This is a genomic window from Streptomyces sp. NPDC041108, assembly GCF_055592645.1.
The window spans coordinates 57,180-114,850 of the sequence record NZ_JBVIYK010000004.1 but is presented as its reverse complement, the minus strand read 5'-3'; the positions used below and the strand labels follow the sequence as shown (position 1 = coordinate 114,850).

Sequence of the window (57,671 nt, the reverse complement as noted above, 5' to 3'; positions counted from 1 at the left end):
GGATGGCGCAATTCCGACGTCCTTTAAGATCCGTCCCGTGAGGCGGAGAAGGAGGTCCGTTTCATATGGACACGCAAGAAACTCCGCAAGGAGACCCGCACCAGGATGCGCAGGCGTCCGATGCCAGGCCCGTGCTCGAAGGCCCCGACATCGCGCGCGTACTGACCCGCATCGCCCACGAGATCGTCGAACGCGCCAAGGGCGCCGACGACGTGGTGCTCCTCGGCATTCCGACCCGGGGCGTCTTCCTCGCCCAGCGGCTCGCCGCCAAGCTGGAGGAGATCACCGGCCGCAAGATCCCGGTCGGTTCGCTCGACATCACCATGTACCGCGACGACCTGCGCATGCACCCGCCGCGTGCGCTGGCCCGCACCGAGATCCCCGGTGACGGCATCGACGGCCGGCTGGTCGTCCTCGTCGACGACGTGCTCTTCTCCGGCCGCACGATCCGCGCGGCACTCGACGCGCTGAACGACATCGGCCGTCCGCGCGCCGTCCAGCTCGCGGTCCTCGTCGACCGCGGCCACCGCGAACTGCCCATCCGTGCCGACTACGTCGGCAAGAACCTCCCCACGTCGCTGCGGGAGACGGTCAAGGTCCAGCTCGCCGAGGAAGACGGTCGGGACACCGTCCTGCTCGGTGCGAAGCGGACCGCCCAGCAGTAGCACGCGCGCGTGCGGCCCTGTGCCGTACGTCCATTCGTGATGCCCATGCCTGCCCGGAATCTCCCGAACCGCCTTACGGAGCCTGAAAGATGCAGCGTCATCTCATCTCGGCCGCCGACCTCACCCGCGACGACGCCGTCCTGATCCTCGACACCGCCGAGGAGATGGCCCGGGTCGCGGACCGGCCGATCAAGAAACTGCCGACCCTGCGCGGCCGCACGATCGTCAACCTCTTCTTCGAGGACTCCACCCGCACCCGGATCTCCTTCGAGGCCGCCGAGAAGCGCCTGTCCGCGGACGTCATCAACTTCACCGCCAAGGGATCGAGCGTGTCGAAGGGCGAGTCCCTCAAGGACACCGCCCAGACCCTCGAAGCCATGGGCGTCGACGCCGTCGTCATCCGGCACGGCGCCTCGGGGGCCCCGTACCGCCTGGCGACCTCCGGCTGGATCGACGCCGCCGTGATCAACGCGGGCGACGGCACCCACCAGCACCCCACCCAGGCCCTGCTGGACGCGTTCACCATGCGCCGCCGCCTCGTCGGCCGGGACGCCGGACTCGGCCAGGACCTCTCCGGCAAGCGCATCACGCTCGTCGGCGACGTCCTGCACAGCCGCGTCGCACGGTCCAACGTCGACCTGCTGCACACCCTCGGCGCCCAGGTCACCCTCGTCGCCCCGCCCACCCTGGTGCCGGTCGGTGTCCACACCTGGCCCTGCGAGGTCAGCTACGACCTGGACAGCACGCTCGCCAAGTCCGACGCGGTGATGATGCTGCGCGTGCAGCGGGAGCGGATGAACGCGGCGTTCTTCCCCACCGAGCGCGAGTACTCCCGGCGCTACGGCCTCGACGGCGACCGCATGGCGCGGATGCCCGAGCACGCCATCGTGATGCACCCCGGCCCGATGGTCCGCGGCATGGAGATCACCGCCGAGGTCGCCGACTCCGACCGCTGCACCGTCGTCGAGCAGGTCGCCAACGGCGTCTCCATCCGGATGGCCGTGCTGTACCTGCTCCTCGGCGGCAACGAGCCCGCCGTCACCCACACCCGCACCACCGAGGAGAAGTAAGACCATGAGCAAGATCCTGATCCGTGGTGCGAAGGTGCTGGGCGGCGAGCCGCAGGACGTGCTGATCGACGGCGAGACCATCGCCGAGGTGGGAGCCGGTCTGTCCGCCGAGGACGCCCAGGTCGTCGAGGCCGAGGGCAAGGTGCTCCTGCCGGGCCTGGTCGACCTGCACACCCATCTGCGCGAGCCCGGCCGTGAGGACTCCGAGACCGTGCTCACCGGCACGCGCGCGGCGGCCTCCGGCGGCTACACGGCCGTCTTCGCCATGGCCAACACCTTCCCCGTCGCCGACACCGCCGGTGTGGTCGAGCAGGTCTACCGGCTCGGCCAGGAACACGGCTACTGCGACGTCCAGCCCATCGGCGCCGTCACCGTCGGCCTGGAGGGCAGGAAGCTCGCCGAGCTGGGCGCGATGCACGAGTCGGCCGCCGGGGTCACCGTCTTCTCGGACGACGGCAAGTGCGTCGACGACGCGGTGATCATGCGCCGGGCCCTGGAGTACGTGAAGGCGTTCGGCGGGGTCGTCGCCCAGCACGCGCAGGAGCCCCGGCTGACCGAGGGCGCCCAGATGAACGAGGGCGTCGTCTCCGCCGAGCTGGGCCTCGGCGGCTGGCCCGCGGTGGCCGAAGAATCGATCATCGCCCGGGATGTCCTGCTCGCCGAGCACGTCGGCTCCCGCGTCCACATCTGCCACCTGTCGACCGCCGGGTCCGTCGAGATCGTCCGCTGGGCCAAGTCCCGCGGCATCGACGTCACCGCCGAGGTCACCCCGCACCACCTCCTCCTCACCGACGAGCTGGTGCGCTCCTACAACCCGGTCTACAAGGTCAACCCGCCGCTGCGCACCGAGCGCGACGTGCTGGCCCTGCGTGAGGCGCTCGCCGACGGCACGATCGACATCGTCGCCACCGACCACGCCCCGCACCCCCACGAGGACAAGGACTGCGAGTGGGCCGCGGCGGCCATGGGCATGGTCGGCCTGGAGACCGCGCTGTCCGTGGTCCAGGAGACGATGGTCGCCACCGGTCTGCTCGACTGGGCGGGCGTCGCGGACCGTATGTCGGTCAAGCCCGCGAAGATCGGGCAGGCCGCCGGTCACGGACGTCCCGTCTCGGCAGGTGAGCCCGCCAACCTCACGCTCGTCGACACGGCATACCGTGGGTCGGTGGATCCCGCGGGCTTCGCCTCGCGCAGCCGCAACACCCCCTACGAGGGCCGCGAGCTGCCGGGCCGTGTCACGCACACATGGCTGCGGGGCAAGGCCACGCTCGTCGACGGGAAGCTCACGTGACACCTGTAATTCTGCTGGCCGCCGAGAAGGAATCGGCTGAGGTCACCGACTGGGCCGCGCGCATCGGCTGGGTCGTCGGACTCGCCCTGTTCGTCGCGCTCGTCTACTGGCTGATGCGCGAGGGGTGGAGGTGGCGCGGCACGCTCCAGGGCGATCTGCCGGAGCTGCTCACCGCGCCGGACGAGCAGGGCGAGGCCAGACTGAGCATGAGCGGCCGGTACCACGGCTCCACCACCGCAGGGCAGTGGCTCGACCGCATCGTGGCGCACGGCCTGGGCGCCCGCAGCCGGGTCGAGCTGACGCTGACGGACGCCGGCCTGGACGTCGTACGCCCCGGAGCGAGCGACTTCTTCGTGCCGGTCGGTGCCCTGCGCGAGGCCCGGCTCGACAAGGGCATCGCCGGCAAGGTCCTCACCGAGGGCGGGCTGCTGGTGGTCACCTGGGAGCACGGCGGCAAGCTGCTCGACTCCGGGTTCCGCTCCGACCGCGCGGCCGAGCACAACGAGTGGGTCCAGGCCCTGAACCAGATGATCAACAAGACGGAAACGGAAGGCGCACGATGACGACCTCCACCCAGGGGAACGCCTCGCAGAGGAAAGGGGCGCTTCCCGCCGTACTCGTCCTGGAGGACGGCCGGATCTTCCGCGGCCGTGCCTACGGGGCCGTGGGGGTGACCTTCGGCGAGGCCGTGTTCTCCACCGGGATGACCGGCTACCAGGAGACCCTCACGGACCCGTCGTACCACCGCCAGGTCGTCGTCATGACCGCCCCGCACGTCGGCAACACCGGCGTCAACGACGAGGACCCCGAGTCGAAGAAGATCTGGGTCTCCGGCTACGTCGTCCGCGACCCCGCGCGCGTGCCCTCCAACTGGCGCTCCCGGCGCTCCCTGGACGACGAACTGCGCGCCCAGGGCGTCGTCGGCATCTCCGGCATCGACACCCGGGCCCTCACCCGCCACCTCCGTGAGCGCGGCGCCATGCGCGTCGGCATCTTCTCCGGCAACGCGCTGCCCGACGAGGGAGTCATGCTCACCGAGGTCCGTGAGGCACCCGAGATGAAGGGCGCGAACCTCTCCGCGGAGGTCGCCACCAAGGAGACGTACGTCGTCCCGGCGATCGGCACCAAGAAGTTCACCGTCGCCGCCGTCGACCTCGGCATCAAGGGCATGACCCCGCACCGCATGGCCGAGCGCGGCATCGAGGTGCACGTCCTGCCCGCCACGGCGACCGCCGAGGACGTGTACGCCGTCGATCCCGACGGCGTGTTCTTCTCCAACGGCCCCGGCGACCCGGCCACCGCCGACCACCCGGTCTCCGTCATGCGGGCGGTCCTGGAGCGCGGCACCCCGCTCTTCGGCATCTGCTTCGGCAACCAGATCCTCGGCCGCGCGCTCGGCTTCGGCACCTACAAGCTGAAGTACGGCCACCGCGGCATCAACCAGCCGGTGCAGGACCGAACGACCGGCAAGGTCGAGGTCACCGCGCACAACCACGGCTTCGCCGTCGACGCCCCGCTCGACCAGGTCTCCGAGACCCCCTTCGGCCGCGCCGAGGTATCCCACGTGTGCCTCAACGACAACGTGGTGGAGGGGCTCCAGCTCCTCGACCGCCCGGCCTTCAGCGTCCAGTACCACCCCGAAGCGGCAGCGGGCCCGCACGACGCCGCCTACCTGTTCGACCGCTTCGTATCCCTGATGGAGGGCCAGCGTGCCTAAGCGCACCGATATCCAGTCCGTCCTGGTCATCGGCTCCGGCCCGATCGTCATCGGCCAGGCCGCCGAGTTCGACTACTCCGGCACCCAGGCGTGCCGCGTGCTCAAGGCCGAGGGCCTGCGCGTCGTCCTGGTCAACTCCAACCCGGCGACGATCATGACCGACCCGGAGATCGCCGACGCCACCTACGTCGAGCCGATCACCCCGGAGTTCGTCGAGAAGATCATCGCCAAGGAGCGTCCCGACGCCCTCCTGCCCACCCTCGGCGGCCAGACGGCCCTCAACACGGCCATCTCGCTGCACGAGGCCGGGACGCTGGAGAAGTACGGCGTCGAACTGATCGGCGCCAACGTCGAGGCCATCAACAAGGGCGAGGACCGCGACCTCTTCAAGGACGTCGTCGAGGCCGTACGCGCCAAGATCGGTCACGGCGAGTCCGCCCGCTCGGTCATCTGCCACTCCATGGACGACGTGCTGGGGGGCGTCGAGACGCTCGGCGGCTACCCGGTCGTCGTCCGCCCCTCCTTCACCATGGGCGGCGCCGGATCCGGCTTCGCGCACGACGAGGAGGAGCTGCGCCGCATCGCCGGCCAGGGCCTCACCCTCTCGCCGACCACCGAGGTGCTCCTGGAGGAGTCCATCCTCGGCTGGAAGGAGTACGAGCTGGAGCTGATGCGCGACAAGAACGACAACGTCGTGGTCGTCTGCTCCATCGAGAACTTCGACCCCATGGGCGTGCACACCGGCGACTCGATCACGGTCGCGCCCGCGATGACCCTGACCGACCGCGAGTACCAGGTGTTGCGTGACGTCGGCATCGCGATCATCCGCGAGGTCGGCGTCGACACCGGCGGCTGCAACATCCAGTTCGCGGTGAACCCCGAGGACGGCCGGGTCATCGTCATCGAGATGAACCCGCGCGTGTCGCGGTCCTCGGCCCTCGCCTCCAAGGCGACCGGTTTCCCGATCGCCAAGATCGCCGCGAAGCTCGCCGTCGGGTACACGCTGGACGAGATCCCGAACGACATCACCGAGCAGACCCCGGCCTCCTTCGAGCCGACGCTCGACTACGTCGTCGTCAAGGCCCCGCGATTCGCCTTCGAGAAGTTCCCCTCCGCCGACTCCTCCCTGACCACGACCATGAAGTCGGTCGGCGAGGCCATGGCGATCGGCCGCAACTTCACCGAGGCGCTGCAGAAGGCGCTGCGGTCGCTGGAGAAGAAGGGCAGCCAGTTCACCTTCGTCGGCGAGACCGGCGACAAGGCGCTCCTCCTCGAAGAGGCCGTCCGGCCGACCGACGGCCGGATCAACACCGTCATGCAGGCCATCCGCGCGGGCGCCACGCCCGAGGAGGTCTTCGAGGCCACGAAGATCGACCCGTGGTTCGTCGACCAGCTCTTCCTGATCAAGGAGATCGCCGACGAGCTGGCCGAGGCCGACAAGCTCGACCCGGACCTTCTGGCGGAGGCCAAGCGGCACGGTTTCTCCGACCAGCAGATCGCCGAGATCCGCGGGCTGCGCGAGGACGTCGTGCGCGAGGTGCGGCACGCGCTGGGCGTGCGCCCGGTCTACAAGACGGTCGACACGTGCGCCGCCGAGTTCGCCGCCAAGACCCCGTACTTCTACTCCTCGTACGACGAGGAGACCGAGGTCGCCCCGCGCGAGAAGCCGGCCGTGATCATCCTCGGCTCGGGCCCGAACCGCATCGGCCAGGGCATCGAGTTCGACTACTCCTGCGTCCACGCCTCCTTCGCGCTGAGCGACGCGGGCTACGAGACCGTGATGGTCAACTGCAACCCGGAGACCGTCTCCACGGACTACGACACCTCCGACCGCCTGTACTTCGAGCCGCTGACGCTGGAGGACGTGCTGGAGATCGTGCACGCCGAGTCGCTGGCAGGTCCGATCGCCGGCGTCGTCGTCCAGCTGGGCGGGCAGACGCCGCTGGGTCTGGCGCAGGCGCTCAAGGACAACGGCGTACCGATCGTGGGCACCTCTCCCGAGGCCATCCACGCCGCCGAGGACCGCGGCGCCTTCGGCCAGGTGCTCGCCGAGGCCGGCCTGCCCGCGCCGAAGCACGGCACGGCCACCACCTTCACCGGCGCCAAGGCCATCGCCGACGAGATCGGCTACCCGGTCCTCGTCCGCCCGTCCTACGTGCTCGGCGGACGCGGCATGGAGATCGTGTACGACGAGGCCCGCCTGGAGGCGTACATCGCCGAGTCGACCGAGATCAGCCCCTCCCGGCCGGTCCTGGTCGACCGCTTCCTCGACGACGCGATCGAGATCGACGTCGACGCGCTGTACGACGGCCACGAGCTGTACCTCGGCGGCGTGATGGAGCACATCGAGGAGGCCGGCATCCACTCCGGCGACTCGGCGTGCGCCCTGCCCCCGATCACCCTCGGCGGCTTCGACATCAAGCGCCTGCGGGCCTCCACCGAGGCCATCGCCAAGGGCGTCGGCGTGCGCGGTCTGATCAACATCCAGTTCGCGATGGCCGGGGACATCCTCTACGTCCTCGAAGCCAACCCGCGCGCCTCCCGCACGGTCCCCTTCACCTCGAAGGCGACCGCGGTGCCGCTGGCCAAGGCGGCCGCCCGGATCTCGCTGGGCGCGACCATCGCCGAGTTGCGGGCGGAGGGACTGCTTCCGGCCAACGGCGACGGCGGCGAGCTGCCGCTCGACGCGCCGATCTCCGTCAAGGAGGCCGTCATGCCGTGGTCGCGCTTCCGTGACATCCACGGGCGCGGAGTCGACACCATCCTCGGCCCGGAGATGCGCTCCACCGGCGAGGTCATGGGCATCGACTCGGTCTTCGGCACGGCGTACGCCAAGTCGCAGGCCGGCGCGTACGGGCCGCTGCCCACCAAGGGCCGCGCGTTCATCTCGGTCGCCAACCGCGACAAGCGTTCGATGATCTTCCCGGCGCGCGAGCTGGTCGCCCACGGCTTCGAACTGCTCGCCACGTCCGGCACGGCCGAGGTGCTCAGGCGCAACGGCATCAACGCCACCGTCGTGCGCAAGCAGTCCGAGGGCACCGGCCCGAACGGCGAGAAGACGATCGTCCAGCTCATCCACGACGGCGAGGTCGACCTCATCGTCAACACCCCGTACGGCACCGGCGGCCGCCTCGACGGCTACGACATCCGTACGGCGGCCGTGGCCCGGTCCGTACCCTGCCTGACGACCGTCCAGGCGCTCGCCGCGGCCGTCCAGGGCATCGACGCGCTCAACCACGGCGACGTGGGCGTGCGCTCGCTCCAGGAACACGCCGAACACCTGATCGCGGCCCGCGACTAGCAGCCCTGAGGGGGACACCGGAAACGGTGTCCCCCTCTTCGTGAGACCTCTTCGTGAGGCGCTCCTTCGAGGACATGAACATGTACAAGCTTTTCTTCCGTCTGGTCTTCACACGGATGGACCCGGAGGCGGCCCATCACCTGGCCTTCCGCTGGATCCGTCTCGCCGTCCGCGTCCCCGTCCTGCGTACCTTCGTCGCCGCCGCGCTCGCGCCGCGCTACCGGGAACTGCGCACCGAGGCATTCGGACTGCGCATGCACGGCCCGTTCGGGCTCGCCGCCGGCTTCGACAAGAACGCCGTCGCGATCGACGGGATGTCGATGCTCGGCTTCGACCACGTCGAGATCGGCACGGTGACGGGCGAGGCGCAGTCCGGCAACCCCAAGAAGCGGCTGTTCCGCCTGGTCGCCGACCGCGCCCTGATCAACCGCATGGGCTTCAACAACGAGGGCTCGCTCGCCGTCGCCGCGCGCCTGGCCTCCCGTACGCCCGTGTTCAGGACGGTCGTGGGCGTCAACATCGGCAAGACCAAGGTCGTCCCGGAGGAGGAGGCCGCGGAGGACTACGTGAAGTCCACCGAGCGCCTCGCGCCCCACGCCGACTACCTCGTCGTCAACGTCTCCTCGCCCAACACGCCCGGCCTGCGCAACCTCCAGGCCACCGAGGCGCTGCGGCCCCTGCTCACCGCCGTGCGCGAGGCCGCCGACCGCACGGTCCGCACCCGTCGCGTCCCGCTGCTGGTGAAGATCGCGCCGGACCTCGCCGACGAGGACGTCGACGCCGTCGCCGACCTTGCCGTGGAACTCGGCCTGGACGGAATCATCGCCACGAACACCACCATCGCGCGCGAGGGCCTCGGGCTCACCTCCGAGCCCTCCCTGGTGAAGGAGGCCGGCGGTCTCTCCGGCGCGCCCGTCAAGGCCCGCTCCCTCGCGGTCCTGCGCCGCCTCTACGCGCGCGTGGGCGACCGGATCACCCTGGTGGGCGTCGGCGGCGTCGAGAACGCCGAGGACGCCTGGCAGCGCATCCTGGCGGGCGCCACGCTGGTCCAGGGCTACAGCGCCTTCGTCTACGAGGGCCCCCTCTGGGCCCGCGCCGTCCACAAGGGCCTGGCCGCCCGCCTGCGGACCAGCCCGTACGCCACTCTCGCCGACGCGGTCGGCGCCGACGTGAGGAAGACCGTATGACCGAGCCCTTCGGCGCACGGCTGCGCCGGTCCATGGACGAGCGCGGGCCGCTCTGCGTGGGCATCGACCCGCACGCCTCCCTGCTCGCCGACTGGGGCCTGAACGACGACATCGCGGGCCTGGAGCGCTTCAGCCGCACGGTCGTCGAGGCGCTGGCGGACCGGGTGGCCGTCCTCAAGCCGCAGAGCGCGTTCTTCGAACGCTTCGGGTCCCGGGGCGTCGCCGTGCTGGAGAGGTCCGTCCAGGAGGCACGGGCCGCCGGCGCGCTGGTCGTCATGGACGCCAAGCGCGGCGACATCGGCTCCACCATGGCCGCGTACGCCGAGACCTTCCTGCACAAGGACGCGCCCCTGTTCTCGGACGCGCTGACGGTCTCGCCGTACCTGGGCTACGGCTCCCTGAAACCCGCCGTGGCCCTGGCGCGCGAGAACGGGGCCGGACTGTTCGTGCTGGCGCTCACCTCGAACCCGGAGGGCGGCGAGGTCCAGCACGCGGTGCGCGGCGACGGACGGAACGTCGGCGCGACCATGCTGGCGCATCTGGCGGCCGAGAACGCGGGCGAGGCGCCGCTGGGCTCCTTCGGCGCCGTCGTCGGCGCCACGCTCGGTGACCTCTCGTCCTACGACCTGAACATCGGCGGTCCCCTCCTGGCACCCGGGATCGGGGCCCAGGGAGCCACTCCGGCCGATCTTCCGGCGGTCTTCGGGAGCGCCGTGCGTCAGGTCGTCCCGAACGTCAGCCGGGGTGTCCTTCGTCACGGTCCCGCAATCGTCGCTCTGCGTGACGCCTCGGATCGTTTCGCGGACGAGATCCGCACCGCGACGACCGCCGCCCGAGACCTCCGATGAGTGCCCGGAGGCGGTTCCCGGACGACTTGAGTCTGAATACATTCTCAAATCCGGGGCATTATGCGGCTTATATCCGACTCCATGGAGGCTGACCAGGACTTTTCCGCTGTTCTCGCTGACTCCGGCGGACTTGGCCGCTAGTCTCCGATCAGGGTCGACGGGCAAGCGTGTTGCTCGTGGCACCCCAGGTGAGGGGCGACTAGGTTCCTCACCGGTCCGTATCCGACAGTTCGACATCCGAGGTGACGTAGGCGTGGCTCTTCCGCCCCTTACCCCTGAACAGCGCGCAGCCGCGCTCGAAAAGGCCGCCGCGGCTCGCCGGGAGCGGGCCGAGGTCAAGAATCGACTCAAGCACTCCGGCGCCTCCCTGCACGAGGTCATCAAGCAGGGCCAGGAGAACGACGTCATCGGCAAGATGAAGGTCTCCGCCCTGCTCGAGTCCCTGCCGGGCGTGGGCAAGGTCCGCGCCAAGCAGATCATGGAGCGACTGGGTATCTCCGAGAGCCGTCGTGTACGCGGCCTCGGTTCCAACCAGATCGCCTCCCTGGAGCGTGAGTTCGGCAGCACCGGTTCCTGATCCCGGGCACTGACGGGCAGGGAGTCCCGGGCACTCCGGGATTGCTGGAATAATCGCTGCATGGCTGCAACATTCCGGGGGACGACCCCCGAGCCCCCGGACGTACGTCCGCGGCTGACCGTGCTCTCCGGCCCCTCCGGGGTCGGCAAGAGCACGGTCGTCGCCCATATGCGCAAGGCGCACCCCGAGGTCTGGCTCTCGGTGTCGGCGACGACCCGCAAGCCGCGCCCCGGTGAACAGAACGGAGTCCACTACTTCTTCGTCACCGACGAGGAGATGGACAAGCTGATCGCCAACGGCGAACTGCTGGAGTGGGCCGAGTTCGCCGGCAACCGCTACGGCACCCCCCGGGCCGCCGTGCTCGAACGCCTGGAGCGGGGCGAGCCCGTCCTGCTGGAGATCGACCTCCAGGGCGCGCGGCAGGTCCGCGAGACCATGCCGGACGCCCAGCTGGTGTTCCTGGCTCCCCCTTCCTGGGATGAGCTGGTGCGCCGGCTCACCGGGCGGGGCACCGAACCGCCCGAGGTGATCGAACGCCGCCTGGAGGCGGCCAAGATCGAGCTGGCGGCCGAGCCGGAGTTCGACGTCACCCTGGTCAACACCTCCGTCGAGGACGTGGCCCGCGAGCTGCTAGCCTTGATGGATGTTGTGTGATCACGGGTTCTGTCCGTTTTCTGTGATCACGACCGATCTTTTCCCATCCATCGGAAGGTAGAGCGTGTCCTCTTCCATCTCCGCGCCCGAGGGCATCATCAACCCGCCGATCGACGAGCTCCTCGAGGCAACCGACTCGAAGTACAGCCTCGTGATCTACGCGGCCAAGCGTGCTCGCCAGATCAACGCGTACTACTCGCAGCTCGGCGAGGGTCTCCTCGAGTACGTCGGTCCTCTCGTCGACACTCACGTGCACGAGAAGCCGCTCTCGATCGCCCTGCGCGAGATCAACGCGGGTCTGCTGACGTCCGAGGCCGTCGAGGGCCCCGCGTAAGTCGTATCAGCAGATCGCGGTAGGTTTTTCCACAGGCCCGGCAGTGCGACTGTCGGGCCTGTGGTGTGTCATGGAGCGCGTACACATCCGAGTGCGGGGAGGCACGGTGGGCAAGCCGAAGGTCGTTCTGGGGGTCAGCGGTGGGATCGCCGCCTACAAGGCGTGCGAGCTGCTGCGCCGGCTGACCGAGTCCGGGCATGACGTCCGGGTCGTGCCGACCGACTCCGCGCTGCACTTCGTGGGCGCCGCCACCTGGTCCGCGCTCTCCGGCAACCCGGTCTCCACCGAGGTCTGGGAGAGCGTCCACGAGGTGCCGCACGTCCGCATCGGCCAGGCCGCCGACCTGGTGGTCGTCGCCCCGGCGACCGCCGACATGCTGGCCAAGGCCGCCCACGGCCTCGCCGACGACCTCCTCACCAACACCCTGCTCACCGCCCGTTGCCCCGTCGTCTTCGCCCCCGCCATGCACACCGAGATGTGGGAACACCCGGCCACCCAGGAGAACGTGGCGACGCTGCGCCGCCGGGGCGCTCTCGTCATCGACCCCGCCGTGGGCCGGCTGACCGGCGCCGACACCGGCAAGGGCCGGCTCCCGGACCCCGGGGAGATCTTCGAGGTCTGCCGCCGGGTGCTGGCCAGGGGCGTCACCGAGCCGGACCTCGTCGGCCGGCACGTCGTCGTCACCGCGGGCGGCACCCGCGAGCCCCTCGACCCGGTCCGCTTCCTCGGCAACCGCTCCTCCGGCAAACAGGGCTACGCCCTGGCCCGTACGGCCGCCGCGCGGGGCGCCCGCGTCACCCTCATCGAGGCCAACACCGGACTGCCGGACCCCGCGGGCGTGGACGTCGTACGGATCGGCACGGCCGTCCAGCTGCGCGAGGCGGTGCTCAAGGCGGCACCGGACGCCGACGTCGTGGTGATGGCGGCGGCGGTCGCCGACTTCCGCCCCGACACCTACGCGGCCGGGAAGATCAAGAAGAAGGACGGCCAGGAGCCCGCGCCCATCGTCCTGGTGCGTAATCCGGACATCCTCGCGGAGATCTCGGCGGACCGCCCCCGCCCCGGCCAGGTGGTCGTCGGCTTCGCCGCGGAGACCGACGACGTCCTCGCCAACGGCCGCGCCAAGCTGGCACGCAAGGGGTGCGACCTGCTGGTGGTGAACGAGGTGGGGGAGCGCAAGACCTTCGGCTCCGAGGAGAACGAGGCCGTGGTGCTGGGAGCCGACGGCAGTGAGACCCCGGTGCCGTACGGCCCGAAGGAGGCCCTGGCCGAAACGGTGTGGGACCTGGTCGCGGAGCGCCTCGACTGACAGTGCCATTCGCGTCACGTCGCACTCGAACCTCGCACATTGGGGCGTGGCGACCCTGGCGGACAGCTACGGGCATTGGGCAGAATGCACGTGCCGCAGGTCACAAGGCTCCCGAGAGGCGAGACAGGTGGGCCGGTGGCCGAGCCCGACCGATAAACTGTTCTCGGACGACGCCGGGCGCAGCCCCCGAGCACGTCCGCCAATGATCAGCCAGCAGCCGCTGCAACCCCAGGGAGCGTTGTGTCCCGTCGTCTGTTCACCTCGGAGTCAGTGACCGAGGGTCACCCCGACAAGATCGCTGACCAGATCAGCGATGCCATTCTCGATGCGCTGCTGCGTGAGGACCCCACGTCCCGTGTAGCGGTGGAGACGCTCATCACGACCGGCCTGGTGCACGTGGCCGGCGAGGTCACGACCAAGGCGTACGCGCCGATCGCCCAGCTGGTGCGCGACACCATCCTGGACATCGGCTACGACTCGTCGAAGAAGGGCTTCGACGGCGCCTCCTGCGGTGTGTCGGTGTCGATCGGAGCGCAGTCCCCGGACATCGCGCAGGGTGTGGACACGGCGTACGAGTCGCGTGTCGAGGGCGATGAGGACGAGCTGGACAAGCAGGGTGCGGGCGACCAGGGCCTGATGTTCGGCTACGCGTCGGACGAGACGCCGACGCTGATGCCGCTGCCGATCTTCCTGGCGCACCGACTGTCGAAGCGCCTGTCCGACGTCCGCAAGAACGGCACGATCCCCTACCTCCGTCCCGACGGAAAGACCCAGGTCACCATCGAGTACGACGGTGACAAGGCGGTCCGCCTGGACACGGTCGTCGTCTCCTCGCAGCACGCGAGCGACATCGACCTGGAGTCGCTGCTGGCCCCCGACATCCGCGAGTTCGTGGTGGAGCCGGAGCTGAAGGCCCTGCTGGACGACGGCATCAAGCTGGAGACCGAGGGCTACCGCCTGCTGGTGAACCCGACCGGCCGCTTCGAGATCGGCGGCCCGATGGGCGACGCCGGCCTCACCGGCCGCAAGATCATCATCGACACCTACGGCGGCATGGCCCGCCACGGTGGCGGCGCCTTCTCCGGCAAGGACCCGTCCAAGGTCGACCGCTCCGCCGCGTACGCGATGCGCTGGGTCGCCAAGAACGTCGTCGCGGCGGGCCTCGCCTCCCGCTGCGAGGTCCAGGTGGCGTACGCCATCGGCAAGGCCGAGCCCGTCGGTCTCTTCGTCGAGACCTTCGGCACCGCCAAGGTCGACACCGACCGGATCGAGAAGGCCATCGACGAGGTCTTCGACCTCCGCCCGGCCGCCATCATCCGCGACCTCGACCTGCTGCGCCCGATCTACGGTCAGACCGCCGCGTACGGCCACTTCGGCCGTGAGCTGCCCGAGTTCACCTGGGAGCGCACGGACCGGGTCGAGGCGCTGCGCACGGCCGCGGGACTGTAGGTCTCACGGTTCCTCCGCATCCCGGCGAGGCCCGGTGTCCCTTCGGGGACGCCGGGCCTCGCCGTGTGCGATCGCGCTTCGACGATCGTGGGCGGCGCCGGTTGTCAGTGGCGTTTGGAAGAATGCGGATGTGAGCGGCGAGGACGGGACGAGGGGCGGCGGCGCGGCGGGGGACGCGGGGCCGGAGCAGCTCGCGCTGGTCCGGGAGGCCGTGCGCAAGGCCAAGGCGCCGCGCGCCAAGCCGCGGACCTGGCGGGGCGCGGCGCTGGCGAAGGAGCTGCCCGTCGCCCGTGTGCTGGTCGACAAGGGAGTGCTGCATCTCGACCGGTACTTCGACTACGCGGTGCCGGAGGAGCTGGACGAGGTCGCCCGGCCCGGGGTCCGGGTCCGGGTGAGGTTCGGGGCCGGGGGGCGCAATGTCCGGGAAGGGCGGCGTGAGGGCGGCTCGCTGATCGACGGGTTCCTCGTCGAGCGGGTCGCCGAGTCGGACTATCCCGGGGCCCTGGCCGCGCTCGCCCAGGTCGTCTCCCCGGAGCCGGTGCTGAGCCCGGAGCTGCTGGGGCTCGCACGGGCCGTGGCGGACCGGTACGCGGGAAGCCTCGCGGACGTGCTGCAGCTGGCCGTCCCGCCTCGGCACGCCCGGGCCGAGGCGGTGGAGTCGGGCGAACCGCCAGGGCCCCCGGCCGCGCCCGAACCCGGGACGTGGGCGCGGTACGAGCGAGGCGCGGAGTTTCTCCGGTCCCTGGCGGGCGGGGGCGCGCCCCGGGCGGTGTGGACCGCGCTGCCGGGGCCGGAGTGGGCCGAGGAGATCGCCCGGGCCGTGCAGGCGACGCTGGCCTCCGGGCGGGGGGCGCTCGTCGTCGTACCGGCGGGGCGGCCCGCGGCTCGGGTGGACGAGGCGCTCGGGGCGCTGCTGGGGGAGGGGCGGCACGCGCTGCTGACGGCCGAGGCCGGGCAGGAGCGGCGGTACCGGGAGTGGCTGGCCGTGCGGCGGGGGGCCGTGCGGGCGGTGGTCGGGACCCGGGCGGCCATGTTCGCGCCGGTGCGCGATCTGGGGCTGGTCGTGGTCTGGGACGACGGCGACAGCGGCCACAGCGACGACAACGCTCCCTTCCCGCATGTGCGCGAGGTGCTGGAACTGCGGGCCTCACGGGACAGGTGCGCCTTTCTGCTGGGGAGCTGGAGCTGCACGGTCGAGGCCGCCCAGCTCGTCGAGAGCGGGTGGGCCGCGCCGATCGTGGCCGGGCGGGAGCAGGTGCGGGCCGCCGCGCCGCTGGTGCGGACCGTGGGGGACGGCGATCTCGCGCGGGACGAGGCGGCCCGGGCGGCCCGGCTGCCCAGCCTCGCCTGGCAGGTCGCGCGGGACGGCCTCAGGGACGGTCCCGTCCTCGTGCAGGTCCCCCGGCGGGGGTATGTGCCGCGGATGGCCTGCGCGCGGTGCCGGGAGCCCGCGCGGTGCCGGCACTGTGCGGGGCCGCTGGAGGCGCGGGACGGTGCCGGGGCCCTGGTGTGCGGGTGGTGCGGGCAGGAGGAGGCGGGCTGGCGGTGCCCCGAGTGCGGCGGCCAACGGCTTCGGGCGCAGGTCGTGGGGGCGCGGCGGACCGCCGAGGAACTGGGGCGCGCCTTTCCGGCCGTACCCGTGCGGACCTCCGGGCGGGAACAGGTGCTGGACACCGTGCCGGGGACGCCCGCGCTGGTCGTGAGTACGCCGGGGGCCGAGCCCGTCGCCGAGGGCGGGTACGCGGCCGCGCTGCTGCTCGACGGATGGGCCATGCTCGGGCGGCCCGATCTGAGGGCCGGGGAGGACGCGCTGCGGCGGTGGATCGGTGCGGCGGCGCTGGTACGGAACCAGGGGGTGGGCGGCACGGTCGTCGTGGTCGCCGAGCCGACCCTGCGGCCGGTCCAGGCGCTCGTGCGGTGGGATCCGGTGGGGCACGCGGTGCGGGAACTAGCCGAGCGGGCCGAGCTGGGGTTCCCGCCGGTCTCCCGGATGGCGGCCGTGTCCGGGACCGCCGAGGCGGTCGTCGATTTTCTGGCCGCGGTCGACCTGCCGTCGGATGCCGAGGTGCTGGGACCCGTGCCGATCGCCGGGCCGCCCTCCGGGGCCGGCGCCGCCTCAGCTGCGGGTACGGAGCCGGGGAGGGCGCGGCGGGCGGGGGCTCCGCCGCCGGGGGAGCGCTGGGAGCGGGCGCTGGTCCGGGTGCCGCCGGGGAGCGGGGCCGCGCTGGCCGCCGCGCTGAAGGGCGCTCAGGCGGCGCGGATGGCGCGTGGCGTGAGCGAGGGTGCGCGGGTGCGGATCCGGGTGGACCCGCCGGACATCGGCTGAGCGGCCCCCGGCGCGCGGCAGGTGACGTGATGCCGCGCGGCATGCTGCTGCCTCCCGGCGGGGCACCGGGAGGCAGCGGGGTCGGTCAGCCGTTGCGCGGGCCGGGGAAGGCCGTGGGTCTGACGTCCTCGCGCAGGGTGGGGCTGCCCGCTGTCGGCTGGGTCGGCATGTGCGCGGGCATCGGGGCCGGGATCGGGGCCGGCATCGAGCGGGCCGCGGGGACCGTGGGGACCGTGGGGATGCCGGAGGCGACGTTGACCGTGCGGGAGCCCTGGGGATCGCCCGTCCGCTCCGCCTCCGCGGCGGCCTGGGCGGCCGCGCGCCGGGCGCCGTAACGGCGGTGCACGGCCTGCTTGGTGACGCCGAGGGCCGAGCCCACCGCGTCCCACGAGAAACCGAGGGAACGGTCGAAGTCCACGGCGGCCGTGACCAGGGTCTCGACACTGTCCCGCAGCTCCTGGGCGAGGCGGACGGTCGGGGCGGGAGCGCGTCCGTAGACGACGAAGCCCGTGGAGGGGCCGGAGCGGCGCGGGCGGTAGACGTTGCCCAACTGGGCGGTGAGGGTGCGCAGTGCGTCCACCTGCCGGCGGACCCGCTCGATGTCCCGCACCAGCAAGTGCAGGCTGGCCCGAGCCTGGGCGTCGTGGGTTGCGTGGTCGGCCATGAACAAGCCTCTCGAACCGGCGTGAAAAGGGGCAGTGCCGCGAATGCGGCCCGTAGTGGTCAACTCTTTCTTGACCAACGCGAATTCGCTCCGCTGGTCACGGTGTGGGGGCGTGGCGGCATATGCGCGGGGCGCGCGGGCGGGGGTGCGCCCCCGCTGCCGCTGGGCCCTGGGAGTGCCCGACCACGTACCGGCTGACAGGTACGGGTCTCCCGAGGAGAGCTCGCCGTCGGCGGGTCGGATGCGGAACATAGACTGGGGCGTTGTCCCGCGTCGTCGTGTGTGCGTCGTCGTGCGGGGCGGACGAATTTCCGTGTGAGAGGCCGTCAGTCATCCATGAAGCTTGTCTTCGCTGGTACCCCAGAGGTCGCTGTTCCCGCACTGGACGCGTTGATCGCGTCGGGGAGGCATGAGGTGGCCGCGGTCGTGACGCGGCCGGACGCGCCCGCGGGGCGGGGGCGTCGGCTGTTCGCGAGCCCGGTGGCGCAGCGGGCGGAGGAGGCGGGCATCGAGGTGCTGAAGCCGGGCCGGCCGCGGGACGAGGACTTCCTCGCGCGGCTGAGGGAGATCGCGCCCGACTGCTGCCCCGTCGTCGCGTACGGTGCCCTGCTGCCCCGGGTCGCCCTCGAGGTGCCCGCCCACGGGTGGGTCAATCTGCACTTCTCCCTGCTGCCCGCCTGGCGGGGCGCCGCCCCCGTGCAGCACTCGATCATGGCAGGGGACGAGATCACCGGGGCCTCCACCTTCCTCATCGAGGAGGGGCTCGACTCCGGACCGGTGTACGGGACGGTCACCGAGGAGATCCGGCCGACGGACACGAGCGGTGATCTGCTGACCCGGCTCGCCTTCGCGGGGTCCGGGCTGCTCGCCGCCACGATGGACGGGATCGAGGACGGCACCCTCAAGGCCGTGCCGCAGCCCGCCGACGGGATCACCCTCGCGCCGAAGATCACCGTGGAGGACGCCCGGATCGACTGGGCCGCGCCCGCGCTGCGCGTCGACCGGGTCGTCCGCGGCTGCACGCCCGCACCGGGTGCCTGGACGACGTTCCGCGGCGAGCGGCTGAAGCTCGTCCAGGTGGCGCCGGTGCCCGAGCGGGCCGGTCTCGCCCCGGGCGCGCTCGACATCGGCAAGAACAGCGTCCATGTCGGGACCGGGTCGTACGCGGTGGAGCTGCTCTGGGTGCAGGCTCAGGGCAAGAAGCCGATGCGGGCCGCCGACTGGGCGCGCGGGGCGCGGATCGACGTCGGCGAGACCGTCGGCGAATGAGGCCCCCGGGCCGGCGACCGGGATCGGCGCCCACCCCCCTGTCCACGGGCCGTGCCCGGCCGACGTCCGGCGGTTCGTCCCCGCGGCGTACGCTGGGCGTGGCATCTCGACCCATATCCGGAGCACCTTTTTCGTGAGTGAGCAGTCCCGTCGTCCGGGCAAGCCGGGCAAGCCGTACCGCCGTCCTCAGAAGGACCCCGTCCGCATGCTGGCCTTCGAGGCGCTCAGGGCGGTCGACGAACGGGACGCGTACGCGAACCTCGTTCTGCCGCCGCTGCTGCGCCGGGCGCGGGAGAAGGAGGGGCCCGGCTCGTTCGACGCGCGGGACGCGGCGCTCGCGACCGAGCTGGTCTACGGGACGCTGCGCCGGCAGGGGACCTACGACGCGGTCATCGCGGAGTGCGTGGACCGGCCCCTGCGAGAGGTCGACCCGCCCGTGCTCGACGTGCTGAGCCTCGGCGCGCACCAGCTGCTGGGGACGCGGATTCCCACCCATGCCGCCGTCTCCGCCTCGGTGGACCTCGCGCGGGTCGTGCTCGGGGACGGGCGGGCCAAGTTCGTGAACGCCGTGCTGCGCAAGATCGCACAGCACGACCTCGACGGCTGGCTGGAGCGCGTCGCGCCGCCCTACGACGAGGATCCCGAGGACCACCTCGCCGTCGTGCACTCGCATCCCCGCTGGGTCGTCTCCGCGCTCTGGGACTCCCTCGGCGGCGGGCGCGCCGGCATCGAGGATCTGTTGGAGGCCGACAACGAGCGGCCCGAGGTCACCCTGGTCGCCCGGCCCGGGCGGGCCACCACCGAGGAACTGCTCCGGGAGGAGGCCGCGGTGGCGGGGCGCTGGTCCCCGTACGCCGTGCGGCTTTCCGAGGGCGGGGAGCCCGGTGCCGTGGACGCCGTACGGGAGGGCCGTGCGGGGGTGCAGGACGAGGGCAGCCAGCTCGTGGCGCTCGCTCTCGCGAACGCACCGCTGAAGGGATCCGACAAGGCGTGGCTCGACGGGTGCGCCGGTCCCGGCGGCAAGGCCGCGCTGCTCGCCGCCCTCGCCGCCGAGCGTGGGGCCGTGCTGCTCGCCTCCGAGAAGCAGCCGCACCGGGCGGGGCTGGTGGCGAAGGCGCTGCACGGCAATCCGGGCCCGTACCAGGTGATCGCCGCCGACGGCACCCGTCCGCCGTGGCGGCCCGGCGCGTTCGACCGGGTGCTGATGGACGTGCCGTGCACGGGACTGGGGGCCCTGCGGCGGCGGCCCGAGGCCCGCTGGCGGCGGCGGCCCGAGGACCTGGAGGGGTTCGCCCCGCTCCAGCGCGCACTGCTGCGGACCGCCCTGGACTCCGTACGGGTCGGCGGGGTCGTCGGCTACGCGACCTGCTCGCCCCACCTCGCGGAGACCCGCGCGGTGGTCGACGACGTGCTCAAGAGCTACGGCGGCGCGGCCGACCTGATCGACGCCCGGCCCCTGCTGGAGGGCGTGCCGGCGCTGGGCGAGGGTCCCGACGTCCAGCTGTGGCCGCATCTGCACGGGACGGACGCCATGTATCTGGCTCTCATCCGCCGGGTCGCGTAGACACCCCGTCCGTCAGCCGCCCGGCCCCGCCGCGCTGCCCGCCGGTTCCTTCGGCGGCGGCGGGGCGCCGCCGTCCTCGTGAGCCAGCCGGTGGGGCCACCACACCTTCGGGCCGACGTCCAGGAACAGGGCGGTGACCAGGACGGATCGTACGACGAAGGTGTCCAGGAGGACGCCCAGGGCCACCGCGAAGCCGATCTCGGCGAAGGCGACCATGGGGAGCGTGCCGAGGGCCGCGAAGGTGCCGGCGAGGACCAGGCCGGCCGAGGTGATCACCGCGCCGGTCGTCGCGAGACCCGTCACCACGGCCTTACGGGTGCCCTGGTGGGCGGCCTCCTCGCGGATGCGGGTGGTCAGGAAGATGTTGTAGTCGATGCCCAGGGCGACCAGGAACACGAAGACGAACAGCGGGAAGTCGGTCGACTCGCCCGCGTAGTCGAAGATGTGTCTGAAGGCGAGCGCGCTGATGCCCAGCGCGGCGGCGAAGGACAGGATCACCGTCCCGATGAGCAGGAGCGGGGCGATCAGGGCGCGGAGCAGGGCACAGAGGATCAGCAGGACCACGAGCAGCACCAACGGGATGATCAGGATGTTGTCGTGGGTCGTCGCCTCGTCCATGTCCAGCAGGGCCGCCGTGCCGCCGCCCACCTGGGCGTCGGCGTCCGGCACCTCGTGGACGGCGTCGCGGACCCGTTCCACGGTCTGCTTCGCGGCCTCGCTGTCGGCGGGATCGGACATGGTGGCCTCGAAGAGGACCTGGCCCTCGTGGGCGGGCTTCGTGCCGGGGGGCAGGCCGAGCGAGTCCGGCACGACCCCTTCCGTGTCGGCGACCACGCGGCCCACCTCCCGGGCCTGCGCCTGGTTGCTGATGATCACCAGGGGGTCGCCGCTGCCCGCCGGGAAGTAGCGTGCCGAGACCTCCTGGCCGACGATCGAGTCCGGTTTCCCGGTGAAGGCGTCCGCGTTGCCGATGCCCTCCGCGCGCAGCTGGATCAGGCCCAGCGAGCACAGGGCCAGGGCGGCAGCCGTGGCGACCCAGACCGTGCGCGGACGGCGCGAGAAACGGCGGCCCATCCGGGCCCATACACCGCTCTCGGTCGGATCGGCGGTGCCGAGGTGCGGGATGACCGGCCAGAAGATCCAGCGGCCGAAGATCACCAGCAGGGCGGGGAACAGCGTCATCATCGCCAGCAGCGCGACCGCGACACCGATGGCCGCCACCGGGCCCAGACCGCTCGTCGAGTTCATCTCGGCGGCCAGCAGCACCAGCATGCTCAGCACGACCGTCGCACCGGACGCCAGCACCGCCGGCCCCGCCCGATGCAGGGCGAGGGCCATCGCCTCGTGGCGGTCCTCGTGACGGCGCAGCTCCTCGCGGTAGCGGGCCACGAGCAGCAGGGCGTAGTCGGTGCCCGCGCCGAAGACGAGGACGGTGAGGATGCCGGCGCTCTGGCCGTTCACGGTCAGACCGGTGTGTTCCGCCAGCAGGTAGATCAGGGCCTGGGCCGTGAACAGGGCGGCGATGACCCCGATCAGGGGGACCAGGATGAGGGTCGGACTGCGGTAGGTGAGCAGCAGCATCACGATGACGACGGCCATGGCGGACATCAGCAGGGTGGAGTCGATGCCCTCGAAGGCCTCGGAGAAGTCGGCCGACGTACCGCCCGGTCCCGTGATGTGCACGGCGAGCCCGTCACCGCCCTCGGCACCCGCGTCCTCGCCGCCCTGCCCCACGGAGTCCCGGATCGAGTCGACCGCGGGTGCGATCCGCTCCCAGCCCTTCTCGTCCATCGTGATCGGGACGAGGACCTGGGCCGCCCTCGGGTCGACGGCCCGGTCGTAGACGGGCCCCCGGGTCTGGTCGCCGATGATCCCGTGAGCGGTGAGCTGCTTGAGTTCCCGTACGTCCGCCTGGATCGCCGCCCGGTCCTCGGCGGTCAGGCCGCTCTCCCGGGCGTAGACGACGACCGCCGGGATCTGTTCGGGCCGGAAGCCCTCGGAGATCTCCAGGACCTGGGTCGACTCGGCCGAGCCGGGCAGCCACGAGGCCGCGTCGTTGTCCTGGGCGTCGGTGAGTTTCGTGGCGAACGGCGCGACCACGAACAGCACCACCAGCCACAGTCCCAGCACGACCCACTTGGCCCGCCGCCCGCAGACGAGGTGCCCGATTCCCCGGTTGTCCGTCATGCCGACCTCCACAACCGCGCCCGGTGAGGGCCGCGGGACAGCGACATATGCGGCTCCGCCGCGTGGGCGCGAGCCGCCGTGGACGGCTCGCGGTCGAGATACCACCGTTCCCACCCGAGACCGATGCCCGCAACCCCCGCGGGACATGGCAGGCTTGGCCCATGGCCGCGCAGATCAACCCAAGCATCCTGTCCGCCGACTTCGCCCGTCTCGCCGACGAGGCGAAGGCGGTCGAAGGCGCCGACTGGCTCCATGTGGACGTGATGGACAACCATTTCGTGCCGAACCTCACGCTCGGTGTGCCGGTCGTAGAGTCCCTGGCCCGTGCGACGGAGACGCCGCTGGACTGTCATCTGATGATCGAGGCCCCCGATCGGTGGGCACCCCAGTACGTGGAAGCGGGTGCGGGTTCCGTCACCTTCCACGTCGAGGCGGCCGCCGCACCGGTGCGGCTCGCCCGTGAGATCCGGGCCAAGGGAGCCAGGGCCTCCATGGCCCTCAGGCCGGCCACGCCGATCGAGCCGTTCGAGGACCTGCTGCCCGAACTCGACATGGTGCTGATCATGACGGTCGAACCGGGCTTCGGAGGCCAGGCCTTTCTCGACATCATGCTCCCCAAGATCCGCCGGACCCGCGAGTTGATCAGCAAGCACGGCCTCGACCTGTGGCTCCAGGTCGACGGTGGCGTCTCCGCCTCCACCGTCGAGCGCTGCGCCGAGGCGGGCGCGGACGTCTTCGTCGCCGGTTCCGCGGTGTACGGGGCGGACGACCCGGCCGAGGCGGTGCGCGCGCTGCGGGCGCAGGCGGAGGCCGCGACGGCGACCGCGGGCTGGGCCTGCGGCCACTGAGCCGCGGGGGCACGGCCGTGCGAACGCCGAGGCGATCGTGGCACGTCGTGCGTATAGAGGGCCAAGGGAACGTGAACGACTTTCCTTCGGGCTGATCGAAAACGTCGGATCTGCAAGGATGAACGGCGTATCCATGTGTGAAGAGCAGTGAGGAGATGACCGTGTCGGGTATGTCGGCGGGCCGGTCAGCCATGCGGATGGGACCCGCTGAGCTGGTTCAGGCGGCGGCCATGGCCCGCCGTTTCTACCTAGAGGGCAAGTCGAAGATCCAGATCGCCGAGGAGTTCGGCGTGAGCCGCTTCAAGGTGGCCCGGGTCCTGGAGACCGCCCTCGAACGGGATCTCGTACGCATCGAGATCCGCGTCCCCGCGGAACTGGACGCCGAGCGGTCCGACGCGCTGCGCGCCCGCTACGGCCTGCGGCACGCCGTGGTCGTCGAGTCCCCGGCCGAGGCCGAGGAGACGACCGACCCGGAGAACCTCGGCGAGGTCGCCGCGGACCTGCTCGGCGAACTGGTGGACGAGGGCGACATCCTCGGCCTCGCCTGGGGCCGCTCCACCATCCACATGGCGGCCGCCCTGGACCGGCTGCCGCCCTGCACGGTGGTGCAGCTGACGGGGGTGTACGACGCCGGAACCGCCGAGCGCGGCTCGGTCGAGGCGGTCCGGCGGGCCGCGCAGGTGTCGGGCGGCGACGCCCATCCCATCTACGCGCCGATGCTGCTGCCCGACGCGGCCACCGCGAGCGCGCTGCGCCACCAGACCGGCATCGCGCGGGCCTTCGAGTACTTCGACAAGGTCACCGTCGCCTGTGTCTCCATCGGCTCGTGGGAGGCGGGCATCTCCACGGTGCACGACATGCTCAGCGACGAGGAGCGCGCCCACTACGCCTCCCTCGGTGTCGCCGCCGAGATGTCCGCGCACCTCTTCGACGCCGAAGGCCGCCGTGTGGGCCGGGACCTGGGCGAACGGTGCATCACGGTCAAGGCCGACCAGCTCCGCCGTATCCCCGAGGTCGTCGCGATCGCGGGCGGGCAGCGCAAGGCGGCCGCGATCGACGCGGTGCTGCGGTCGGGGCTGGTGACCAGCCTCGTCACGGACACCTCGGCGGCGGACTATCTGCTGACGGCCGGCCAGACGCCCCGGCCGGCGCTCAACCGGGCGGATCCCGACGGCGTCTGAACAGCGCCGACCGGGCGCCTCGCCGGAGCCGGGGGCGGGGCGCGCCGCCCGGTCCGGGTGCGTGCGACCGGGGGGGGTACGCGGGAGCCGATCGCGTGGCTCCGGGCGCCCCGGCACCCCAGGGGGCCCGTGATCGGCAGGGGAGCGAGGGGTGTCCGCCGGGCACCGCACCGCTTCCCGCGCCGGCGGCGGGCCGTCGGAACGTGCTCGCTCTCGGAGGATCCTCCTAGGCCGGCCACCGCCGCTCTGGACGATCCGTCGGGGTCGTTCACACCCGCCGACATGGGACAATGAGGTACGTGCTCTTCCCTCTGGCGGTCCTGTCAGGGGGTCACCTCTGATCGACCGGGATGTGCGGCACGTGCGTTTCCTCAATGACATCCAGCCTGCGTACGACCTGACGTACGACGACGTCTTCATGGTCCCGAGCCGCAGCGCCGTCGGATCGCGGCAGGGCGTGGACCTGGCCTCCCCGGACGGCACGGGCACCACCATCCCGCTCGTCGTCGCCAACATGACGGCCATCGCCGGCCGTCGCATGGCCGAGACGGTCGCCCGCCGCGGCGGCCTCGTGGTAGTCCCGCAGGACATCCCCAACGAGGTCGTCATCGACGTCATCTCCTGGGTCAAGAGCCGCCATCTCGTCCTCGACACCCCCATCGTGCTCAACCCGCACCAGACCGTCGCCGACGCGCTGGCCCTGCTGCCCAAGCGGGCGCACAACGCGGGCGTCGTCGTCGACGACGCCCTGAGGCCCGTCGGCGTCGTCACCGACGCGGACCTGACCGGCGTCGACCGCTTCACCCAGCTCGAAGTCGTCATGTCCCGGGACCTGTTGCTCCTGGACGCCGACATCGACCCGCGCGAGGCGTTCAACCGCCTCGACGCCGCCAACCGCCGGTACGCGCCCGCCGTCGACAAGGACGGCCGCCTCGCCGGCATCCTCACCCGCAAGGGCGCGCTCCGCGCCACGCTCTACACCCCCGCCGTCGACGCGCACGGCAAGCTGCGCGTCGCCGCCGCCATCGGGGTCAACGGCGACTTCGTCGGCAAGGCCAAGCAGCTGCTCGACGCGGGCGTCGACACGCTCGTCATCGACACCGCGCACGGCCACCAGGAGTCGATGATCAACGCGATCAAGCTGGTCCGCGACCTCGACCCCCGGGTGCCGATCGTGGCCGGCAACATCGTCGCCGCCGAGGGCGTGCGGGACCTGATCGAGGCCGGCGCGGACATCGTCAAGGTCGGTGTCGGCCCCGGCGCGATGTGCACCACCCGCATGATGACCGGCGTCGGGCGGCCGCAGTTCTCCGCGGTCTTGGAGTGCGCCGCCGAGGCGAAGAAGTACGGCAAGCACGTGTGGGCCGACGGGGGCGTGCGGCACCCGCGCGATGTCGCCATGGCCCTGGCGGCGGGCGCGTCCAACGTGATGATCGGGTCCTGGTTCGCCGGGACGTACGAGTCGCCGGGCGACCTGCAGCAGGACGCGAACGGGCGGCTCTACAAGGAGTCGTTCGGCATGGCGTCGGCGCGGGCGGTGCGCAACCGTACGAGCGAGGAGTCGGCCTACGACCGGGCGCGCAAGGCGCTGTTCGAGGAGGGCATCTCGACGTCGCGGATGTTCCTGGATCCGGCCCGGCCCGGGGTCGAGGACCTGATCGACTCGGTGATCGCGGGGGTGCGGTCTTCCTGCACGTACGCGGGGGCCGGGTCGCTGGAGGAGTTCGCGGAGCGGGCCGTGGTGGGGGTGCAGAGCGCTGCCGGCTATGCGGAGGGCAAGCCCCTGCACGCGAGCTGGAGCCAGTGACCCGAGTCGGAGATTCACCGCCCACCGCCGGCGGATCTCCGACTCACCTCACTGGGGGCGCCCGACCGCTCGGGGGGAGCGTCGACCGGCGGGATGCGGGTGCGGGTTCGTCGTGGGCGTTCGCGCCCACGCGGCGCAGCCGTACCTCGCGGGCAGCCCCGCGCCCCTGACCGTGGTGCCGTTCCCCCTTTCCCGACAGCGCGCGCAACGGTCCGAACGAGCTGCGCAACGAAGCTACGCGCACCCGCGAGTAACGCAATGATCTTGCGTCGGCGCGCAAGGTTGCCGCATTACGCTCGTGAAGCTCTGGCTCATAGGGTCAGGCGCTGTACGTGGCGTGGCGGGGACCTCCTGCTCGGTGGCCCCTGCTGTCCGGTGCTGTCGGTCCTCACCCGCCCTGACCGGCAGCGATGAAGGAGCCACGCGTGCTCGACCAAGGCGCACCCCCGCAGCATCAGGATCAGCCGTCCCCGCCGTCCGGTGGCGTCGGGGCGCGGCTGATGCGCCGCAAGCCCGTGGAACGCCTGGTCGCGGAGGGCGGCCAGGGTGAGGGCGGATCGCTGCGGCGGTCCCTCGGACTGTGGCAGCTGACGATGATCAGCATCGGCGCCACCCTCGGCACCGGCATCTTCGTCGTCCTCGGCGAGGCCGTGCCCAAGGCGGGGCCCGCCGTCACCCTCTCCTTCGTGATAGCCGGTCTGACCGCGCTGTTCTCCGCCCTGTCGTACGCGGAACTGGCCGGCACCATCCCGGTCTCCGGGTCCTCGTACTCGTACACGTACGCAACGATGGGCGAGCTGGTCGCCTGGGTCTGCGGCTGGTGCCTGGTGCTGGAGTACGGGGTGTCGGTGGCGGCCGTCGCGGTCGGCTGGGGCGAGTACCTCAACGAGCTGCTGGACGGGACGATCGGCGTCACCATCCCGGACGCGCTGTCCGCGCCGCCCGGTGACGGGGGCGTCTTCAACCTGCCCGCGCTGATCGTCGTCCTGCTCGCGATGGCGTTCCTGCTGGGCGGGGCCCGGGAGTCCGCACGCGCCAACACGATCATGGTCGTGGTGAAGATCGCCGCCCTGCTGCTGTTCTGCCTCATCGGTGTGCAGGGCTTCCGGTCCGGCAACTACGAGAACTTCATGCCGCTCGGCATGGCCGGGGTCAGCGCGGCCGGGGCGACGCTGTTCTTCTCGTACATCGGGTTCGACGCGGCGTCGACCGCCGGTGAGGAGGCGAAGGACGCGCAGCGCGACCTGCCGCGCGCGATCATGCTGTCGCTGCTCATCGTCACCGCGCTGTACGTGCTGGTCGCCGCCGTCGCGATCGGCGCGCGGCCCTGGAAGGCGTTCGGCGAGTCGGAGGCCGCGCTCGCCGGGATCATGAAGGACGTCACCGGCGACGCGTTCTGGGGGACGCTGCTGGCGGCCGGGGCCGTCATCGCCATCGCGAGTGTGGTGCTGACCGTGCTGTACGGGCAGACCCGGATCCTGTTCGCCATGTCCCGGGACGGGCTGATGCCCAAGGTGTTCTCCCGCGTGCACCCGAGGACCGGGACGCCACGCGTCAACACCGTGATCGTCTCGCTGTTCTGCGGTGTGCTCGCCGCCGCCATTCCGCTCGGACAGCTCGCGGACGCGACGAGCATAGGGACGCTGTTCGCGTTCGCGCTGGTCAACGTGGCCGTCGTGGTGCTGCGGCGGACCCGGCCGGACATGCCGCGGACGTTCCGTGTGCCGCTGTCGCCGGTGCTGCCCGGGCTCGGACTGGCGTTCTGCGTCTGGATGATGGGCAGCCTCGACACCGTCACCTGGGCCGTCTTCGGCGTCTGGATGGCCGCCGGGCTCGTGTTCTACTTCAGTTACGGCTACCGGCGCTCGCGTCTGGCTGCGGCCCCGGTCCCCTCGAACCCCTCGTCCCCGCCGGCTCCCCCGTCCCCGTCGACTCCAGAGAAGTGATCCACCCGCAGTGCTGAACAATCTCGACGAACGCATCGTGCACGCCCTCGCCGAGGACGCCCGCCGTTCCTTCTCCGACATCGGCCGGATCGTCGGGCTGTCCGCGCCCGCGGTCAAACGGCGGGTGGACCGGCTCCGGGCGACCGGGGCGATCACCGGCTTCACGGTCCGGGTCGACCCCGCCGCGCTCGGGTGGGAGACCGAGGGGTTCGTCGAGATCTACTGCCGGCGGAACACCTCGCCGGAGACGATCCAGCGGGGGCTGGAGCGCTATCAGGAGGTCGTCGCGGCGTCGACCGTCACCGGTGAGGCCGATGCCGTGGTGCAGGTCTTCGCCTCGGACATGCGGCACTTCGAGCGGGTGCTGGAGCGGATCGCCGGGGAGCCGTTCGTCGAGCGGACCAAGTCGGTGCTGGTGCTCTCGCCGCTGCTGCGGCGGTTCTCCTCCGGGGCGCCCGGCTGAGCGGCCCCGCCCGGCCTCTCAGGGGGCCGCGGTCTTCCTCGCCAGGGCGTTGTTCCCTATCGAGTTGTGCACACTGAAGCTCACCGCGTCCGGGCGGTAGCGGTCGTCGGACCACTCCACCGGCCGGCCCTCGCGTGTGGTGGTGACGCGCCGGACCCGCAGCAGGGGGCTCGTGCGGCGCACGGCCAGGAACTCGGCGTCCTGGGCGCCGGCGGCCACGGCGTCGATGACGTGCTCGCCGTAGGCGAAGACCAGGCCCGTGTCGTCGAGCAGGCGCTGGGTGACCGAGGGGCAGTCCGCCTCGATGGTCTCGACGGCGGGGGAGATCCAGTCGGCGTAGACCGTGCGCTCCAGCAGGACGGGCCGGCCGTCGAGCCCGCGCAGGCGCAGCACGTGCAGGACACGGGCGCCGGTGGCGACCTGGAGGCGTACGCGGTCCTCGGCGGTGGCGGTCCGGTACTCCTGGGCGATCACCCGGCCCGTCGCCTCGCGGCCCATCGCGCGCGCCCACTGGGCGAAGCTGCGCAGTTCCGCGAAGCTCTGGCTGCGGCGGCCGGCCAGGACCACGCGGCGGGCTCCCTGGCGTGAGCCGATGAGGCCCTCGGCGGTCAGGGTCGCCACCGCCTGCCGGACGGTGCCGCGCGAGACGCCGTAGCGGGCCGCGAGTTCGGTCTCCGGCGGCAGCAGACTCCCCACCGTGTGGTCCTCACGGTCGATCGCCCGCCGCAGCTCCTCGGCGATCTCCTCGTGTCGCGCCGCCATGGTCCCCCTCCGCTCGTCCTTCGCCCGCTGTGCACAGCGCGCCCAGCCTAGCGAGCGGAGCGGTGAAGCGCCGAACCCCGCCAGAGGGCAGTGGTTGTGCGGGAAAACGTGCACGAGTATTTCGCCGGAGTTTACCTGCGTGATATGAAGCGCGGACGTAATGAGGCCAACTTGTTCAGACAAGTGCTCCACCCAGATCGTCCCGCCGCGCGCACCCCTGGAGAGCTCGTGACCCTCTTCCCGACAAGAACCGCCGTGATCGGGGGCGGTCTTGCCGTCGCCGCCGCACTCACCCTCAGCGCCTGTGGCGCCGCCCCCGAGACCACGACCACCGACGACGGCGTCAACGCGACCACCGCGACCTCGGCCAAGGACTTCGGCGGCATGGACCAGCTGGTCGCGGCGGCCAAGAGGGAAGGCGAGCTCAACGCGATCGCCCTGCCCCGCGACTGGGCCAACTACGGCGCGCTGATCGACGGCTTCCAGAAGAAGTACGGGATCAAGATCGAGGTCGAGAACCCGGACGGAGCCAGCCAGGACGAGATCAACGCCGTCACCTCCCGCAAGGGACAGGACCGGGCGCCCGACGTGCTCGACCTGGGCAGCTCCTTCGCACTGAGCGCCGCCCAGCAGGGGCTGCTCGCGCCCTACCGGGTGGCCTCCTTCGCCGACATCCCCGAGGGCCAGAAGGACCCGAAGGCCCGTTGGTACAACGACTACGGCGGCTACATATCCATCGGCTGCGACGCCAAGCGCGTGAAGCAGTGCCCGCAGACCTTCGCCGACCTGCTGAAGCCGCAGTACAAGGGACAGGTCGCCCTCAACGGCAACCCCACCAAGTCCGGCTCCGCCTTCGGCGGCGTCTGGGCGGCCTCGCTGGCGAGCGGCGGATCCTTCGACGACATCCAGCCCGGCCTCGACTTCTTCGCCAAGCTGAAGAAGAACGGCAACTACACGCCCGTCGAGTCGACGCCGGCCACCGTCGAGAAGGGTGAAACGCCCATCAGTATCGACTGGGACTACCTCAACGCCGGGTACGCCGACGAGTTCAAGTCCAAGGGCGTCGACTGGAAGGTCGTCGTCCCCGAGGACGGCAAGTTCTCCCAGTACTACTCCCAGGCCATCAACAAGGACGCACCCCACCCGGCCGCCGCCCGGCTCTGGCAGGAGTACCTCTACAGCGCCGAGGGCCAGAACCTGTGGCTCGCCGGCTACGCCCGTCCCGCCCTGATGATCGCCATGGAGAAGGCGGGCACGCTGGACAAGACCGCCGCGGCCAAGCTGCCCGAGGTGTCCGGCACGCCCGAGTTCCCGACCGAGGACCAGCAGACCAAGGCCAAGGACGTGCTCGGACAGGGCTGGGCCAAGGCGGTCTCCGGGTGACCGCCGTCGCCACTGGGGCCGACCCGGCACTGGTGGCCGCCGCTTCCCCGAAGCGGCGGCCCCGCGCCGGCGGATGGCTCGCCGTGCTGCCGCTGCTGGTCTTCGTCGCGATCGCCTTCGGACTGCCGGCGCTCGCCATGCTGAACGGCGCCTTCACCGTCAAGGACCAGACGACGGGCGCCTCCTCGTACAGCACGGCGAACATGACGGCCTCCGTGCAGGGGGCCTACCTCACGGCCATGCTCGGCAGCGTGAAGCTGTCCGCCGTCTCGGCCGGCATCGCGGCCGTCCTCGGGCTGCCGCTCGCCCAGGCCGTGGTGACCTCCCGCTTCCCGGCGCTGCGCGAGGCCGTGCTCACCGCCTCCGGGGTGCTCGCCAACTTCGGCGGGGTCCCGCTCGCCTTCGCCTTCGTCGCCACCCTCGGCAACGCCGGTGTGCTGACCAGGCGGCTGGGTCTGACCGACAAGGGCTGGGACCTCTACAGCTTCTGGGGCCTGGTCATCGTCTACCTGTACTTCCTCATCCCCCTCATGGTTCTCACCATCACCCCCGCCCTCGACGGACTGCGCGTCCAGTGGCGGGAGGCCGCGCAGAACAACGGCGCCACCGGTCCGCAGTACTGGATCCATGTCGCCCTGCCCGTCCTCGCGCCCTCGCTGCTCGGCGGACTCGTGCTGCTGTTCGGCAGCGCCTTCGCCGCGTACGCCACCGCCGCGGCCATGGTGGGCAGTTCCATCCCGCTGGTCACCCTGCAGATCGCCGACGCCATCTCCGGCAACGTCCTCGTCGGCCAGGAGAACGTGGCGCTCGCCCTCAGCCTCGACATGGTCCTGATCGCCGGGCTGGTCATGGCCGTGTACCTGCCCCTGCAACGACGGAGTGCGCGATGGCTGGCCTGAACCCCGGGCGCCCGGCCCCGCGGTGCCCCGCCCTCTGGCGCCCGCTCGTCCTCGTCCTCGCCGGGCTCTACTTCCTCGTCCCGCTCGCCGCCTCCGTCGTCTTCACCGTCGACGTGCCGGGCGAGGGCATCACCTTCGACGCGTACGGCCAGATCCTCGGCACCGACGGCTTCGTGAGCAGCCTGCTGCTCTCGCTGGAGCTGGCCGCCGTGACCATCGCCGTCGTCCTGCTGCTGATGGTGCCCGCCATGGTCGCGCTGCGGCTCGGCGCGCCGAAGCTGCGGCCCGTCGTTGAGGTGGTGTGCTCCCTGCCCCTGGTGGTGCCGCCGATCGCGTTCGTCGCCGGGCTCGGCACCGTGCTCAAGTGGGGGCCCGAACACCTCTCCCGGACCCCGCTGTTCCAGACCTTCGTGGCGATCCAGAACCCCGACTTTCCCGTGGTGCTGGTCCTCGCCTACGTCGTGATGGCGCTGCCCTTCGTGTACCGGGCGCTGGACGCGGGCCTGCGCGCCATGGACGTACCCACCCTCGTGGAGGCCGCCCGCAGCTGCGGGGCGAGCTGGCCGCAGGCGCTGGTGCGGGCCGTCCTGCCCAATCTGCGCGGGGCGCTGCTCAACTCCGCGTTCCTCACCCTGGCGCTCGTGCTCGGCGAGTTCACCGTCGCCCAGCTGCTGGGCTTCCGGCCGTTCGCCGTGTGGATCGTCAACGTCAGCGGCTCGCAGGCCCAGCTCTCCGTCGCCGTCTCGGTGCTCAGCCTGCTCGTCACCTGGGCCATGCTCCTCGCGCTCGCCTCCTTCGGCGGCCGTACCCCAACCGCCTCCGCCTCCCGGGGATGAACGATGACCGTGCTTGAGAAAACAGCGACCGACACCGCCGCCACCGTCGAGTTCCGGGGCCTGCGCCGGCAGTTCGGCCCGACCGTGGCCCTCGACGGCCTCGACCTGGCCGTCCGGCCCGGGGAACTGCTCGCGCTGCTCGGCCCGTCCGGCTGCGGCAAGACCACCGCACTGCGGATGCTCGCCGGCTTCGAACACCCCGACTCCGGCGAGGTGCTCGTCGACGGGGAGGACGTCACCCGCGTCCCGGCCCACCGGCGCGACGCCGGGATGGTCTTCCAGTCGTACAGTCTCTTCCCGCACCTCAGCGCCCTCGACAACGTGGCCTTCGGGCTGCGCATGCGCAAGGTGCGTACATCCGAACGACGGTCCCGCGCGGCGGAGTTGCTCGACCTGGTGGGCCTCGCCGACAAGGGCTCCCAGTACCCCCATCAGCTCTCCGGCGGGCAGCAGCAGCGCGTCGCCCTCGCCCGGGCGCTCGCCCTGCGGCCCCGGGTGCTGCTGCTCGACGAACCGCTCTCCGCCCTCGACGCCAAGGTGCGGCTCACCCTCCGCGAGGAGATCCGCCGCCTCCAGCAGGAGCTGGGCATCACCACCCTGTTCGTGACGCACGACCAGGAGGAGGCGCTGTCCATGGCCGACCGGGTCGCCGTGATGCACGCCGGACGGCTCGAACAGTGCGCCGCCCCCGTCGAGTTGTACGGCCGTCCCGCCACCGCGTTCGTCGCCGAGTTCGTCGGCACGATGAGCCGGATCCCGGGTCGGCTGGACGGCACGACGGTCGAGGTGCTGGGCCGGAGGCTGCCCGTGGACGGGGCGGCGCCGGCCACCACGGAGGTCGACGTGCTCCTGCGGCCCGAGGCGGTCGGAGTGCGGGCGGACGACACCGGTGACGCCCGGGTGGTCGCCACCGCGTTCCTCGGCGCCGCCACCCGTCTCACCGTGCGGCTCGCCGACGGCACCGAGGTCAAGGCCGACCTGCCCACGCACGAGGCGGCCACCGTGGGCGCCGGCGCGGCCGTCACCGTGAGCCTCCCCGAGCGGCCGGTGCTGGTCGCCGCCCGAGCCACCCGCTGACCGGCCCCGCCCGGCCCCCACGGCCGGGCGACACCCCGACACCCCCACGGAAAGGGAGACCCTTGTCCCGACTGCCGCTCCAGGCCGCCCTGTTCGACATGGACGGCACGCTCGTCGACACCGAGCGGCTCTGGTGGGACGCGGTGGAGGAGGTGGCGGCCGGCCTCGGGCGCGCGCTGACCGAGGCCGACCAGCCGGACGTCCTCGGCCGTCCGGTCGAACACACCGCCGCCTGGCTCGCCCGGATCACCGGCGCACCGCCGGACCGGCTCGCCGCCGAGCTGCACCGGGAGTTCGCCGATCGCGTCCGCACCGGCATCGTGCCCCGTCCGGGCGCGCTGGAACTGCTGCGGGCCCTGGCCCGCGAGGGCGTCCCCACCGCCCTGGTCACCGCCTCCCCGCGGGCCGTCGCCGACACCGTCCTCGACGCCCTCGGCCGCGACCTGTTCGCCGTCTCCGTCACCGCCGACGACACCGAGCACACCAAGCCGGCCCCCGACCCCTACCTCGCCGCCTGCCGCGCCCTCGGTGTCGAGCCCGCCGCCTGTGTGGCGGTCGAGGACACCGGCACCGGCGTCACCTCGGCCGAGGCGGCGGGCTGCGTGGTCCTCGCCGTGCCCTCGCTCGCGCCGATCGACGAGGCCCCCGGACGGACCGTACGAGAGAGCCTGGAGTCCGTGACCCCGGCGAGCCTGCGCCGGCTGGTCGACCCCGGCGGACCCACCCTGCGCGTGATGACCTGGAACCTCTGGCACGGCGGCACCAGGGTCCGCGACCACCGCGCCAAACAGCTCAAGGTCATCACCGGGACCGGCGCCGACGTGGTCGGCCTCCAGGAGACGTACGGCACCGCCGCGCGCGAACTCGCCGACGCCCTCGGCTGGTACCACCACCAGGCGGGCGACAACCTCGGCATCATCAGCCGCCACCCGATCACGGCCCGCTTCGGAGACCCGGACGTCGGCTTCTACGGGGCGGCCGGCGTCCGCGTCCGCACCGGCTCCGGCGCCGAGGTGGACATCTGGACGGTCCACCTCGACTACAAGCCCTACGGCCCCTACGAGGCCGCCTTCGACGGGCTGGGGGCCGCCGAGCTGATCGCGCACGAGGAGGTGCGGCTCGCCCAGCTGCGGGACTGTCTGCGCCGGATCGACGGCAGCGTGCCGGTCGTCCTCGTGGGCGACTTCAACAGCCCGTCCCACCTGGACCGGCCGGACGCCGACTGGCCGGTCACCCTCGCCGCCGAGACGGCCGGCCTGCGCGACTCCTACCGGGAGGCCCACCCCGACCCCGTACGGGAGCCGGGCCACACCTGGTCACCGATCCACGTCGAGCACGAGGACGGCAGCGGCCGGCCGGAGCCCCAGGACCGCATCGACTTCGTCCTGCACCGGGGCCTCGCCGTCCTCGACTCCCGGACCTGTGTCAGCGGCACGCCCCGCCCCTGGCCGGACGTCGAGGACAACGACTGGCCCTCGGACCACGCGGCGGTGATCACCACGTTCGCGCCGGTCACGGCCGCCGGGACGTGACCCCCCGAAATCCGATGCGTCGGACGGGCACACCGGACTAGCATCGGTGCCATGACCTGGCGACATTGATCCACCAGCCGTGCCCGCTCCCGAGGGCCGCCTCGGACGCCGTACCGACGACGTCCGATCCGCCCCCTCGGGAAGGCCTCATGACTCTCTCACCCGCGCGCGTGCCCGGTGCCCGGACCAGTGGTGTCCGCCGGCTCACGGCCACGCTGTACGGATACGCGTTCCTGGACGAGTTCGTCCTGCTCTACCCGGTGTACGCGCTGCTGTTCAGCGACGCCGGACTGTCCATCTGGCAGATCTCCTCGCTGTTCGCCCTGTGGTCGATCACCGCGATCGTGCTGGAGGTCCCGTCCGGCGCCTGGGCCGACACCGTCTCCCGACGGCTGCTGCTGTGGCTCGGCCCGCTGCTCACCGCCGTCGGCTTCACCCTGTGGGTGGCCGTCCCGTCGTACGGGGCCTTCGCCGCAGGCTTCGTCCTGTGGGGCGTGCGCGGAGCACTCGGCTCCGGTGCGCTGGAGGCGCTGGTCTACGACGAACTGGACCGGCTCGGCGCGGCCGACCGGTACGCGCGTGTCATCGGCCGGGCCCAGGCGGTCGGCATGGTCGCCGTGATGGCGGCGATGGGTCTGGCGGGAGGGGTCCTCGACCTCGGCGGCCATCCGGCCGTGGGCGCGGCGAGCGTGCTGGTCTGCGTGCTGACGTCGGTGATGGCCACACGGCTCCCGGAGCACCGGCCGGCCGTGGCACGCGGCGGTGACCGGGTCTCCACCCTCACGACCCTGCGGACCGGGCTCGCCCAGGCCCGCAGGGACCGGTCGGTGCGCGGGGCGCTGCTGCTCGTGCCGGCCGTCGGCGCGGTGTGGGGCGCCCTCGACGAGTACACGCCGCTGCTGGTCCGGGACACCGGGGTGGCCGAGGCGACGGTTCCGTATCTGCTGCTGGTGATCTGGGTGGGGCCGGCCGTCGGCAGCCTGCTCACCGGGGTGGGGGAGCGGTTGAGCGGGACCGGGCTGGGGCTGGTCCTGGCGGGTTCGGCGCTCGCGCTGGCGGTGGGCGCGCTGATGGGGACGCCGGCCGGCATCGGGCTGGTGGCCGTCGCCTTCGGGGGCTTCCAGCTGGTGAACGTGCTGGTCGACGCGCGGCTCCAGGACCGGATCGAGGGGGCCCGGCGGGCGACGCTGACGTCCGTGGCGAGCATGGGGACGGAGGTGGCGACGGTCGCCGTGTTCGCCGCCTACGCCATGATCGGCGCGGGGCACGCGCACGGGACCGCGTTCGCCGTGTTCGCGGTGCCGTATCTGGTGACGGCGGGGGTGCTGATGGTGCGAAGGCGCGCGTAGCGGGTGGGGCGTGGGGTTCATGGGCGGCTGCGGATCCGGTGTGGCTGTCGCGCAGTTCCCCACACCCCTGGAGAACGCCGGTGGTGACCCCTTTCAGGTGCGCAACGAATCGTCGTCGACCCCGTCCCGCACGCAACGAATCACCCATCGGTGCGCAATGGCCGCCGCTTGTCCGGCTCGGCGCGCCGACCGTACGGTCTAGGTGGCCCCCGAACCGTCCAGGTGGCCCCGACTCCCCCCTTCGTCCCGGTGAGGAACACGCATGCGTACCGCCCTGCTCCAGAGCTCCGGTCGACCCGGCTCGGTCGTCGGGAACCTGAAGGTGCTCGACGAGGCGGCGGGGCGGGCCGCAGCCGCCGGGGCGGGGCTGGTGGTGGCGCCGGAGATGTTCCTCACCGGGTACGCCATCGGTGACGACATCGCGCGGCTCGCCGTGACGGCCGACGGGGACTCGGCCGACGCGGTCGCCGAGATCGCGGGGCGGCACGGGGTCGCGATCGTGTACGGGTATCCGGAGCGTGCCGGTGACGTGGTCTTCAACTCGGCGCAGCTCGTCTCCGCCGACGGCGAGAGGCTGGCGAACTACCGCAAGACCCATCTCTTCGGCTGCTTCGAGCGCGACCACTTCGTGCCCGGTGAGCGGTCCGTCGTCCAGGCCGAGCTGAACGGACTCCGCGTCGGGCTCCTGATCTGCTACGACGTGGAGTTCCCGGAGAACGTCCGCGCCCACGCCCTCGCCGGGACCGACCTGCTGGTGGTGCCGACGGCCCAGATGCATCCGTTCCAGTTCGTCGCCGAGTCCATGATCCCGGTGCGGGCCTTCGAGAACCAGATGTACGTCGCCTACGTCAACCGGGTCGGCCGCGAAGGGGAGTTCGAGTTCGTCGGGCTGTCCACGCTGGCCGGGCCCGACGGGGTCGCGCGCACCCGCGCCGGGCGCGAGGACGACCTCGTCCTCGCCGACGCCGACCCCGCCTTCCTCGCGGCCTCGCGCGCGGCGAACCCCTACCTCCAGGACCGGCGCCCCGCTCTCTACGGGTCCCTCGTCTGAGATCCGCCCCACCCCGCACACCCCTTTTCCGCTAGGAGTCCGTACCCCATGACGTCCACCGTGCCCAACGCCATCGAGCACGCAGACGAGCAGCAGCCGCCGATCACCATGTTCGGCCCGGACTTCCCGTACGCGTACGACGACTTCCTGGCCCACCCGGCCGGTCTCGGCCAGATCCCGGCCGCCGAGCACGGCACCGAGGTCGCGGTCATCGGCGGCGGGCTGTCCGGCATCGTGGCGGCGTACGAGCTGATGAAGATGGGGCTCAAGCCGGTCGTGTACGAGGCCGACCGGATCGGCGGGCGCCTGAGGACCGTCGGTTTCGACGGGTGCGACCCCTCGCTCACCGCCGAGATGGGGGCGATGCGCTTCCCGCCGTCCTCCACCGCGCTCCAGCACTACATCGATCTGGCCGGCCTGGAGACCCGTCCCTTCCCCAACCCGCTGGCCGAGGCCACGCCCTCGACCGTCGTCGACCTCAAGGGCGAGTCCCACTACGCCGAGACGATCGACGACCTGCCGCAGGTCTACCGGGACGTCGCCGCCGCCTGGAACGCCTGTCTCGAAGAGGGCGCCGACTTCTCCGACATGAACCGCGCCCTGCGCGAGCGTGACGTGCCGCGCATCCGGGAGATCTGGGCCGGGCTCGTCGAGCGGCTCGACAACCAGACCTTCTACGGGTTCCTCTGCGACTCCGAGGCGTTCAAGTCCTTCCGCCACCGAGAGATCTTCGGCCAGGTCGGCTTCGGCACGGGCGGCTGGGACACCGACTTCCCCAACTCCATCCTGGAGATCCTGCGGGTCGTCTACACCGAGGCCGACGACCACCACCGCGGCATCGTCGGCGGCAGCCAGCAACTCCCGCTGCGCCTCTGGGAGCGCGAACCCGAGAAGATCGTGCACTGGCCGTACGGGACGTCCCTGCGGTCCCTGCACGTCGACGGTGAGCCGCGGCCCGCCGTGACCCGGCTGCACCGGACCGCCGGCAACCGGATCACGGTGACGGACTCGAACGGCGACATCCGCACCTACCAGGCGGCGATCTTCACCGCCCAGTCCTGGATGCTGCTGTCGAAGATCGCCTGCGACGACTCGCTCTTCCCGATCGACCACTGGACGGCGATCGAGCGGACCCACTACATGGAGTCCAGCAAGCTGTTCGTGCCGGTCGACCGGCCGTTCTGGCTGGACAAGGACGAGGACACCGGCCGGGACGTCATGTCGATGACGCTCACCGACCGCATGACCCGCGGGACGTACCTGCTCGACGACGGCCCGGACAGGCCCGCCGTCATCTGCCTCTCCTACACCTGGTGCGACGACAGCCTCAAGTGGCTGCCGCTGTCCGCGAACGAGCGGATGGAGGTCATGCTGAAGTCGCTCGGCGAGATCTACCCGAAGGTCGACATCCGCAGCCACGTCATCGGCAGCCCGGTGACCGTCTCCTGGGAGAACGAGCCCTACTTCATGGGCGCCTTCAAGGCGAACCTGCCCGGCCACTACCGCTACCAGCGGCGCCTGTTCACGCACTTCATGCAGGACCGGCTGCCCGAGGACAAGCGGGGCATCTTCCTCGCCGGCGACGACATCTCCTGGACGGCCGGCTGGGCCGAGGGCGCGATCCAGACCGCGCTCAACGCGGTCTGGGGGGTCATGCACCACTTCGGCGGCGCCACCGACGCCACCAACCCCGGGCCCGGAGACGTCTACGACGCGATCGCGCCCGTCGAACTCCCGGAGGACTAGGGCCTGTCGGAGGCCCCCTGGTACGGGCAGTGGGGCAACGGGGTCAGCAGCATGCGGCCCGTCAGGCCCACCGCCGCGTCCAGACGCCGGGCGGACTCCTCGGCGAGATCGGGGAGCCCACGCAGTGCCCACAGAGCGCGCGCCGCCGACCAGGTGGCCTCGCGGGCGCGTTCCAGGCTCCACGCGCCGAGCAGGTGGGTGAGCGGATCGGCGATCTGGAGCAGGTCCGGCCCCGGCATCAGCTCCTCGCGCACGCGCTCCTCCAGCGACACGAGGACATCGCCGACGTGCTCGAACTCGTCCTCCAGATCGGCGGGTTCGCAGCCGAGCGTGCGGCAGGTGTCCACGACGGCCAGCGCGAGGTCGTGCCCGATGTGGGCGTTGATGCCGCACAGGGCGAACTGCAGCGGCCGCACGCCGGGATGGCGCCGGAACTGCAACAACGGCCGCCAGCAGGCGGGCGCGTGCTCGCCCTCGGCGACCCGCAGATAGCGTTCGGCGAAGAGCACGCCCAGGGTGACCGCGGCCTCCGCGTCCGGGAAGTGACCGGAGTCCAGCCGCCGGTCGATGTCCTCCGTGACGGTGAGGTAGACCCGGTTGAAGACGGCGACCCCGTCCCGCTCGGGGAGGACCGCGTCCAGGGCGCGCATACGGGAGACGACCGTGTCCACTGCGTCCACGGGAGGGGGGAACTGTTCCGGCTGCGCCATAGGGGGCAGGGTCCCAGGCCAGGCCCGCCTCCGCCGCCGCCGTGCCCGGCGCGTCCCCGGAACGGGGTAACGCGGCGCGCCGGTGGCGTCTTCGTCCGCGACTGATCCGACCGCTCGGGCGGCGGCCTCGACAGCGACGGTGCCGGGGCGCCCCGGGCCTCGGGGGCCGGGCGTCCGCGTCAGGGCTTCGGGTCGAGGACCGCCGAGTCCGTACGAGGCACCCGGGGGCGGTGCCGCTCGCCGGCCCGCAGCACCCCCGCGAAGGCGACCAGCCCGCACGCCAGCACGGTGACCAGGCCGAACGACACGCCCAGACTGGTCAGTTCCGCCAGACCACCGATCGCGCTCGGCGCGATCAGACCGGAGGTGTACGTGATGGTCGCGACGCCCGCGATGGCCAGACTGGGGTTGGGTCCGCTGCGGCCGGCCGCGGCGAAGCAGAGCGGGACGACGACCGCGATGCCGAGGCCCATCAGGGCGAAGCCGCCCATCGCGACCGCCGGCTGGTTCGAGACGACGATCAGGACCCCGCCGAGCACGGCCAGGGCGCCGCTCACCCGTACCGTGCGGACGGCGCCGAAGCGGTTGACGACCGCGTCGCCCGCGAGCCGGGCCACCGCCATGGTCAGCATGAAACCCGTGGTGCATGCCGCCGCGAGTCCGGCCGATGTCTCCAGCCGGTCCCGCAGGTAGACCGCCGACCAGTCCAGCGCCGCCCCTTCCGCGAACACCGCGCAGAACCCGACCGCGCCGATCAGCAGGGCCGACTTCGGAGGCAGCGCGAACCGGGGCGGCGGCTCCTCGTCCTCGGTGGGCCGGAGGTCCAGTACCCAGCGGCAGGCGACCAGGCCGAGGAGGGTGAGCGTGGCCGCCGCCAGCGCGTGGTGCAGCCGGGCGTCCGAGCCCAGATGGGCGGCGAGGGTGCCGCCCGCCGAGCCCACGAGGGCGCCCGCGCTCCACATGCCGTGCAGACCCGACATGATCGACTTGCCGAGACGGCTCTCGACCTCGACGCCGAGCGCGTTCATCGCCACGTCCGCCATGCCCGCCGACGCGCCGTACACGAACAGCGTGAAGCAGAGCGTCCAGAGGTTCGGCGACAGGGACGGCAGGACCAGGGCGAGCGTCCACAGGGAGATCAGCCCGCGCAGCGCCGTCCGGGCGCCGAACCGGTGACTGATCCGGCCCGCGAGCGGCATCGCCAGCGACGCGCCGATCGCCGGAAAGGCGAGGGCGAGGCCCAGCTGGCCCGCGCCGACCCCCGCGTGGTCCTGGATCCACGGCACGCGGGTCGCGAACGAGCCGGTGACGGCGCCGTGCACGGCGAACACGGCCGCCACGGCGTACCGCGCCCGCCTCACCTCGCGCTGCTCGTAGACCACCACGCCCATTCCTCCGCCTCCCTGTGCCCTGATGTGCCGAGCCGTCGGCGACACCCGAGGTCCGTCAGCCCCGTGACCGACTCTCGAACTTCCGGTTTCCCGATGGCCCCGCGCCCACCGCGCTCGTCGCGCGCAGTAAACTATCAGGAACCCTGCCTGATAGATAGGGAGCGGTCGTCGAGGCCACCGGCCGTACGGCGCCGCAGATCTGGGAGGATCCCGGCATGCCCGCATCACCCAGTACCGCCCGAGCCATCAACGACCGGCTCGCCCTGCGGCTGCTGCAGCAGGAAGGGCCGCTGACGGCCGGGCAGTTGAAGCAGCTCACGGGCCTGTCCCGGCCCACGGTCGCCGACCTCGTGGAGCGCCTCGCCGTCGCCGGGCTGATCGGGGTCGTGGGGGAGTCGGGGGAGCAGCGGCGCGGGCCCAATGCCCGCCTCTACGGCATCGTCGCGGACCGTGCGCACCTCGCCGCGCTCGATGTGCGCACCGAGGGCGTCACCGTGGTCGTCGCCGACCTGCTCGGTACGGAGCTGGCGCGGGCGTCGGTCCCGATCGCGGACGACACCGGCACGGGGCCCGCCGTGGAGCAGGCGGTCGCCCTGGTGGAGCGCACCGCGAAGGAGGCGGGCGCCGACCCGCTGCACACGGTGGCGATCGGCGCCCCCGGCCTGATCGACCCGGCCACGGGCGAACTCCGCGACTCCAGCGGCCTGCCCGCATGGCACCGCCGTCTGGTCGCCGCCCTCGGTGAACGGCTGCCGGCCCGTGTCCTCGTCGAGAACGAGACCAACCTCGCCGCTCTCGCCGAGCAGCGGGAGGGCGCCGCCCGTGACCGCGACACCTTCGTCCTGCTCTGGCTCGGCCTCGGCACCGGCGCCGCCGTCGTCCTCGACGGCCACCTCCGCCGGGGCGCCTCCGGCGGCACGGGCGAGATCGGCTTCCTCCCGGTGCCGGGTACGGCCACGGTCCCCTCGGCCACCGACTGCGAGGGCGGCTTCCACTCCCTGGCCGGCGCGGCGGCGGTGGTGGCCCTGGCCGAGGCGCACGGTCTCGCCGCCGAGGCCGTACCGGGCGAGCCGTACGCGGCGACGCTGGTACGGGCGGCGGCCGGGCCCCCGTCGAGCGGTACCGCCGCCCGGTCGGCCGGGCGTGGCCCGTCGGCGCGCCCGGCCGACCCCCGTGCGCCTTTCCTCGACGCCCTGGCCGACCGCGTCGCCCTCGGCGCGGCCTCGGTCGTCGCCGTGCTCGATCCCGGCTGTGTGGTGCTCGGGGGTGAGGTCGGACAGGCCGGCGGGGAGGAACTGGCCGTCCGGGTGGAGCGGCGCCTGGCGGCGATGTCGCCGTTGCCGACCGAGGTGCGCGCGAGCGGGCTCGGCGGGGCGGCCGTGCTGCGCGGCGCGCTGCTCATGGCCCGCGAGGCCGCGCAGGAGGACGTGTTCGCGCCACCCGCCCGGTGACGGCGGCCCGCGCGTGCCCTCGGAGGTGCGTACCCCGCCGCGGGGGAACACCCGAGGGGACCCGGCGACGGGGCAAGGGCCGTCGTCACCGTCGCCGGGCCGTTCCGGGCGGGTACCGCGACCGCAGACTTTAAAAGGACTAGACCAAGCCGGTCAAGGGGTATCGTCCGCTTCGAGTGGGTTCGTCGGCGCGGAAGTTGACTCCTGGTCAGGGGGAGCGGGAGTCGTGCGGGTGTTGCTGAAGAAGTCCAGTGACGCGACCTGTGAGCCACCCCACAGTTCTCACCCGCATGGGTGCCTACCGGGCGTGGCACACTGGCTCTGTACCAGAAGCAGCGCACTCCGGGGTCGGTGAAAGTCCGAACCGGCGGTTACAGTCCGCGACCCGGTCGCTTCCAGCGGCCGGTTGACCAGGTGAAATTCCTGGACCGACGGTTAAAGTCCGGATGGGAGGCAGTGCGCGGCGGGCGGGCATTCGTGCGCGCCGCCGTCTGTTTTTGGCCTACTCCGACAGGGGTGGGTCTTCACACGGCGTCGCTCTCTGTGCCGCTGTCCGCTCATGTCTGTCGTCTTCGACAGCCCCGGAGTCCGTGCCCTACGAGGCAGGAGGACCCGGGAAGTGTTCACCGGAATCGTCGAAGAGCTGGGTGAGGTCACCGCCGTCGAGAAGCTCGGCGACTCCTCCCGCTTCCGTCTGCGCGGCCCCGTCGTCACCGAGGGCGCGCGCCACGGCGACTCCATCGCCGTCAACGGCGTCTGTCTCACGGTCGTGGAGCACGAGGACGACTGGTTCACCGCCGACGTCATGGCGGAGAGCCTGCAGCGCTCCAGCCTCGGCGCCCTCACCGTCGGCTCCCGCGTCAACCTCGAACGCCCCATGGCCGTCGGCGACCGCCTCGGCGGGCACATCGTCCAGGGCCACGTCGACGGCACGGGCGAGGTCATCGAGCGCAAGCCGTCCGAGAACTGGGAGATCGTCAAGATCTCGCTCCCCGCGGACCTCACCCGGTACGTCGTCGAGAAGGGCTCCATCACCGTCGACGGCATCAGCCTCACCGTCGTCGACGCCGGCCCGGACTACTTCACCGTCAGCCTCATCCCGACCACGCTCGACCTGACCACGCTCGGCCGCAAGCAGCCCGGCGACCCGGTCAACCTGGAGGTCGACGTCATCGCCAAGTACGTCGAGCGCCTGCTGGGCGCGCGGGGCACGGACACTCAGGGGACCGGGATCGAGGAGACGCGGCGGTGAACGCGCTGAACACCGTCGCCTTCACCGCCTTCGGCCAGCAGATCCTCTGGTCGGACATGATCGGCAACATCCTCGGTCTGATCGCCCTCGCCCTCGGCGCGATCCGCTCCCTGTGGAACTGGCCCGTGCAGTTCCTCTCCGGCCTCGTCCTCTTCGGCGCCTTCGTCGGCCACCTGACCGGCAGCGCCGGCAAGCAGGTCATCGTCATGATCGTCGCCGCCTACGGTTGGTGGCAGTGGAACCGCACGAAGGGGCAGTCCGCGGACGGCGCCATCACCCCGCGCTTCGCCACCTGGCGCGAGCGCGGGTACCTCATCGCCGGTGCCGTGCTCGGCACCCTCGCCGTCGGCGGCCTCTTCACCGCGTTCCCGACCCTGTCCTGGGACCCCTGGCCGGACGCGTACATCTTCACCGGCACCGTCGTCGCCATGTACGCCCAGGCACGCGGCATGGTCGAGTTCTGGTTCGCCTGGCTGCTGGTCGACCTGGTGGGCGTCCCGCTCAACTTCGCCAACGGCTACGCCTTCTCCGGTTTCGTCTACATCATCTACGGCGCGCTCGTCCTGTGGGGCATGCGCGACTGGTGGCTGCGCTCCCGCAAGCCCCTCCTGGAAGGAGCTCCGGCATGACCACGGCGCCGATCCTCTACAGCACCAGCGACATCGAGAACTTCGCGCTCGACCCCGTCGAGCAGGCCATCGCCGACATCGCGGCGGGCCGCCCGGTCGTCGTCGTCGACGACGAGGACCGCGAGAACGAGGGCGACCTCGTCATCGCCGCGGAGAAGGCCACCCCCGAGATCATCGCCTTCATGATGAGCGAGTGCCGGGGCATGATCTGCGCACCCATGGAGGGGGACGAGCTGGACCGGCTCGAACTGCCGCAGATGGTGCAGCAGAACACCGAGTCCATGCGCACCGCCTTCACCGTCACCGTCGACGCCGCTCCCCGGCACGGCGTCACCACCGGCATCTCCGCCGCCGACCGCGCCACCACCCTCCAGCTCCTGGCGAGCGGCACGGCCGAACCGGGCGACTTCGTCCGCCCCGGCCACATCTTCCCGCTGCGCGCCCGCACCGGCGGCGTGCTCGTGCGCGACGGCCACACGGAGGCGGCCGTCGACCTCGCCCGCCTCGCGGGTCTGCGCCCGGCGGGGGCGATCGTCGAGATCGCCGGCGAGGACGGCCGGATGCTGCGCCTGCCCGAGCTGATCCCGTTCGCCCGCAAGCACGGCCTGACGATCATCTCCATCGAGGACCTCATCGCCTACCGCCGCTCCGCCGAGCCCACCGTCAGGCGCGAGGCGAAGACCCAACTCCCCACCGAGTTCGGCGACTTCACGGCATACGGCTACCGCTCCACCGTCGACGGAGTGGAGCATGTCGCTCTCGTCCACGGTGAGATCGGCGACGGCGAGGACGTCCTCGTGCGCGTCCACTCCGAATGCCTCACCGGCGACATCTTCCACTCGCTGCGCTGCGACTGCGGCCCCCAGCTGGGGACCTCCCTCGAACGCGTCGCCGCCGAGGGCCGGGGCGTCGTCGTCTATCTGCGCGGCCACGAGGGCCGGGGCATCGGACTGCTGTCCAAGCTGCGCGCGTACGAACTCCAGGAGCGGGGCCGTGACACCCTCGACGCCAACCTGGAGCTGGGCCTGCCCGCGGACGCCCGGGACTACGGTGCCGGCGCGCAGATCCTCGTGGACCTGGGCGTACGCAGCCTGCGCCTGATGACCAACAACCCCGAGAAGACCGACGCCCTCGTCCGGCACGGACTGCGCGTCACCGACCGCGAACCCATGCCGGTCCGCGCGGGCGAGCACAACCTCCGCTACCTGCGCACCAAGCGCGACCGGATGGGTCACGACCTGCCCTGGCTGGACACCACCACGGCGTCCACCTGCGGCAACCAGTAACAACCAGTAACAACCAGCGGCAAGATCCACGAACAGCAGTCCCAGGAACCAAGGAGCAACGTGAGCGGCAAGGGCGCACCCGAACTGTCCGTACGCAACTGCGGCGACCTGCGCGTCGCGGTCATCGCGGCCCAGTGGCACGAGAAGGTGATGGACGGCCTCGTCGAAGGCGCCCTGCGCGCCCTGCACGACCTGGGCATCGACGAGCCGACCCTGCTGCGGGTCCCCGGCAGCTGGGAACTCCCGGTCGTCGCCAAGGTCCTCGCGGGCCGCGGCTACGACGCCATCGTGGCCCTCGGCGTCGTCATCCGTGGCGGCACCCCCCACTTCGAGTACGTGTGCCAAGGCGTCACCCAGGGCCTCACCCAGGTCTCCGTCGACACCGGCGTCCCCGTCGGGATGGGCGTACTGACCTGCGACACCGAGGAGCAGGCCCTGGACCGCGCCGGCATCGAGGGCTCGAACGAGGACAAGGGCCACGAGGCGGTGACGGCGGCGGTGGCGACCGCGGCCACCCTCCGCTCAGTATCTGAACCCTGGCGCTGAGGCAGGGCCGGTTGCGCGTAGGCTGAGCCTCACCATGTCCAAGAAGACGTTCGAGGAGCTGTTCGCCGAGCTCCAGCACAAGGCCGCCACCGGCGACCCCGCCACTTCCCGCACCGCAGAACTGGTCGAGAAGGGCGTCCATACCATCGGCAAGAAGGTCGTCGAGGAGGCCGCCGAGGTCTGGATGGCCGCCGAGTACGAGGGCAAGGAAGCCGCCGCCGAGGAGATCTCGCAGCTGCTGTACCACGTCCAGGTGATGATGGTCGCCCGCGGCATCTCCCTGGACGACGTGTACGCCCACCTCTGAACCGCACCGCACACCCCCTCCCGAACGAACGAAGGAAGCTCGCCTCATGCTGCGCATCGCCGTCCCCAACAAGGGTTCCCTGTCCGGACCTGCGGGGGAGATGCTGCATGAGGCCGGCTACCAGCAGCGCCGGGAGTCCAAGGAGCTGCGGATCGTCGACCCGGTCAACGAGGTCGAGTTCTTCTACCTCCGCCCCCGCGACATCGCGATCTACGTCTCCTCCGGCCGCCTCGACATCGGCATCACCGGCCGGGACCTGCTGATCGACTCCGGCGCCAACGCCGAGGAGATCCTCCCGCTCGGCTTCGCCCGCTCCACCTTCCGCTTCGCCTCCAAGCCGGGAACGGCGAACGGCGTCACCGACCTCAAGGGCAAGACGGTCGCCACCTCCTACGAGGGCATCGTCGCCGGACACCTCGCGGACAACGGCATCGACGCCGCCGTGGTCCACCTCGACGGCGCCGTGGAGACCGCCATCGAGCTGGGTGTCGCCGAGGTCATCGCCGACGTCGTCGAGACCGGCACCTCCCTGCGCAACGCCGGCTTGGAGGTCTTCGGCGACCCGATCATGAAGTCCGAGGCGGTCGTCATCCGCCGCGTCGGCGCAGACACGTCCTCGGAGAACGAGTCCAAGGTGCAGCAGTTCCTGCGCCGCCTCCAGGGCGTCCTCGTCGCCCGGACCTACGTGATGATGGACTACGACTGCCGCGTCGAGCAGTTGGAGAAGGCCGTCGCCCTCACGCCGGGCCTGGAGTCCCCGACCGTCTCGCCGCTGCACAACGAGGGCTGGGTCGCCGTGCGCGCCATGGTCCCGGCCAAGGAGGCCCAGCGGATCATGGACGATCTCTACGACATCGGGGCCCGGGCCATCCTGACCACCGCCATCCACGCCTGCCGACTCTGACGGCCGGGGAGTCCTCCACCATGCCGGACCAGTCCGTCCTCCCCGCCCTGCCGGTCACTTTTCGGCCGGGCCGCACCCGTGCCGTGCTGCTGACCGCGGCGGGCGCGATCTTCGTGGTCATCACGGTGGTCGCGCTGCTGCTGCCGACACTCGGTCCGGGGGAGCGCCTCAGCTTCGTCTTCACGGCGGCCCTGCTCGCCGGAGTGCTGGGCCTGCTCTCCCGGCCCCGGGTGGTGGCCGACGAGTCCGGGGTGACCGTGGTCAACATCACCGCCAGGCGCCAGCTGGGCTGGGCGGAGATCGTGCAGGTGAACCTGCGGGTCGGCGACCCCTGGGTCTTCCTCGACCTCACCGACGGCACCAGCCTGCCCGCCCTCGGTATCCAGCCCGGCATCGCCAAGCAGCGCGCCATCGAGGACGCCCGGACCCTCCGGGCCCTGGTGGAGGCCAGGTCGGTCACCGAGCCCGAACAGCGCCGGGGCTGACCCGGCCCCGCTGTCGGGGCGCGGCGGGACCCACCTCGGGGACGGGCCCGGAGCAAGATCAGGGACGACTCGGGGCCGCCGCCCCTGCCACAGTGGGCCCTGTCTTGATTAATCTGTCGGCGGAGGCGTTTTCGTCGCGCCTCCGTCTCTGTCCCTCCACCCCCGGAAGGCAGAGGCTCCCTGCTAGTTCGAGGAGTGACTCCTTCCAGCGATGGACGGATCGTCCTGTAGTACCTGCGCCGCCCCCTCTCGACCCATCGAGGCGGCGGCATGATCATCCCCCTGTTGCTCCTCGGAGCCGCGTTCCTGCTGATCCTCGCCAACGGCTTCTTCGTGGCCGCCGAGTTCGGCCTCGTGACGGTCGAGCGGGCGGAGGCCGAGAAGGCCGCTGCCGAGGGTGACCGCCGGGCCCACAAGGTGGTGGGCGCGCTCAGGGAGCTGTCGTTCCAGCTCTCCGGCACCCAGCTCGGCATCACCATCACCTCCCTCGTCGTCGGCATGCTCGCCGAACCGGCGCTCGCGGAGATACTCCACGGGCCCTTCACCGCCCTCGGCATACCCGAAGGCGCGGTCTCCGGGATCGCCGTGGTCGTCGGCATGCTGCTGGCCTCCGCCGTGCAGATGGTGATCGGCGAGCTGGTGCCCAAGAACTGGGCGGTGTCGAAGCCGATGCAGGTCGCCCGCTTCGTCGCGGGCCCCCAGCACGTCTTCTCCCGCCTCTTCCGCCCGGTCATCGCCGCGCTCAACGCGGTCGCCAACCGGCTGGTCCGCGCCTTCGGCGTCGAACCCGCCGACGAGCTGGCCTCCGCCCGGACCCCCGGCGAGCTGGTCTCCCTCGCCCGGCACTCGGCCCAGGCCGGCGCCCTGGAACAGGACACGGCCGACCTCTTCGTCCGCACCCTCTCCCTGGGCGAGCTGACCGCGGAGAACGTGATGACGCCACGGGTGAAGGTCAGCGCCCTGCAGTCGTCGGCCACCGCCGAGGACGTGGTCAACCTGACCCGGGCCACCGGTCTCTCCCGCTTCCCCGTCTACCGGGAGCGGATCGACGAGATCGTCGGCATGGCCCACCTCAAGGACGCCCTCGCGATCCCGGCCCACGAACGGCTGCACACCCCGGTCGGCCGTATCGCCAAGGCCCCGCTGCTCGTCCCGGAGTCGCTGCCGGTGCAGCCCCTGCTGGCGCGGCTGCGCAGCGAGCAGCCGATCGCCGTCGTCGTCGACGAGTACGGCGGTACGGCCGGGGTGGTGACCCTGGAGGACATCGTCGAGGAACTGGTCGGCGAGGTCCGCGACGAGCACGACGGGCACGAGCGGCCCGAACTCGCCGCCGCCCCGCCCGAGGACGGTCGCCTCGCCTGGGACGTCGACGGCAGCTGCCGGGTCGACGTGCTCCAGCGCATCGGCCTCGACGTCCCGGAGGGCCCGTACGAGACGGTCGCCGGGCTCGTCGCCGACCTCCTCGGCCGCATCCCCGCGCCCGGTGACAGGGCCGAACTGCCCGGCTGGCGCCTCGCGGTACGGCAGGTCGGGCACTACCGGGCCGAGCGCGTACGCCTCGTGCGCACCGCGGCCGCCACGGACTCCGCCCCGCTCGCGAAGGCGGCCCGATGAGCCTGCTCCAACTCCTGTTCGCCCTGCTCCTCGTGCTCGCCAACGGCTTCTTCGTCGGCGCCGAGTTCGCCCTGGTCTCCGTCCGGCGCAGCCAGATCGAACCGCTCGGGACCACCCGGGCCCGCCAGGTGCTCTACGGCCTGGAGAACCTGCCCCAGATGATGGCGGCGGCCCAGTTCGGCATCACCGTCTGCTCGCTGACGCTGGGCGCGGTGGCCGAGCCGACGGTGGCGAAGCTGCTGGAGCCCGTCTTCGAGGCGGTCCGGCTGCCGCACGGCGTGATCCATCCCCTGGGCTATGTGATCGCGCTCGCCGTTGTCGTCTTCCTGCACCTGGTCGTCGGCGAGATGCTGCCGAAGAACCTGGCGATGGCGGCGCCGGAGAAGACGGCGCTGTGGCTGAGCCCGGCGCTGGTGGCCTTCGCGCGGCTCTGCAAGCCGGTCACGGCCGGTCTCGGCGCCTGCGCCCGTCTGGTGCTGAAGCTCTTCCACGTCGAGCCCAAGGACGAGGTCGAGGCGGTCTTCACCAGCGTCCAGCTGGTACGGCTGGTCGAGGACTCCGGCCAGGCCGGGCTGCTCGACCCCGAGGAGCAGGAACGCCTGGAGGACGCGCTGGAGCTGGGTTCCCGCCCGGTGACGGACGTCCTGCTGAAGCGCGACTCCCTGGTGACGGTGGGCCCTTCGGTGACCCCCGCCCAGGTCGTCGCCCTGACCGCCCGCACGGGCTACTCCCGCTTCCCGGTGATCGCGGAGAACGGCGCCTTCATGGGCCGCTACCTGCACGTCAAGGACGTCCTCGATCTGGAGGACTCCGAGCGCGCCGTCCCCCAGCAGGTCTGGCGCCCCATGACCACCCTCCGCGCGGAACTCCCGCTGGACGACGCGCTGACGGTCATGCGGCGGGCCGCCACGCATCTGGCACAGGTGGCGGACGCCTCCGGCCGGGTGCTGGGCCTGGTGGCCCTGGAGGACGTGCTGGAGCTGCTCGTCGGCGAGGTCCGCGATCCCGCCCACCGCGAGGTCCAGCCGGCCCGGGTGACGGAGCCCAGGGGCAGCGAATCCCCGAAGGAGGCCCTCGCCGGCTGATTCCGCGCAGCTCCCCGCGCTCCTTTCAGGCGGCGGGGAACTGCGCGAACGGAGTCCGGGGCGGAGCCCCGAGCCGGTGACGGGGTGGAAGGGGCGCGAGGCGCCCGGAGGACGGGACGGGCAGGGGGCGGCGGGGGCGAGGCAGTCACATCGCCGACGGATCCCCCGGCCCCCGCCCCGACAGGACCTCCCCGTACGCCTGCATGAGATCCGGCAGCCGCAATGTCGACAGATCGTCCCGCGTCGGAATCGTCGGATACCCCGACAGCCGCAGATCCCGGTACGCGCAGCTCTTCTCGTAGAGCGTCCGCAGGAACCGCCCGTTCCCCAGCTCGTCGATCCATCCCTGGTCGACGACGTGCCCGGAGACGGACCGCAACTCGTCGAGTGCCTCCTCGTCCCACACGTCCCCGTTCTCCGCGGCGAGCACCTCCCCGATGGAGGTCAGCTCCAGAGGGCGGTAGGAGGGGAAGTCGACCCGGGTCGTGAACCGGGAGGACAGGCCGGGATTCGCGGCCAGCAGCCGGTCCATGCCCTCCGGATAGCCGGCCAGGATCACGACCAGATGGTCCCGGTTGTCCTCGGCCCGCTTCAGCAGCACCTGCAGCGCCTCGTCGCCGTACGCGTCGCCCTTGCCGTACCCGGAGTTGGACAGGGAGTACGCCTCGTCCACGAACAGCACGCCGCCGATCGCCGAGTCGATCAGCTCGTTGGCCTTCACGGCGGTCTGCCCGAGGTACTCGCCCACGAGGTCCGCCCGCTGCGCCTCGACGAGGTGATCGCCGCCCAGCAGCCCGAGCGCGTAGAAGACCCGGCCCAGTATTCGCGCCACGGTCGTCTTCCCGGTCCCGGACGGCCCGGAGAAGACGAAGTGCCGCTTGGGCGGCTGGACCGGCAACCCCTGGCCCGCCCGCAGCCGCGCCATGTTCAGCTGCGCGGACAACGCCTTGACCTGCCGTTTCACCGGTTCCAGCCCGACCATCCGCTCCAGCTCCGCGAGCGCCTCCTCCAGCAGCTCCGGATCCGTCGGCCCGGCCGGCAGCGACAGCGGCTCCACCGGCACCACGGACTTCTCCCGTACGAAGGTGTCGCCGGCCTCGGGGGGCAGCCCGCCCGACGGCGGGAGCCCGGCGTCGGAGACCTTCAGGTCCCGGCCCTCGGGGTCGAAGAACGGCTCCAGCCCGTCGCCGTCGAGGACGTCCTGTCCGATCCCGGCGAGCGCGATCGCCGCGAAGTCGCTCGCGTCGTCGTCGTACCCGTCGCCCTCGGCGATGGCCGCCAGCCGCGCCGAGGTGTCCATGAAGGCGGGGTCGACGCGGTGCACCGCCCGGTACAGGGGCAGCGCGGCCGCACTGCGCCCCGTGCCCTCGTGGGCACGCGCCAGCCAGTAGCGCAGCTCCTTGCGCTGCGGCTGTTCGCTGCGACAGCGCATCAGCGCGGCGGAGAGCAGCGGCTCGGCCTGGCCGAACGTCTCCAGCCGGACCCGGGCCATCCCGCCGAACAGGCCCGCCTCGATCCCCAGCAGCGGATCGTCGAGCAGCGGATCGGTGTGCCGGACCAACTGCTCCCAGTCCTTGACGAGATAGGCCCGGCAGGCGTGCAGGAAGCGCACCTGGTGGTCCGCGTCGACCGGCGGCAGTCCCGCGAGCGCCCGGTCCAGCTCGGGCACATGGCGGCCGTCCAGCCAGTGCGAGGCGTGCGCGAGGAGCAGATCGCGCGGGCTCTCCAGCACCGGCTGCACCCACCAGCCCAGCCAGTACCAGGAGTTGAGGGTCCGCCGGTGCCGCGAGCGCTGCTCCCCGAAACGCTCCCGGTGGCGGAACATCCTCAGCAGCGCGGTCGTCGTGTCCACCCGCAGCGCGTGCAGACCGAGCCAGCCGTCGGCCATCCCTGGATCCATCCGCACCGCGGCGCGGAACTCCTCCTCCGCCTGCGGATAGGCGCCCATCGTGTAGGCGTCCACGCCTCGCAGCCAGGCGAGGTCGGCCGGAGCCTCGGGGCCCCGCGAGCCGAAGTCCATCACGTCCCCCACAAACCGTGCCCCCGCTGGAAACCGAACGGGCCGGTGCCCGTCGGCAGCCTTCGTCGAACCGCTGTGCAGCGGACGGGAGTTGCGCCTGAGCGTTGCTGCAGCCGTCCGAAGGTCGCACCCTGGGCATCGTACCTGCGGGTCGGTCGCCCATCGAAGGGTGCCGCAGTGCTCGTCCGAGGAGGTGGGAGCGGACGGGGCGCGTCGCGGACGGTGACCGAGGGTGAAGGAATCGTGCCCCCTGGGTTCCGGAAGAGCCGGAAAAGGGCAGAACGAAGCCCCCGATCACGGGGGAACAACCGGGGGCTTCGCGTTTCTGGGCGGTCGCCGAGGACCGCACATTGAGAACGTAAGACCTGTACGGCCCCTGGGTCAAGCCGAGTTGGGGCTCTCGGGGGCACTTCTCGGACAGTCGTCTTCACAGGTTCAGCACATTGCGGATGGTCCGTCACCCTGAGTGAGGGAAGGTCCCGATCCGGGAGTCGTCGCAGGTCCCGGCAACACCTCGTACCCCGTGTCCCCCGGCCGAATCAGCAGACCGGCGAACGGCCGAGAAGGGTCCTCCGCGAAGTGCCGGCGTTCCGCCCTGACCCACCCGGCCCAGAACTCGCTCTGCTCCGCCCCGTCCCGCGCCTGCCCGCGCGCCCAGGCCGCCCCCTGCGGGAACTCCATCCACACCAGTGCCGCGAGATGCGGTCGCAGCGCACGCCGGCCCGCGCCCACCCCCTCGACGACGATCACGGGCGCGGGCGGCAGGACGCGAGCGGGGCCGAACGCCCGCGCACGCCAGTCGTACGGGGCGCAGCGCGCGCTCCGGCCGTGCCGGAGCGGCTCGATCACCTGCTCCAGCAGGCGTCCGGTCCAGGAGAACAGCTCCTCGTGCGTGGCGACGTCGTCGAGGTGCAGCACCGGGGCACCGTCGAGCGCGTCGGCCAGCCGTCCGGCGAAGGTGCTCTTCCCGGAGCCGGCGTGCCCGTCGATCCCGATGAGCCGGACCGGCCCGCAGGAGGGCGGCAGCCGGCGCAGCCGGGCGGCGAGTGCCACGAGGGCCGGGTCCATGGGTGCGGTGGAGGCGTGCATACCCGGATTCAACACCGTGGCGCGAGGTCAGGACCATGCCAGAGGTGTCGACCAATATTGGCGGGCGTGGCGAGGCGCGAGGTGCTGGCAGAAGCCGTCGCCCGCCGTCCATAGTGGGCGAACAGCCGTGCGTCTGAACCGTTCCTTCAGAGATCACTGGGGGTCTCCCGCAGATGACGAGCCTTTCCGAGCCGTCCCGCAGAACCGTCCTGACCGCAGCCGTCACCGTCGCCGCCACCGCCGCGGCGGGCGCATCGCCGGGACAGGCGGTGGCCGACACCACGAGCGGCCGGGGCGACGCCCTCGCCGGCCTCGCACCAGCACCGGAACGCCCGGCGGACTACCACGCCTGGACCACCTACACCGACTGGCGCTCCGGCAGCCACGAGGGCACCCGGGCCAAGGCGGGGGAGCGGCCGGGTCTGGTGATCGAGACCCCGCTCGGCACGGTCGACCACACCGACCCGCACACCGGGCGGACGGCCGCCTGGGAGTACGCGACGTGGACCTCGCCGGTCCACCGGCCCACCGTCCCCGCGACCGAGGTCATCGCGTCCTGGAACGCGGGCACCCCGGCCGGCACCTGGATCGGGATCGAGCTGCGCGGCACGTACTCCGACGGCACGGACACGCCCTGGTACGTGCTGGGCCGGTGGGCGGCCGGCGACCAGGACATCAGGCGCACCTCCGTCGACGGCCAGAAGGACGGCCGGAGCAGCATCTGGACCGACACCTTCGCGATCGACGACCCGGCCACCGGCCTGCGCCTCGCCTCCTACCGGCTGCGTCTGACCCTGTACCGCACGCCCGGCACCCGGCTCACTCCCACGGTGTGGCGGCTCGGCGCGATGGGCTCCGACGTCCCCGACCGCTTCACCGTCCCGGCCTCCGTTCCCGGGGTCGCGCGTGAGCTGAAGGTCCCGCGCTACTCCCAGGAGACCCACAAGGGCCAGTACCCCGAGTACGACAACGGAGGCGAGGCGTGGTGCAGCCCCACCTCCTCGCAGATGATCATAGAGTTCTGGGGCCGGAAGCCCAGCGCCGCGGACCTGGCCTGGGTGAACCCGGAGTACGCGGACCCGCAGGTGTGCCACGCGGCGCGGTTCACCTTCGACTACCAGTACGAGGGCTGTGGCAACTGGCCCTTCAACGCCGCGTACGCCGCCACCTACAAGGACATGCAGGGCGTGGTGACCCGGCTGGGCTCGCTCACCGACCTGGAGACGCTGATCGCGGCGGGCATCCCGGCGATCACCTCCCAGTCCTTCCTCGCGTCGGAACTGACGGGCGCGGGCTACGGCACCGCCGGGCACCTCATGACGGTGATCGGCTTCACCGCCGAGGGCGACGTCGTCGCCAACGACCCGAACTCGCCGACCAACGAGGCGGTGCGCCGCGTCTACCGGCGCCGCGAGTGGGAGAACGTGTGGCTGCGGACCAAGCGGTACAACGCCGCCGGCAAGGTCGTCTCCGGCACGGGCGGCATCTGCTACCTGTACTTCCCGGCGCGGCCCACGCCCCGCCAGCTCGCGGCGCTCACGGCGGTCGGCGTCTGCTGACCCGGGCGTGCTGACGCGGCGCGGCTCCCGGGTGACCGGGGGTCGCGCCGTTCGCTCGCTCAGGCATGTGACCAAGGTCTCGGCCGCGAACCGCCCATCCGGTGGCAAGGTGGACGCAAACGGCGGAAGGCGCACGGCCCTGCGGGCCGAGAAGCACCCGCCGCACACCGATCACTCACCACCGCACCGCCGAGCACCCCAGCGAGCCGCCATGACCGCGACCTCCGTCACCGCCAACCGTGTCCAGACCGGCACGGGCGGCCCCCGCGACGACGCCCCGAAGACCGTCGAACACCTCATGGGCTGGACCCTGGTCGTGGTGCTCGCGATGCTGCTGACCCAGCTGGGTCTGCTGTGACCTGATCCGGCGGTCGATTCTGTCGATCGGAGTCGAACAAGCTGTTGGAGAGGGTCTGCCATACTGCGGTTGTCCCGCTGGCAGTCGGAGACCAGGACCGGAATTGAATAGTAGTCAGCAGCGTGGTGTCGAAGCGCCGCGGGCCCGCGGCACCGACCGTTCGTCGGCGCGCCGCACCGAACTCATCTCCATCGGGCGCAAGTTGTTCGCCGACACGTCGTACGACACGTTGTCCATGGACGACATCGCGCGGCAGGCCCATGTGGCCAAGGGACTGATCTACTACTACTTCAAGTCCAAGCGCGGCTACTACCTCGCGATCGTCGAGGACTCGGTCGCCGATCTGATCACGTTCGCGGCGAGCGGCCTCGAACTGCCGCCCGTGGACCGGGTGCACCGGACCATCGAGGTCTATCTGCGCTACGCCGAGGAGAACCAGGCCGCCTACCGCACGATCGTCAGCGGCGGCGTGGGCTTCGACGCCCAGGTGCACGCCATCCGGGACGGTGTCCGCGAGGCGATGGTCGCCACCATCGCCGAGGGCGCGTACGGAAGGAGCGACATCGAACCGGTGGCTCGCATGGGCCTGTTCGGCTGGGTCTGCGCGGTCGAGGGCGCCACCCTCGACTGGATCGCCCGCCCCGAGCTGCCCCGTGACACCATGCGCGATCTGCTGGTCAGGATGCTGGGCGGCTCGCTGCGCGCCATCGAGGAACTCGCCCCCGCCTACCGCACGCCCGCGCCCGCCCGGCGCGACGCCTGAGCGCGTCGGCACCGCGGCCGGGCCATCGGGGCGGGAGCCCGCCGACCGGCCCCCACCCCGAGTTCCGTGCCGCGAGGGCTACTTGATCGCCCTGATCAGCTCGCCGTCCGGGGTGTCGCCGCTCAGCTCCCAGAAGAAGGTGCCGCCGAGACCCTGTGCGTTCTTGTAGGCCATCTTCCCCTTGATGGTGCGCGGGGTGTCGTAACTCCACCAGTCGTCACCGCACTTGGCGTACGCGGTCCCGCCGACGACCCCGTTGGCCGGGCAGGTCTCCTTGAGCACCTTGTAGTCCTCGTAGCCGGCCTCGTACGTGCCCGCCGCCGGGCCGGTCGCCGTGCCGCCGGGCGCCGACCGGGTGACCCCGGTCCAGCCGCGGCCGTAGAAGCCGATGCCGAGCAGCAGCTTGGAGGACGGGATGCCGAGGCTCTTCAGCTTCCGGATGGTGGCGGCGGTGTTGAAGGACCTGTCGGCGATGCCGGGGTACGGGTACAGCGGTGAGTGCGGGGCGGTGGTCGTGTCCCACGAGCCGAAGTAGTCGTACGTCATCGGGTTGTACCAGTCGACGTACTTGGCGGCGCCCGCGTAGTCGGCCGCGTCGATCTTTCCGCCCTTCTTGGCGTCGGCCGTGATCGCCGCGGTGACCAGCTCTTTCTTGCCGAATCGTTTGCGCAGCGCCGCCATCACGTCCTCGAAGGCTTCCGGGCCGCTGGTGTCACAGGTGAGACCGCAGGCGTTGGGATACTCCCAGTCGATGTCGATACCGTCGAAGACGTCCTTCCACCGGGAGTTCTCGACCAGGTCGTAGCAGGAGTCCGCGAAGGCCGCCGGGTCCTTCGCCGCCTCACCGAAGCCGCCGGACCAGGTCCAGCCGCCGAAGGACCAGACGATCTTGAGGTTCGGGTGCAGCTTCTTCAGCTTGCGCAGCTGGTT

At 71.7% G+C, this 57,671-nt stretch carries 50 protein-coding genes and 1 riboswitch (1 of these 51 only partly in view); of the genes, 42 read left to right on the top strand and 8 right to left on the bottom strand.

Annotated elements, in window-relative coordinates; translation table 11 throughout:
* Nucleotides 1-65 precede the first annotated feature (65 nt).
* The 14 genes from pyrR to ACZ6BB_RS13565 all read left to right on the top strand — a co-directional run bounded on the left by pyrR (nt 66) and on the right by ACZ6BB_RS13565 (nt 16,728).
* The gene (pyrR, locus tag ACZ6BB_RS13630; protein WP_471615413.1) at nt 66-665 is read left to right on the top strand and encodes a bifunctional pyr operon transcriptional regulator/uracil phosphoribosyltransferase PyrR; all 600 of its coding nucleotides are present in this window, start codon (nt 66-68) and stop codon (nt 663-665) included.
* A gap of 89 nt (nt 666-754) precedes the next feature.
* Entirely contained in the window at nt 755-1,735 is a 981-nt protein-coding gene (locus tag ACZ6BB_RS13625) for an aspartate carbamoyltransferase catalytic subunit (protein WP_013005033.1), read from the top strand.
* A gap of 4 nt (nt 1,736-1,739) precedes the next feature.
* The gene (locus ACZ6BB_RS13620; RefSeq protein WP_471615412.1) at nt 1,740-3,026 is read left to right on the top strand and encodes a dihydroorotase; all 1,287 of its coding nucleotides are present in this window, start codon (nt 1,740-1,742) and stop codon (nt 3,024-3,026) included.
* Nucleotides 3,023-3,589: a PH-like domain-containing protein gene (locus ACZ6BB_RS13615; RefSeq protein WP_471615411.1), complete on the top strand. Its 567-nt coding sequence runs from the start codon at nt 3,023-3,025 to the stop codon at nt 3,587-3,589. The genes ACZ6BB_RS13620 and ACZ6BB_RS13615 overlap by 4 nt, the downstream gene beginning before the upstream one ends.
* Nucleotides 3,586-4,743, top strand: a complete 1,158-nt coding sequence (carA, locus tag ACZ6BB_RS13610) for a glutamine-hydrolyzing carbamoyl-phosphate synthase small subunit (RefSeq protein ID WP_471615410.1) — start codon at nt 3,586-3,588, stop codon at nt 4,741-4,743. Before ACZ6BB_RS13615 ends, carA begins: the two co-directional genes overlap by 4 nt.
* Complete coding sequence (gene carB / locus ACZ6BB_RS13605; RefSeq protein ID WP_471615409.1) at nt 4,736-8,044, top strand: carbamoyl-phosphate synthase large subunit; 3,309 nt, start codon at nt 4,736-4,738, stop codon at nt 8,042-8,044. The genes carA and carB overlap by 8 nt, the downstream gene beginning before the upstream one ends.
* Before the next feature lie 80 nt (nt 8,045-8,124).
* Complete coding sequence (locus ACZ6BB_RS13600) at nt 8,125-9,231, top strand: quinone-dependent dihydroorotate dehydrogenase (RefSeq protein ID WP_471615408.1); 1,107 nt, start codon at nt 8,125-8,127, stop codon at nt 9,229-9,231.
* Nucleotides 9,228-10,079, top strand: a complete 852-nt coding sequence (gene pyrF / locus ACZ6BB_RS13595) for an orotidine-5'-phosphate decarboxylase (RefSeq protein WP_471615407.1) — start codon at nt 9,228-9,230, stop codon at nt 10,077-10,079. Before ACZ6BB_RS13600 ends, pyrF begins: the two co-directional genes overlap by 4 nt.
* Nucleotides 10,080-10,332: 253 nt before the next feature.
* A complete protein-coding gene (locus ACZ6BB_RS13590) occupies nt 10,333-10,656 on the top strand; it encodes an integration host factor (RefSeq protein ID WP_003977346.1) in 324 nt (107 codons plus the stop codon).
* Between the two features lie 60 nt (nt 10,657-10,716).
* On the top strand, nt 10,717-11,310 hold the full coding sequence (gmk, locus tag ACZ6BB_RS13585; RefSeq protein WP_471615406.1) for a guanylate kinase: 594 nt from the start codon (nt 10,717-10,719) through the stop codon (nt 11,308-11,310).
* Between the two features lie 64 nt (nt 11,311-11,374).
* Nucleotides 11,375-11,644 (top strand): DNA-directed RNA polymerase subunit omega, encoded by a 270-nt coding sequence (gene rpoZ / locus ACZ6BB_RS13580; protein ID WP_005485492.1) that lies wholly within the window; start codon nt 11,375-11,377, stop codon nt 11,642-11,644.
* Between the two features lie 106 nt (nt 11,645-11,750).
* Nucleotides 11,751-12,953: a bifunctional phosphopantothenoylcysteine decarboxylase/phosphopantothenate--cysteine ligase CoaBC gene (gene coaBC, locus ACZ6BB_RS13575; RefSeq protein WP_471615405.1), complete on the top strand. Its 1,203-nt coding sequence runs from the start codon at nt 11,751-11,753 to the stop codon at nt 12,951-12,953.
* Between the two features lie 240 nt (nt 12,954-13,193).
* Nucleotides 13,194-14,402, top strand: a complete 1,209-nt coding sequence (gene metK, locus ACZ6BB_RS13570) for a methionine adenosyltransferase (protein WP_471615404.1) — start codon at nt 13,194-13,196, stop codon at nt 14,400-14,402.
* 130 nt (nt 14,403-14,532) lie between these two features.
* Entirely contained in the window at nt 14,533-16,728 is a 2,196-nt protein-coding gene (locus ACZ6BB_RS13565; protein ID WP_471615403.1) for a primosomal protein N', read from the top strand.
* A gap of 85 nt (nt 16,729-16,813) precedes the next feature.
* Here the strand turns inward: ACZ6BB_RS13565 and ACZ6BB_RS13560 are convergent, their stop codons facing one another.
* Entirely contained in the window at nt 16,814-17,392 is a 579-nt protein-coding gene (locus ACZ6BB_RS13560) for a hypothetical protein (RefSeq protein WP_471615402.1), read from the bottom strand.
* A gap of 336 nt (nt 17,393-17,728) precedes the next feature.
* On the opposite strand from ACZ6BB_RS13560, the gene fmt reads away from it, so the two are divergent.
* Nucleotides 17,729-18,661, top strand: coding sequence for a methionyl-tRNA formyltransferase (gene fmt, locus ACZ6BB_RS13555; RefSeq protein WP_471615401.1), 933 nt, complete (start codon nt 17,729-17,731; stop codon nt 18,659-18,661).
* 133 nt (nt 18,662-18,794) lie between these two features.
* A complete protein-coding gene (locus ACZ6BB_RS13550) occupies nt 18,795-20,225 on the top strand; it encodes an RsmB/NOP family class I SAM-dependent RNA methyltransferase (RefSeq protein WP_471615400.1) in 1,431 nt (476 codons plus the stop codon).
* A gap of 12 nt (nt 20,226-20,237) precedes the next feature.
* Here the strand turns inward: ACZ6BB_RS13550 and ACZ6BB_RS13545 are convergent, their stop codons facing one another.
* On the bottom strand, nt 20,238-22,412 hold the full coding sequence (locus tag ACZ6BB_RS13545) for an MMPL family transporter (RefSeq protein ID WP_471615399.1): 2,175 nt from the start codon (nt 22,410-22,412) through the stop codon (nt 20,238-20,240).
* 161 nt (nt 22,413-22,573) lie between these two features.
* Here ACZ6BB_RS13545 and rpe point away from each other — a divergent pair, with 161 nt between their 5' ends.
* The 5 genes from rpe (at nt 22,574) to ACZ6BB_RS13520 (ending at nt 28,657) form a co-directional block, all read left to right on the top strand.
* On the top strand, nt 22,574-23,260 hold the full coding sequence (gene rpe / locus ACZ6BB_RS13540; RefSeq protein ID WP_471615398.1) for a ribulose-phosphate 3-epimerase: 687 nt from the start codon (nt 22,574-22,576) through the stop codon (nt 23,258-23,260).
* A 137-nt stretch (nt 23,261-23,397) separates the two neighbouring features.
* A complete protein-coding gene (locus tag ACZ6BB_RS13535; RefSeq protein ID WP_013005049.1) occupies nt 23,398-24,441 on the top strand; it encodes a sugar-binding transcriptional regulator in 1,044 nt (347 codons plus the stop codon).
* 361 nt (nt 24,442-24,802) lie between these two features.
* Nucleotides 24,803-26,248 (top strand): GuaB1 family IMP dehydrogenase-related protein, encoded by a 1,446-nt coding sequence (locus ACZ6BB_RS13530; RefSeq protein WP_471615397.1) that lies wholly within the window; start codon nt 24,803-24,805, stop codon nt 26,246-26,248.
* Nucleotides 26,249-26,673: 425 nt separating this feature from the next.
* On the top strand, nt 26,674-28,194 hold the full coding sequence (locus tag ACZ6BB_RS13525) for an amino acid permease (RefSeq protein ID WP_471615396.1): 1,521 nt from the start codon (nt 26,674-26,676) through the stop codon (nt 28,192-28,194).
* Nucleotides 28,195-28,204: 10 nt separating this feature from the next.
* Nucleotides 28,205-28,657, top strand: a complete 453-nt coding sequence (locus tag ACZ6BB_RS13520) for an Lrp/AsnC family transcriptional regulator (RefSeq protein WP_059083342.1) — start codon at nt 28,205-28,207, stop codon at nt 28,655-28,657.
* Nucleotides 28,658-28,675: 18 nt separating this feature from the next.
* Here the strand turns inward: ACZ6BB_RS13520 and ACZ6BB_RS13515 are convergent, their stop codons facing one another.
* Nucleotides 28,676-29,419: a GntR family transcriptional regulator gene (locus ACZ6BB_RS13515; RefSeq protein ID WP_471615395.1), complete on the bottom strand. Its 744-nt coding sequence runs from the start codon at nt 29,417-29,419 to the stop codon at nt 28,676-28,678.
* A 228-nt stretch (nt 29,420-29,647) separates the two neighbouring features.
* On the opposite strand from ACZ6BB_RS13515, the gene ACZ6BB_RS13510 reads away from it, so the two are divergent.
* The 8 genes from ACZ6BB_RS13510 to ACZ6BB_RS13475 all read left to right on the top strand — a co-directional run bounded on the left by ACZ6BB_RS13510 (nt 29,648) and on the right by ACZ6BB_RS13475 (nt 39,292).
* Entirely contained in the window at nt 29,648-30,802 is a 1,155-nt protein-coding gene (locus ACZ6BB_RS13510; RefSeq protein ID WP_471615394.1) for an ABC transporter substrate-binding protein, read from the top strand.
* Nucleotides 30,799-31,701 (top strand): ABC transporter permease, encoded by a 903-nt coding sequence (locus ACZ6BB_RS13505; protein ID WP_471615393.1) that lies wholly within the window; start codon nt 30,799-30,801, stop codon nt 31,699-31,701. The genes ACZ6BB_RS13510 and ACZ6BB_RS13505 overlap by 4 nt, the downstream gene beginning before the upstream one ends.
* Nucleotides 31,689-32,537: an ABC transporter permease gene (locus tag ACZ6BB_RS13500; RefSeq protein ID WP_471615392.1), complete on the top strand. Its 849-nt coding sequence runs from the start codon at nt 31,689-31,691 to the stop codon at nt 32,535-32,537. The genes ACZ6BB_RS13505 and ACZ6BB_RS13500 overlap by 13 nt, the downstream gene beginning before the upstream one ends.
* Nucleotides 32,538-32,540: 3 nt before the next feature.
* The gene (locus ACZ6BB_RS13495) at nt 32,541-33,614 is read left to right on the top strand and encodes an ABC transporter ATP-binding protein (RefSeq protein WP_471615391.1); all 1,074 of its coding nucleotides are present in this window, start codon (nt 32,541-32,543) and stop codon (nt 33,612-33,614) included.
* A 62-nt stretch (nt 33,615-33,676) separates the two neighbouring features.
* Nucleotides 33,677-35,146, top strand: coding sequence for an HAD-IA family hydrolase (locus ACZ6BB_RS13490; RefSeq protein WP_471615390.1), 1,470 nt, complete (start codon nt 33,677-33,679; stop codon nt 35,144-35,146).
* 149 nt (nt 35,147-35,295) lie between these two features.
* Entirely contained in the window at nt 35,296-36,495 is a 1,200-nt protein-coding gene (locus tag ACZ6BB_RS13485) for an MFS transporter (protein WP_471615389.1), read from the top strand.
* Between the two features lie 262 nt (nt 36,496-36,757).
* Entirely contained in the window at nt 36,758-37,546 is a 789-nt protein-coding gene (locus tag ACZ6BB_RS13480) for a carbon-nitrogen hydrolase family protein (protein WP_471615388.1), read from the top strand.
* 48 nt (nt 37,547-37,594) lie between these two features.
* Nucleotides 37,595-39,292 (top strand): flavin monoamine oxidase family protein, encoded by a 1,698-nt coding sequence (locus ACZ6BB_RS13475; RefSeq protein ID WP_471615387.1) that lies wholly within the window; start codon nt 37,595-37,597, stop codon nt 39,290-39,292.
* Here ACZ6BB_RS13475 and ACZ6BB_RS13470 read toward each other — a convergent pair.
* Nucleotides 39,289-40,002 (bottom strand): DUF5995 family protein, encoded by a 714-nt coding sequence (locus ACZ6BB_RS13470; protein ID WP_471615386.1) that lies wholly within the window; start codon nt 40,000-40,002, stop codon nt 39,289-39,291. The two genes, ACZ6BB_RS13475 and ACZ6BB_RS13470, sit on opposite strands and share 4 nt — an antisense overlap.
* A 179-nt stretch (nt 40,003-40,181) precedes the next feature.
* Nucleotides 40,182-41,393, bottom strand: coding sequence for an MFS transporter (locus tag ACZ6BB_RS13465; RefSeq protein WP_471615385.1), 1,212 nt, complete (start codon nt 41,391-41,393; stop codon nt 40,182-40,184).
* A gap of 215 nt (nt 41,394-41,608) precedes the next feature.
* On the opposite strand from ACZ6BB_RS13465, the gene ACZ6BB_RS13460 reads away from it, so the two are divergent.
* The 10 genes from ACZ6BB_RS13460 to ACZ6BB_RS13415 all read left to right on the top strand — a co-directional run bounded on the left by ACZ6BB_RS13460 (nt 41,609) and on the right by ACZ6BB_RS13415 (nt 50,952).
* A complete protein-coding gene (locus ACZ6BB_RS13460) occupies nt 41,609-42,844 on the top strand; it encodes an ROK family transcriptional regulator (RefSeq protein WP_471615384.1) in 1,236 nt (411 codons plus the stop codon).
* A 333-nt stretch (nt 42,845-43,177) separates the two neighbouring features.
* Nucleotides 43,178-43,308: riboswitch (FMN riboswitch) on the top strand.
* A 155-nt stretch (nt 43,309-43,463) separates the two neighbouring features.
* Nucleotides 43,464-44,096 carry a riboflavin synthase gene (locus ACZ6BB_RS13455; RefSeq protein WP_471615383.1) on the top strand — a complete coding sequence of 211 codons (633 nt, stop codon included), beginning with the start codon at nt 43,464-43,466 and terminating at the stop codon, nt 44,094-44,096.
* On the top strand, nt 44,093-44,725 hold the full coding sequence (locus tag ACZ6BB_RS13450; protein WP_471615382.1) for a nicotinamide mononucleotide transporter family protein: 633 nt from the start codon (nt 44,093-44,095) through the stop codon (nt 44,723-44,725). Before ACZ6BB_RS13455 ends, ACZ6BB_RS13450 begins: the two co-directional genes overlap by 4 nt.
* Entirely contained in the window at nt 44,722-46,011 is a 1,290-nt protein-coding gene (locus ACZ6BB_RS13445) for a bifunctional 3,4-dihydroxy-2-butanone-4-phosphate synthase/GTP cyclohydrolase II (protein ID WP_471615381.1), read from the top strand. The genes ACZ6BB_RS13450 and ACZ6BB_RS13445 overlap by 4 nt, the downstream gene beginning before the upstream one ends.
* A 60-nt stretch (nt 46,012-46,071) precedes the next feature.
* On the top strand, nt 46,072-46,557 hold the full coding sequence (gene ribH, locus ACZ6BB_RS13440) for a 6,7-dimethyl-8-ribityllumazine synthase (protein WP_005485548.1): 486 nt from the start codon (nt 46,072-46,074) through the stop codon (nt 46,555-46,557).
* A gap of 34 nt (nt 46,558-46,591) precedes the next feature.
* Entirely contained in the window at nt 46,592-46,864 is a 273-nt protein-coding gene (locus ACZ6BB_RS13435) for a phosphoribosyl-ATP diphosphatase (RefSeq protein ID WP_013005073.1), read from the top strand.
* Nucleotides 46,865-46,910: 46 nt separating this feature from the next.
* Complete coding sequence (hisG, locus tag ACZ6BB_RS13430; protein ID WP_471615380.1) at nt 46,911-47,768, top strand: ATP phosphoribosyltransferase; 858 nt, start codon at nt 46,911-46,913, stop codon at nt 47,766-47,768.
* A 20-nt stretch (nt 47,769-47,788) separates the two neighbouring features.
* On the top strand, nt 47,789-48,253 hold the full coding sequence (locus tag ACZ6BB_RS13425; protein ID WP_471615379.1) for a PH domain-containing protein: 465 nt from the start codon (nt 47,789-47,791) through the stop codon (nt 48,251-48,253).
* Nucleotides 48,254-48,523: 270 nt separating this feature from the next.
* The gene (locus tag ACZ6BB_RS13420; RefSeq protein WP_471615378.1) at nt 48,524-49,867 is read left to right on the top strand and encodes a hemolysin family protein; all 1,344 of its coding nucleotides are present in this window, start codon (nt 48,524-48,526) and stop codon (nt 49,865-49,867) included.
* Nucleotides 49,864-50,952 carry a hemolysin family protein gene (locus ACZ6BB_RS13415; protein ID WP_471615377.1) on the top strand — a complete coding sequence of 363 codons (1,089 nt, stop codon included), beginning with the start codon at nt 49,864-49,866 and terminating at the stop codon, nt 50,950-50,952. Before ACZ6BB_RS13420 ends, ACZ6BB_RS13415 begins: the two co-directional genes overlap by 4 nt.
* A 145-nt stretch (nt 50,953-51,097) precedes the next feature.
* Here ACZ6BB_RS13415 and ACZ6BB_RS13410 read toward each other — a convergent pair whose 3' ends face one another.
* Together ACZ6BB_RS13410 and ACZ6BB_RS13405 are read right to left on the bottom strand one after the other, a co-directional pair.
* Nucleotides 51,098-52,972: an AAA family ATPase gene (locus tag ACZ6BB_RS13410; RefSeq protein ID WP_471615376.1), complete on the bottom strand. Its 1,875-nt coding sequence runs from the start codon at nt 52,970-52,972 to the stop codon at nt 51,098-51,100.
* A gap of 435 nt (nt 52,973-53,407) precedes the next feature.
* Entirely contained in the window at nt 53,408-54,061 is a 654-nt protein-coding gene (locus ACZ6BB_RS13405; protein WP_471615375.1) for a uridine kinase family protein, read from the bottom strand.
* Nucleotides 54,062-54,234: 173 nt separating this feature from the next.
* Here ACZ6BB_RS13405 and ACZ6BB_RS13400 point away from each other — a divergent pair, with 173 nt between their 5' ends.
* The 3 genes from ACZ6BB_RS13400 to ACZ6BB_RS13390 all read left to right on the top strand — a co-directional run bounded on the left by ACZ6BB_RS13400 (nt 54,235) and on the right by ACZ6BB_RS13390 (nt 56,741).
* Complete coding sequence (locus tag ACZ6BB_RS13400) at nt 54,235-55,620, top strand: peptidase C39 family protein (protein WP_471615374.1); 1,386 nt, start codon at nt 54,235-54,237, stop codon at nt 55,618-55,620.
* Nucleotides 55,621-55,831: 211 nt separating this feature from the next.
* Entirely contained in the window at nt 55,832-55,978 is a 147-nt protein-coding gene (locus tag ACZ6BB_RS13395; RefSeq protein WP_471615373.1) for an SCO1431 family membrane protein, read from the top strand.
* Nucleotides 55,979-56,081: 103 nt separating this feature from the next.
* Nucleotides 56,082-56,741 carry a TetR/AcrR family transcriptional regulator gene (locus tag ACZ6BB_RS13390; protein WP_471615372.1) on the top strand — a complete coding sequence of 220 codons (660 nt, stop codon included), beginning with the start codon at nt 56,082-56,084 and terminating at the stop codon, nt 56,739-56,741.
* Nucleotides 56,742-56,819: 78 nt separating this feature from the next.
* On the opposite strand, the gene ACZ6BB_RS13385 is transcribed toward ACZ6BB_RS13390, so the two are convergent.
* Nucleotides 56,820-57,671 carry the 3' portion of a glycoside hydrolase family 18 protein gene (locus tag ACZ6BB_RS13385; RefSeq protein ID WP_471615371.1) on the bottom strand. 396 nt of this gene lie beyond the right edge of the window, so only the last 852 of its 1,248 coding nucleotides appear in the window; its start codon lies beyond the right edge, outside the window; it ends in the stop codon at nt 56,820-56,822.

Coding starts and splice junctions, on each gene's coding strand:
- ACZ6BB_RS13425 (WP_471615379.1), top strand. CDS start 47,789: ATGCCGGACCAGTCCGTCCTCCCCGCCCTGCCGGTCACTTTTCGGCCG.
- hisG (WP_471615380.1), top strand. CDS start 46,911: ATGCTGCGCATCGCCGTCCCCAACAAGGGTTCCCTGTCCGGACCTGCG.
- ACZ6BB_RS13560 (WP_471615402.1), bottom strand. CDS start 17,392: ATGGCCGACCACGCAACCCACGACGCCCAGGCTCGGGCCAGCCTGCAC.
- pyrR (WP_471615413.1), top strand. CDS start 66: ATGGACACGCAAGAAACTCCGCAAGGAGACCCGCACCAGGATGCGCAG.
- ACZ6BB_RS13400 (WP_471615374.1), top strand. CDS start 54,235: ATGACGAGCCTTTCCGAGCCGTCCCGCAGAACCGTCCTGACCGCAGCC.
- ACZ6BB_RS13600 (WP_471615408.1), top strand. CDS start 8,125: ATGTACAAGCTTTTCTTCCGTCTGGTCTTCACACGGATGGACCCGGAG.
- ACZ6BB_RS13445 (WP_471615381.1), top strand. CDS start 44,722: ATGACCACGGCGCCGATCCTCTACAGCACCAGCGACATCGAGAACTTC.
- ACZ6BB_RS13435 (WP_013005073.1), top strand. CDS start 46,592: ATGTCCAAGAAGACGTTCGAGGAGCTGTTCGCCGAGCTCCAGCACAAG.
- pyrF (WP_471615407.1), top strand. CDS start 9,228: ATGACCGAGCCCTTCGGCGCACGGCTGCGCCGGTCCATGGACGAGCGC.
- fmt (WP_471615401.1), top strand. CDS start 17,729: ATGAAGCTTGTCTTCGCTGGTACCCCAGAGGTCGCTGTTCCCGCACTG.
- carA (WP_471615410.1), top strand. CDS start 3,586: ATGACGACCTCCACCCAGGGGAACGCCTCGCAGAGGAAAGGGGCGCTT.
- ACZ6BB_RS13495 (WP_471615391.1), top strand. CDS start 32,541: ATGACCGTGCTTGAGAAAACAGCGACCGACACCGCCGCCACCGTCGAG.
- ACZ6BB_RS13460 (WP_471615384.1), top strand. CDS start 41,609: ATGCCCGCATCACCCAGTACCGCCCGAGCCATCAACGACCGGCTCGCC.
- ACZ6BB_RS13545 (WP_471615399.1), bottom strand. CDS start 22,412: ATGACGGACAACCGGGGAATCGGGCACCTCGTCTGCGGGCGGCGGGCC.
- ACZ6BB_RS13480 (WP_471615388.1), top strand. CDS start 36,758: ATGCGTACCGCCCTGCTCCAGAGCTCCGGTCGACCCGGCTCGGTCGTC.
- ACZ6BB_RS13470 (WP_471615386.1), bottom strand. CDS start 40,002: ATGGCGCAGCCGGAACAGTTCCCCCCTCCCGTGGACGCAGTGGACACG.
- ACZ6BB_RS13465 (WP_471615385.1), bottom strand. CDS start 41,393: ATGGGCGTGGTGGTCTACGAGCAGCGCGAGGTGAGGCGGGCGCGGTAC.
- ACZ6BB_RS13420 (WP_471615378.1), top strand. CDS start 48,524: ATGATCATCCCCCTGTTGCTCCTCGGAGCCGCGTTCCTGCTGATCCTC.
- ACZ6BB_RS13410 (WP_471615376.1), bottom strand. CDS start 52,972: ATGGACTTCGGCTCGCGGGGCCCCGAGGCTCCGGCCGACCTCGCCTGG.
- ACZ6BB_RS13625 (WP_013005033.1), top strand. CDS start 755: ATGCAGCGTCATCTCATCTCGGCCGCCGACCTCACCCGCGACGACGCC.
- ACZ6BB_RS13620 (WP_471615412.1), top strand. CDS start 1,740: ATGAGCAAGATCCTGATCCGTGGTGCGAAGGTGCTGGGCGGCGAGCCG.
- ACZ6BB_RS13515 (WP_471615395.1), bottom strand. CDS start 29,419: ATGGCGGCGCGACACGAGGAGATCGCCGAGGAGCTGCGGCGGGCGATC.
- ACZ6BB_RS13500 (WP_471615392.1), top strand. CDS start 31,689: ATGGCTGGCCTGAACCCCGGGCGCCCGGCCCCGCGGTGCCCCGCCCTC.
- rpe (WP_471615398.1), top strand. CDS start 22,574: ATGGCCGCGCAGATCAACCCAAGCATCCTGTCCGCCGACTTCGCCCGT.
- ACZ6BB_RS13415 (WP_471615377.1), top strand. CDS start 49,864: ATGAGCCTGCTCCAACTCCTGTTCGCCCTGCTCCTCGTGCTCGCCAAC.
- ACZ6BB_RS13395 (WP_471615373.1), top strand. CDS start 55,832: ATGACCGCGACCTCCGTCACCGCCAACCGTGTCCAGACCGGCACGGGC.
- gmk (WP_471615406.1), top strand. CDS start 10,717: ATGGCTGCAACATTCCGGGGGACGACCCCCGAGCCCCCGGACGTACGT.
- ACZ6BB_RS13485 (WP_471615389.1), top strand. CDS start 35,296: ATGACTCTCTCACCCGCGCGCGTGCCCGGTGCCCGGACCAGTGGTGTC.
- ACZ6BB_RS13405 (WP_471615375.1), bottom strand. CDS start 54,061: ATGCACGCCTCCACCGCACCCATGGACCCGGCCCTCGTGGCACTCGCC.
- ACZ6BB_RS13475 (WP_471615387.1), top strand. CDS start 37,595: ATGACGTCCACCGTGCCCAACGCCATCGAGCACGCAGACGAGCAGCAG.